Source organism: Pseudomonas sp. DSP3-2-3 (assembly GCF_049898225.1).
Classification (GTDB): domain Bacteria; phylum Pseudomonadota; class Gammaproteobacteria; order Pseudomonadales; family Pseudomonadaceae; genus Aquipseudomonas.
In genome coordinates this window covers 1-55490 of sequence record NZ_JAFCXH010000018.1, presented here as the reverse complement: position 1 = coordinate 55490, position 55490 = coordinate 1, and the positions used below count along the sequence as shown (strand labels likewise).

At 57.2% G+C, this 55490-nt stretch carries 56 protein-coding genes and 2 pseudogenes (1 of these 58 running past the window's edge); 17 read left to right on the top strand and 41 right to left on the bottom strand.

Annotated elements, in window-relative coordinates; all coding sequences use genetic code 11:
* The 6 genes in view from ACP7E4_RS20140 to ACP7E4_RS20115 are tightly spaced (each overlapping or abutting the next) and all read left to right on the top strand, a layout consistent with a single transcriptional unit that may run on beyond the window.
* On the top strand, positions 1-294 hold the 3' portion of the coding sequence (locus ACP7E4_RS20140) for a monovalent cation/H+ antiporter subunit A (RefSeq protein WP_426117350.1). 2637 nt of this gene lie to the left of the window's left edge; the window shows 294 of its 2931 coding nt (coding positions 2638-2931); its start codon lies beyond the left edge, outside the window; it ends in the stop codon at positions 292-294.
* Positions 294-638: a Na+/H+ antiporter subunit C gene (locus ACP7E4_RS20135; RefSeq protein ID WP_020291552.1), complete on the top strand. Its 345-nt coding sequence runs from the start codon at positions 294-296 to the stop codon at positions 636-638. The genes ACP7E4_RS20140 and ACP7E4_RS20135 overlap by 1 nt, the downstream gene beginning before the upstream one ends.
* Positions 635-2320 (top strand): monovalent cation/H+ antiporter subunit D, encoded by a 1686-nt coding sequence (locus ACP7E4_RS20130; protein ID WP_426117348.1) that lies wholly within the window; start codon positions 635-637, stop codon positions 2318-2320. The genes ACP7E4_RS20135 and ACP7E4_RS20130 overlap by 4 nt, the downstream gene beginning before the upstream one ends.
* Positions 2317-2805 carry a Na+/H+ antiporter subunit E gene (locus tag ACP7E4_RS20125; RefSeq protein WP_426117346.1) on the top strand — a complete coding sequence of 163 codons (489 nt, stop codon included), beginning with the start codon at positions 2317-2319 and terminating at the stop codon, positions 2803-2805. The genes ACP7E4_RS20130 and ACP7E4_RS20125 overlap by 4 nt, the downstream gene beginning before the upstream one ends.
* On the top strand, positions 2802-3080 hold the full coding sequence (locus tag ACP7E4_RS20120) for a K+/H+ antiporter subunit F (RefSeq protein WP_020291549.1): 279 nt from the start codon (positions 2802-2804) through the stop codon (positions 3078-3080). The genes ACP7E4_RS20125 and ACP7E4_RS20120 overlap by 4 nt, the downstream gene beginning before the upstream one ends.
* A complete protein-coding gene (locus ACP7E4_RS20115) occupies positions 3077-3451 on the top strand; it encodes a Na+/H+ antiporter subunit G (protein WP_426117344.1) in 375 nt (124 codons plus the stop codon). The genes ACP7E4_RS20120 and ACP7E4_RS20115 overlap by 4 nt, the downstream gene beginning before the upstream one ends.
* Before the next feature lie 43 nt (positions 3452-3494).
* Here the strand turns inward: ACP7E4_RS20115 and ACP7E4_RS20110 are convergent, their stop codons facing one another.
* A complete protein-coding gene (locus ACP7E4_RS20110; protein ID WP_065836371.1) occupies positions 3495-3962 on the bottom strand; it encodes a hypothetical protein in 468 nt (155 codons plus the stop codon).
* Between the two features lie 489 nt (positions 3963-4451).
* Here ACP7E4_RS20110 and ACP7E4_RS20105 point away from each other — a divergent pair, with 489 nt between their 5' ends.
* Both ACP7E4_RS20105 and ACP7E4_RS20100 read left to right on the top strand, forming a co-directional pair.
* Entirely contained in the window at positions 4452-4682 is a 231-nt protein-coding gene (locus ACP7E4_RS20105; RefSeq protein WP_426117342.1) for a hypothetical protein, read from the top strand.
* Between the two features lie 131 nt (positions 4683-4813).
* Entirely contained in the window at positions 4814-5059 is a 246-nt protein-coding gene (locus tag ACP7E4_RS20100; RefSeq protein ID WP_426117340.1) for a DUF2789 domain-containing protein, read from the top strand.
* 38 nt (positions 5060-5097) lie between these two features.
* On the opposite strand, the gene ACP7E4_RS20095 is transcribed toward ACP7E4_RS20100, so the two are convergent.
* The 3 genes from ACP7E4_RS20095 to ACP7E4_RS20085 all read right to left on the bottom strand — a co-directional run bounded on the left by ACP7E4_RS20095 (position 5098) and on the right by ACP7E4_RS20085 (position 8775).
* Positions 5098-6579: a T6SS phospholipase effector Tle1-like catalytic domain-containing protein gene (locus ACP7E4_RS20095; RefSeq protein ID WP_426117338.1), complete on the bottom strand. Its 1482-nt coding sequence runs from the start codon at positions 6577-6579 to the stop codon at positions 5098-5100.
* A 298-nt stretch (positions 6580-6877) separates the two neighbouring features.
* Positions 6878-7996, bottom strand: a complete 1119-nt coding sequence (locus ACP7E4_RS20090) for a methyl-accepting chemotaxis protein (protein ID WP_426117479.1) — start codon at positions 7994-7996, stop codon at positions 6878-6880.
* A gap of 539 nt (positions 7997-8535) precedes the next feature.
* The gene (locus ACP7E4_RS20085; RefSeq protein ID WP_426117336.1) at positions 8536-8775 is read right to left on the bottom strand and encodes a hypothetical protein; all 240 of its coding nucleotides are present in this window, start codon (positions 8773-8775) and stop codon (positions 8536-8538) included.
* Here ACP7E4_RS20085 and ACP7E4_RS20080 point away from each other — a divergent pair.
* Positions 8774-11053: an ATP-binding protein gene (locus tag ACP7E4_RS20080; RefSeq protein ID WP_426117334.1), complete on the top strand. Its 2280-nt coding sequence runs from the start codon at positions 8774-8776 to the stop codon at positions 11051-11053. The genes ACP7E4_RS20085 and ACP7E4_RS20080 overlap by 2 nt on opposite strands.
* Before the next feature lie 36 nt (positions 11054-11089).
* On the opposite strand, the gene ACP7E4_RS20075 is transcribed toward ACP7E4_RS20080, so the two are convergent.
* Both ACP7E4_RS20075 and ACP7E4_RS20070 read right to left on the bottom strand, forming a co-directional pair.
* Positions 11090-11494 (bottom strand): TraR/DksA family transcriptional regulator, encoded by a 405-nt coding sequence (locus ACP7E4_RS20075; protein WP_426117332.1) that lies wholly within the window; start codon positions 11492-11494, stop codon positions 11090-11092.
* A 514-nt stretch (positions 11495-12008) separates the two neighbouring features.
* Positions 12009-13028: a Gfo/Idh/MocA family protein gene (locus ACP7E4_RS20070; RefSeq protein WP_426117329.1), complete on the bottom strand. Its 1020-nt coding sequence runs from the start codon at positions 13026-13028 to the stop codon at positions 12009-12011.
* 188 nt (positions 13029-13216) lie between these two features.
* Between ACP7E4_RS20070 and ACP7E4_RS20065 the strand changes: the two are divergent.
* Positions 13217-14065 (top strand): annotated as a pseudogene (locus ACP7E4_RS20065) (PAS domain-containing protein); the annotation flags it as partial.
* Between the two features lie 93 nt (positions 14066-14158).
* Positions 14159-14614, top strand: coding sequence for a methyl-accepting chemotaxis protein (locus ACP7E4_RS20060; RefSeq protein WP_426117477.1), 456 nt, complete (start codon positions 14159-14161; stop codon positions 14612-14614).
* Between the two features lie 28 nt (positions 14615-14642).
* Here ACP7E4_RS20060 and ACP7E4_RS20055 read toward each other — a convergent pair whose 3' ends face one another.
* The 5 genes from ACP7E4_RS20055 to ACP7E4_RS20035 all read right to left on the bottom strand — a co-directional run bounded on the left by ACP7E4_RS20055 (position 14643) and on the right by ACP7E4_RS20035 (position 18951).
* On the bottom strand, positions 14643-15644 hold the full coding sequence (locus tag ACP7E4_RS20055) for a lysylphosphatidylglycerol synthase domain-containing protein (RefSeq protein ID WP_426117327.1): 1002 nt from the start codon (positions 15642-15644) through the stop codon (positions 14643-14645).
* The gene (gene clsB, locus ACP7E4_RS20050) at positions 15641-16927 is read right to left on the bottom strand and encodes a cardiolipin synthase ClsB (protein WP_426117325.1); all 1287 of its coding nucleotides are present in this window, start codon (positions 16925-16927) and stop codon (positions 15641-15643) included. Before clsB ends, ACP7E4_RS20055 begins: the two co-directional genes overlap by 4 nt.
* Positions 16924-17709, bottom strand: coding sequence for an endonuclease/exonuclease/phosphatase family protein (locus tag ACP7E4_RS20045; protein ID WP_426117323.1), 786 nt, complete (start codon positions 17707-17709; stop codon positions 16924-16926). The genes clsB and ACP7E4_RS20045 overlap by 4 nt, the downstream gene beginning before the upstream one ends.
* Positions 17706-18623 carry a DUF72 domain-containing protein gene (locus ACP7E4_RS20040; protein WP_426117321.1) on the bottom strand — a complete coding sequence of 306 codons (918 nt, stop codon included), beginning with the start codon at positions 18621-18623 and terminating at the stop codon, positions 17706-17708. The genes ACP7E4_RS20045 and ACP7E4_RS20040 overlap by 4 nt, the downstream gene beginning before the upstream one ends.
* A gap of 103 nt (positions 18624-18726) precedes the next feature.
* On the bottom strand, positions 18727-18951 hold the full coding sequence (locus tag ACP7E4_RS20035; protein ID WP_426117319.1) for a hypothetical protein: 225 nt from the start codon (positions 18949-18951) through the stop codon (positions 18727-18729).
* A gap of 305 nt (positions 18952-19256) precedes the next feature.
* Between ACP7E4_RS20035 and ACP7E4_RS20030 the strand changes: the two genes are divergently transcribed.
* The gene (locus ACP7E4_RS20030; RefSeq protein WP_426117317.1) at positions 19257-19412 is read left to right on the top strand and encodes a KGG domain-containing protein; all 156 of its coding nucleotides are present in this window, start codon (positions 19257-19259) and stop codon (positions 19410-19412) included.
* A gap of 70 nt (positions 19413-19482) precedes the next feature.
* A complete protein-coding gene (locus ACP7E4_RS20025; RefSeq protein WP_426117315.1) occupies positions 19483-19986 on the top strand; it encodes a DUF4142 domain-containing protein in 504 nt (167 codons plus the stop codon).
* 61 nt (positions 19987-20047) lie between these two features.
* Here the strand turns inward: ACP7E4_RS20025 and ACP7E4_RS20020 are convergent, their stop codons facing one another.
* On the bottom strand, positions 20048-20686 hold the full coding sequence (locus ACP7E4_RS20020) for a CGNR zinc finger domain-containing protein (protein WP_426117313.1): 639 nt from the start codon (positions 20684-20686) through the stop codon (positions 20048-20050).
* Between the two features lie 171 nt (positions 20687-20857).
* Between ACP7E4_RS20020 and ACP7E4_RS20015 the strand changes: the two genes are divergently transcribed.
* Positions 20858-21892 (top strand): hypothetical protein, encoded by a 1035-nt coding sequence (locus tag ACP7E4_RS20015; RefSeq protein ID WP_426117311.1) that lies wholly within the window; start codon positions 20858-20860, stop codon positions 21890-21892.
* 2 nt (positions 21893-21894) lie between these two features.
* Here ACP7E4_RS20015 and bglX read toward each other — a convergent pair whose 3' ends face one another.
* The 8 genes from bglX to ACP7E4_RS19975 all read right to left on the bottom strand — a co-directional run bounded on the left by bglX (position 21895) and on the right by ACP7E4_RS19975 (position 31064).
* The gene (bglX, locus tag ACP7E4_RS20010) at positions 21895-24210 is read right to left on the bottom strand and encodes a beta-glucosidase BglX (RefSeq protein WP_426117309.1); all 2316 of its coding nucleotides are present in this window, start codon (positions 24208-24210) and stop codon (positions 21895-21897) included.
* A gap of 5 nt (positions 24211-24215) precedes the next feature.
* Entirely contained in the window at positions 24216-25802 is a 1587-nt protein-coding gene (locus tag ACP7E4_RS20005) for a glucan biosynthesis protein (protein WP_426117475.1), read from the bottom strand.
* A 125-nt stretch (positions 25803-25927) separates the two neighbouring features.
* Positions 25928-26569 carry an adenylyl-sulfate kinase gene (gene cysC / locus ACP7E4_RS20000; RefSeq protein WP_426117307.1) on the bottom strand — a complete coding sequence of 214 codons (642 nt, stop codon included), beginning with the start codon at positions 26567-26569 and terminating at the stop codon, positions 25928-25930.
* A gap of 27 nt (positions 26570-26596) precedes the next feature.
* Positions 26597-27838 carry an MFS transporter gene (locus ACP7E4_RS19995; RefSeq protein ID WP_426117305.1) on the bottom strand — a complete coding sequence of 414 codons (1242 nt, stop codon included), beginning with the start codon at positions 27836-27838 and terminating at the stop codon, positions 26597-26599.
* Positions 27835-28632 (bottom strand): class I SAM-dependent methyltransferase, encoded by a 798-nt coding sequence (locus ACP7E4_RS19990; protein ID WP_426117303.1) that lies wholly within the window; start codon positions 28630-28632, stop codon positions 27835-27837. Before ACP7E4_RS19990 ends, ACP7E4_RS19995 begins: the two co-directional genes overlap by 4 nt.
* Positions 28613-29779 (bottom strand): hypothetical protein, encoded by a 1167-nt coding sequence (locus tag ACP7E4_RS19985; protein WP_426117301.1) that lies wholly within the window; start codon positions 29777-29779, stop codon positions 28613-28615. Before ACP7E4_RS19985 ends, ACP7E4_RS19990 begins: the two co-directional genes overlap by 20 nt.
* Positions 29780-29832: 53 nt before the next feature.
* Positions 29833-30561: an SDR family NAD(P)-dependent oxidoreductase gene (locus ACP7E4_RS19980; protein ID WP_426117300.1), complete on the bottom strand. Its 729-nt coding sequence runs from the start codon at positions 30559-30561 to the stop codon at positions 29833-29835.
* Positions 30558-31064 carry a hypothetical protein gene (locus tag ACP7E4_RS19975; RefSeq protein WP_426117298.1) on the bottom strand — a complete coding sequence of 169 codons (507 nt, stop codon included), beginning with the start codon at positions 31062-31064 and terminating at the stop codon, positions 30558-30560. Before ACP7E4_RS19975 ends, ACP7E4_RS19980 begins: the two co-directional genes overlap by 4 nt.
* 335 nt (positions 31065-31399) lie before the next feature.
* On the opposite strand from ACP7E4_RS19975, the gene ACP7E4_RS19970 reads away from it, so the two are divergent.
* Both ACP7E4_RS19970 and ACP7E4_RS19965 read left to right on the top strand, forming a co-directional pair.
* The gene (locus ACP7E4_RS19970) at positions 31400-32155 is read left to right on the top strand and encodes a hypothetical protein (RefSeq protein WP_426117296.1); all 756 of its coding nucleotides are present in this window, start codon (positions 31400-31402) and stop codon (positions 32153-32155) included.
* A 10-nt stretch (positions 32156-32165) separates the two neighbouring features.
* On the top strand, positions 32166-32852 hold the full coding sequence (locus ACP7E4_RS19965; RefSeq protein WP_426117473.1) for an SOS response-associated peptidase family protein: 687 nt from the start codon (positions 32166-32168) through the stop codon (positions 32850-32852).
* Here ACP7E4_RS19965 and ACP7E4_RS19960 read toward each other — a convergent pair whose 3' ends face one another.
* The 19 genes and pseudogenes from ACP7E4_RS19960 to ACP7E4_RS19870 form a co-directional block, all read right to left on the bottom strand.
* Positions 32853-33317 carry a DUF1353 domain-containing protein gene (locus ACP7E4_RS19960; protein WP_426117294.1) on the bottom strand — a complete coding sequence of 155 codons (465 nt, stop codon included), beginning with the start codon at positions 33315-33317 and terminating at the stop codon, positions 32853-32855. It lies immediately after the preceding gene.
* Positions 33314-33739, bottom strand: a complete 426-nt coding sequence (locus ACP7E4_RS19955) for a cell wall hydrolase (RefSeq protein ID WP_426117292.1) — start codon at positions 33737-33739, stop codon at positions 33314-33316. The genes ACP7E4_RS19960 and ACP7E4_RS19955 overlap by 4 nt, the downstream gene beginning before the upstream one ends.
* 66 nt (positions 33740-33805) lie before the next feature.
* Positions 33806-34342: a DUF4376 domain-containing protein gene (locus ACP7E4_RS19950; protein ID WP_426117290.1), complete on the bottom strand. Its 537-nt coding sequence runs from the start codon at positions 34340-34342 to the stop codon at positions 33806-33808.
* The gene (locus tag ACP7E4_RS19945) at positions 34339-35907 is read right to left on the bottom strand and encodes a WD40/YVTN/BNR-like repeat-containing protein (RefSeq protein ID WP_426117288.1); all 1569 of its coding nucleotides are present in this window, start codon (positions 35905-35907) and stop codon (positions 34339-34341) included. Before ACP7E4_RS19945 ends, ACP7E4_RS19950 begins: the two co-directional genes overlap by 4 nt.
* Positions 35907-36848, bottom strand: coding sequence for a hypothetical protein (locus tag ACP7E4_RS19940; RefSeq protein WP_426117286.1), 942 nt, complete (start codon positions 36846-36848; stop codon positions 35907-35909). Before ACP7E4_RS19940 ends, ACP7E4_RS19945 begins: the two co-directional genes overlap by 1 nt.
* A 3-nt stretch (positions 36849-36851) precedes the next feature.
* Positions 36852-43373 (bottom strand): tape measure protein, encoded by a 6522-nt coding sequence (locus ACP7E4_RS19935; protein WP_426117285.1) that lies wholly within the window; start codon positions 43371-43373, stop codon positions 36852-36854.
* Between the two features lie 65 nt (positions 43374-43438).
* Positions 43439-43660, bottom strand: a complete 222-nt coding sequence (locus ACP7E4_RS19930) for a hypothetical protein (protein WP_426117284.1) — start codon at positions 43658-43660, stop codon at positions 43439-43441.
* A gap of 41 nt (positions 43661-43701) precedes the next feature.
* Positions 43702-44064, bottom strand: a complete 363-nt coding sequence (locus tag ACP7E4_RS19925) for a hypothetical protein (protein WP_426117283.1) — start codon at positions 44062-44064, stop codon at positions 43702-43704.
* A gap of 76 nt (positions 44065-44140) precedes the next feature.
* Positions 44141-44614, bottom strand: coding sequence for a phage tail tube protein (locus ACP7E4_RS19920; protein ID WP_426117281.1), 474 nt, complete (start codon positions 44612-44614; stop codon positions 44141-44143).
* Positions 44615-44670: 56 nt separating this feature from the next.
* Entirely contained in the window at positions 44671-45057 is a 387-nt protein-coding gene (locus ACP7E4_RS19915; RefSeq protein ID WP_426117279.1) for a DUF3168 domain-containing protein, read from the bottom strand.
* Positions 45054-45479 (bottom strand): HK97 gp10 family phage protein, encoded by a 426-nt coding sequence (locus ACP7E4_RS19910; protein ID WP_426117277.1) that lies wholly within the window; start codon positions 45477-45479, stop codon positions 45054-45056. The genes ACP7E4_RS19915 and ACP7E4_RS19910 overlap by 4 nt, the downstream gene beginning before the upstream one ends.
* Positions 45480-45481: 2 nt before the next feature.
* Positions 45482-45670, bottom strand: coding sequence for a hypothetical protein (locus ACP7E4_RS19905; protein WP_426117275.1), 189 nt, complete (start codon positions 45668-45670; stop codon positions 45482-45484).
* Between the two features lie 10 nt (positions 45671-45680).
* The gene (locus tag ACP7E4_RS19900) at positions 45681-46001 is read right to left on the bottom strand and encodes a phage head closure protein (protein ID WP_426117273.1); all 321 of its coding nucleotides are present in this window, start codon (positions 45999-46001) and stop codon (positions 45681-45683) included.
* Positions 46001-46342: a head-tail connector protein gene (locus ACP7E4_RS19895; protein ID WP_426117271.1), complete on the bottom strand. Its 342-nt coding sequence runs from the start codon at positions 46340-46342 to the stop codon at positions 46001-46003. Before ACP7E4_RS19895 ends, ACP7E4_RS19900 begins: the two co-directional genes overlap by 1 nt.
* A 1-nt stretch (position 46343) precedes the next feature.
* The gene (locus tag ACP7E4_RS19890; protein WP_426117269.1) at positions 46344-46727 is read right to left on the bottom strand and encodes a hypothetical protein; all 384 of its coding nucleotides are present in this window, start codon (positions 46725-46727) and stop codon (positions 46344-46346) included.
* Positions 46728-46784: 57 nt separating this feature from the next.
* Positions 46785-47981, bottom strand: coding sequence for a phage major capsid protein (locus ACP7E4_RS19885; protein WP_426117267.1), 1197 nt, complete (start codon positions 47979-47981; stop codon positions 46785-46787).
* A gap of 69 nt (positions 47982-48050) precedes the next feature.
* Positions 48051-48914, bottom strand: coding sequence for a head maturation protease, ClpP-related (locus ACP7E4_RS19880; protein WP_426117265.1), 864 nt, complete (start codon positions 48912-48914; stop codon positions 48051-48053).
* Positions 48915-48916: 2 nt separating this feature from the next.
* Entirely contained in the window at positions 48917-50218 is a 1302-nt protein-coding gene (locus tag ACP7E4_RS19875) for a phage portal protein (RefSeq protein ID WP_426117263.1), read from the bottom strand.
* 150 nt (positions 50219-50368) lie between these two features.
* Positions 50369-51790: pseudogene (locus ACP7E4_RS19870) on the bottom strand (terminase large subunit); the annotation flags it as partial.
* A 226-nt stretch (positions 51791-52016) separates the two neighbouring features.
* Here ACP7E4_RS19870 and ACP7E4_RS19865 point away from each other — a divergent pair.
* Positions 52017-52970, top strand: coding sequence for an STM4504/CBY_0614 family protein (locus ACP7E4_RS19865; RefSeq protein ID WP_426117261.1), 954 nt, complete (start codon positions 52017-52019; stop codon positions 52968-52970).
* 174 nt (positions 52971-53144) lie between these two features.
* Here ACP7E4_RS19865 and ACP7E4_RS19860 read toward each other — a convergent pair whose 3' ends face one another.
* Together ACP7E4_RS19860 and ACP7E4_RS19855 are read right to left on the bottom strand one after the other, a co-directional pair.
* On the bottom strand, positions 53145-53594 hold the full coding sequence (locus ACP7E4_RS19860) for a hypothetical protein (RefSeq protein ID WP_426117259.1): 450 nt from the start codon (positions 53592-53594) through the stop codon (positions 53145-53147).
* 188 nt (positions 53595-53782) lie between these two features.
* On the bottom strand, positions 53783-55246 hold the full coding sequence (locus ACP7E4_RS19855; RefSeq protein WP_426117257.1) for an LA2681 family HEPN domain-containing protein: 1464 nt from the start codon (positions 55244-55246) through the stop codon (positions 53783-53785).
* Between the last annotated feature and the right edge of the window lie 244 nt (positions 55247-55490).

Genomic DNA, 55490 nt, shown 5'->3' with positions numbered 1-55490 from the left:
CGGCCGCTGCGCTGGATGGGCACGGGCTTCCTGTTCGCAATCATGACTGGCCTGGGCTCGATGCTGCTGGGCTATCCGTTCATGACCACCCACACCGCGCACTTGGATCTGCCGTGGCTGGGCGATATTCACGTGGCCAGCGCGCTGTTTTTCGACATCGGGGTGTACGCCGTCGTGGTGGGCTCGACGCTGCTGATTCTGACCGCCCTGGCGCACCAATCGGTGCGTAGCCATCGCCCGACGTCGCTGCCCAAGCCCGTCCCGACCCCCGTCGCAGAACAAGGAACCGTCTGATGGAAGAAGTCATCGCAATTGCCATCGGCGTTCTGGTTGCCTCCGGCGTCTGGCTGATCCTGCGCCCCCGAACCTTTCAGGTGGTGATGGGCCTGTGCCTGCTGTCTTACGGCGTCAATCTGTTCATCTTCAGCATGGGCAGCCTGTTCATCGGCCGCGAGCCGATCATCAAGGACGGCGTGCCGCAAGACTTGCTGCATTACACCGATCCATTGCCGCAGGCGCTGGTGTTGACGGCCATCGTCATCAGCTTCGCCATGACCGCGTTGTTTCTGGTGTTGCTGCTGGCTTCGCGCGGCTTGACCGGCACCGACCATGTGGACGGCCGGGAGCCTAAAGAATGACCTGGATGAATCAACTGATCGTCGCGCCGATCCTGCTGCCGTTGCTCACGGCGGCGATCATGCTCTGGCTCGGCGAAAAGCACCGCCCGCTCAAAGGGCGGATCAATCTGTTTTCCAGCGTGCTGGGCCTGGGCATCTCCATCGCGCTGTTCATCTGGGTCCAGAAAAGCGGCACCACCGGCTCGATAGGCGTGTACCTGCCGGGCAACTGGGAAGTACCGTTCGGCATCGTGCTGGTAGTGGATCATCTGTCAGCGCTGATGCTGGTATTGACCGGCATCATTGGTGTCTGCGCCCTGCTGTTCGCCCTCGCCCGCTGGGATCGGGCCGGCGCCAGCTTCCACGCGTTGTTCCAGATCCAGTTGATGGGGCTGTACGGTGCGTTTCTGACCGCCGACCTGTTCAACCTGTTCGTATTTTTCGAGGTCTTGCTCGCTGCGTCCTACGGCTTGATGTTGCATGGTTCGGGGCGTGCGCGGGTTTCGGCGGGCCTGCATTACATCGCGATCAACCTGCTGGCCTCGTCGTTGTTCCTGATTGGTGCCGCGTTGATCTATGGCGTGACCGGGACGCTGAACATGGCTGACCTGGCCATGAAAATCCCGCAGGTTCCGGAAGCGGACCTTGGACTACTGCACGCTGGCGCGGCGATTCTTGCGGTGGCGTTTCTGGCCAAGGCGGGCATGTGGCCGCTTAATTTCTGGCTGGTTCCGGCCTACTCGGCGGCCAGCGCGCCGGTCGCGGCGATGTTCGCGATCATGACCAAGGTCGGCATCTACACCTTGCTGCGCCTGTGGACCCTGCTGTTTTCCGGACAAGCCGGAGCGTCGGCCCTGTTCGGCGGCGACTGGCTGATCTACGGCGGCATGGCGACCATTTTCACCGCCGCCGTATCGATCATCGCTGCCCAGCGCCTGGAGCGTATGGCCGGCCTGAGCATCCTGGTGTCGGCGGGCATTCTGCTGGCGGCCATCGGCTTCGCCCAGCCAAGCCTCACCGCTGGCGCGCTGTTCTATCTGGTCAGTTCGACCCTGGCCCTGAGTGCGATGTTCCTGCTGGCTGAATTGATCGAGCGCTCGCGCTCGGCCAATGAAATCCCGCTGGACGACGACGCCGACCAGTTGCCGCGAACCATGGAATCGCTGCACCCGCCGCCGGGCATCAACCTGGATGACCAACAGAAGGCTGTGGTCGGTCAGGTCATTCCCATGACCGTGGCATTTCTGGGTTTGAGTTTCATCGTGTCGGCGTTGCTGATTATCGGCATGCCGCCGCTGTCAGGCTTCATCGGCAAACTGGCACTGCTCAGCGCCCTGCTCAATCCGTTCGGGCTCGATGTTGCTCAGAGTGAAGCGATTGCCACGCGGACCTGGGTGTTTACCGGGCTGCTGATTTTTTCTGGACTGGCGTCGTTGCTGGCGTTTTCCCGGATTGGTATCCAGCGCTTCTGGACCCCGCAAGAGCAACCGGCACCGCTGCTGCGACGCTTCGAATGCTTGCCTATCGTGATCCTGCTGGGCCTCTGCGTTGCCCTGACGTTCCAGGCCGAACCGCTGCTGCGTTACACCCAGGACACCGCTGCGGCGCTGCATGAACCCAAGCAATACATCCAGTCGGTCATGGCCACTCGCCCGCTGCCCGGTCCGGTCAGTGACTCGGCAATATCGGCGGTGCAACCATGAAACGTGTGTTTCCGGCTCCGTTGTTCTCCGTGGCACTGGCCGTGTTGTGGCTGGTCCTGAACCTGTCGATCAGCCCCGGCAATCTGCTGTTGGCGATTCTGTTTGGCGTGCTAGCCCCGCTATTGATGGCTCCGCTACGACCGCTGTCCGTGCGGATTCGCAAGCCGGGCACAATCCTCAAGCTGTTTTTCCTGGTGGGTCGTGATGTGCTGGTTTCCAACGTCCAGGTGGGCTGGACCGTCTGGAATGCCAAGCGCAGGCCGCCGCGTTCCGCCTTCGTCAAGGTGCCGCTGGACCTGCACGATGCCAATGGCCTTGCCGCGTTGTCGATGATCACCACAGTGGTTCCCGGCACCGTTTGGTCCGAGTTGGCGCTGGACCGCAGCGTCCTGCTGATGCACGTTTTCGACCTGGACGATGAAGCGCGCTTCATCGAGCATTTCAAGACCGCTTATGAGCGCCCGTTGATGGAGATTTTCCAATGAGTGCCGTGCTCGGCAATGCCATTCTCGCCAGTCTGCTGATCTTTGCGCTGGCGATGGTCCTGACGCTGGTTCGCCTGTTCAAGGGCCCGTCGGCACAGGATCGGGTGCTGGCCCTGGATTACCTGTACATCATCGCCATGCTGATGATGCTGGTGCTGGGCATCCGCTACGCCAGCGACACCTATTTCGAAGCAGCGCTGCTGATTGCCCTGTTCGGCTTTGTCGGTTCGTTCGCCCTGGCCAAGTTCCTGCTGCGCGGAGAAGTGATCGAATGAATCCCTCTGTGGTTTTACCGTTTTGGGTCGAAGCGCTGACCGCCGTATTGCTGATCGTCAGCAGTCTGTTTGCGCTGACCGGCGCACTTGGGTTGCTGCGCATGAAGGACTTTTTCCAGCGCATGCACCCGCCGGCGCTGGCATCGACGCTGGGCACCTGGTGCGTGGCGCTGGCCTCGATCATCTATTTCTCGGCGCTCAAGGCCGAGCCGGTGATCCATGCCTGGCTGATCCCGGTACTGCTGGCAATCACGGTGCCGGTGACGACCCTGCTGTTGGCGCGCACGGCACTGTTCCGCAAGCGCATGGCCATGGAAGATGTACCACCGGAAGTCAGCAGCGGTCAGTCAGGGGATTCAGGCGGTAGCTGAGCGGCCATCGAAGCGGCCGCCGGCTTTGCAGCCCTGCAGCGGTTTACTCGCTGGCCTTGAAAACCAGCTCGCCCTTGCGCCACTTGGCGGCCTTGGCGACTGCGGCTTTCAGGGTTTTGGTGAGCGCGCCTTGCAACTGATCGTTGGCGGCGAAAACCATCATCACACCATGGCCTTCCTTGAACACAATGCCATGGCCTTCGGGAATATCCACGTAGGCGTATTCGCCCAGACCATAGACCGTCAACTTGATGTCGCGGAACTTCAGTTCAAACTTGCCGCCTTCGCGACTGGGCAATACTGCGGCGCGGAAATGATCGCCGACCTTGAGTTCCAGGCGGGGTTTGTCATCCACCACCAGAGCGCTCTCGGTATCGATCTCGGCAATGTAAATCCCTTCGGCGGATTGCTCGGTGACATACACAAATCGAGATTGGAACTGCTTGACCAACTTCGCGCGTAGGTCACCCAGTACGAATAGAGCGTGCGTATCCAGACTAGTTACTGCCAATGTGTAAACCCCCAACATGAAAATGATCCCGCCCGAGCAGAATCGGGCGATCAAAAAAGTACTTCTGTTCCTTTCTACCGCATCGAGCGGGCAACTCCTTTGCCTGGCGTTGAGGCATTCGCGGCCACGGTGTGACACAAGGAAGCCATCGCTGGCGCTACGGGGCAGAAGGAAATCGACAATGCCGACGCGCTTTCAGCGCTGGCACGAAGGGGATTCTACCGGCTCCGGATGCCTGCGGGATATATCCCTTTCACCTGCAGCAGCATCATGGGCTGTTTCCGACGCGATCAAGACCGAAATAACCTATCCAGCGAAGACAAATCCTACTTTTCAGTCTCAATGAGGAACCGGTCATTCGTCATTGCCACTACTTTAAGACGCCCGCACACGCCAACAACTGCCATACTCGCGCAAATCAAAAAAAATCAGACCTTGCGTCCATTCACCTTGGTCGCAAGCGGCTCGTCATCCATGGGAAGGTAATAAGTGACTGAATTTGATATTGGCGAGTTCTTTATCTGGGGTGAGTGCAGAGAAATAGAAGGTGAGTTTCAGGCCGTCATTGTCATGCGCGCGAAAGAAGGCAAGCAGGCAATTACCTCGCACCAGGTTGAAAAAGACCGTTGGTTCAAGACTGCCGAGGTTGCCGCCACCGCCGCCCGGGAAGCAGCGCAAGAGTTGAAAACTGCTATTGATCAAGGCGCCTTGAGCGTTTAGCCGCTACCTGCAGCAGCCTGGACTCACCGGTTCATCGGTTCGAACTCTTGCGCTGCGTCAGCACTCTGATGCATGACGAAGGCTCAAGAGAGCACTGACCAACAGGGTTTCGTACCCGCCGAGGAGATGACATGGAACTGACCACACCGACACTGGCGACACTTTTTGAGCAACTGGGTCTGGACTCTGACCAGGCGAGTATCGATGCGTTCGTGGCAGCTCACCCGCTGCCCGACGATGTGAAGCTGTCCGAAGCTGACTTCTGGACACCGCAGCAAGCGCGCTTCCTCAAGGAAGAATTGCGCGAAGACGCTGAATGGGCGCCGGTCGTCGACGAGCTGAACGTGTTGCTGCACGCAGCTTCGCAACCAAACTGATCGACGCTCAAAGAATTCGTTGGAGCGAGTCGGCGGTATTACAACGGATAACCCGGCATTTCGACATTGGGATGCAGCACCCGGCCTCCCTGTGCCGGGGCATGCACGAATAACGCCTCGTTCAGTTGTCCGGTACCGCGAATTGCGGCGTCCCAATGTGCCGATCGATGTATGTAGCGTCGACGCAATAACTGCTCTTCTCGTTCATCCAACGTGTAAATTCCGTTTTCTGCATAGTCCGTGAGTTTCTGCGCGATGCGTTGCAACTCCGGCGGCAGATTGAATGCATCGCTGACCGGAATCGACTCAAACGGAACCCCGTCGGCGCAGGCCAGCCCGTGCATGACGCGCAGATGCACCCGGGAAAGATGCCCGAATACCTTGCGCCGCAAGCACACTGCGGCCATGACCGACTTGACGTTGAGTTTGTTGCAGGACCTCATCAGCGTCGTTTGCTCACACACCACTGACAATGAAGCGTCACTGTCCAGCGGATCCACCAGTTCGCTGGCGTCCAGTGCCTGCAGGTCCCCGTACGCCTTGCGCCATGCGCCGGTCAACTCGGACGGTGTGTCACAGCCCACCACACTCCAGCGCGGGCGAGTCAGTAGCACTCGCTCCTGCATTTGCGGGTGATAACCACCACCGATATCTGAATGCGCCCCCGGCAGCAGAATTTCTCGCGGCCAGTGCGGGGCGACGCTGTTGAGGGCGAAATTGCGCCGCAACTCATCACGCGCCACCAGATGCACCACATGCTCGACAGAGCCCGGCGCCAGGTACAAATTGACGTTTCGATTGGTGGCGTCGCTGACATTGCCCAGATCCTTGAAGCCGCCGATGGCCGCCACCGTGTCGAACAAGCCGACGAACCTGATTGTTACGCGATCGTTATTCCAGGAGAACTCCGGGCTCAACGGAACGTTGCGCTGATTGAGCGCAGGCTCAAGACTGCCTTTTTCCCGTTTAAGCACCTCGTTGATAAAATGCCGGGCAGCTGCCGCGCCGCGACTGAAGCCAAATACATCGAACTCCAGCGCGCCGACAACGCAGTCGGGGTTATCCCGTGAAAAGCCCTTGAGCCGCTCGCCTATCTTTTGCATCGCGCGTGCAACCTTGGCCACGACTCCCGTAGGCCCACGACCGAAGGTCTGTCCCGGCCAGAACGAATCTCGCCCACCGGAAATCGTCCCTGCACCGCTTATATAGACTGGCCAGTAGACATTCAGACCCGCGCCGTTATTACTGGCTTTGGGCTGCAAGCGATAAAGTCCTGCCAGCCTGGAAATATTACTGAAATCATTGGCGTAACTACTGCCCGACTCATCGTGACGTCCTTTACACTCGCGAATATGGGCATTGTTGTTTATCTCAGCCATCGCCCTACAATCCGCGCCGATCTGGCTGTTTACCCGGTTATTACCTGTTCCATCAAAAAAAACTCCAATACGCACGGTCACACTGAGCATTGCTGTGCCGGGCGTATCGGAGGATTTGTTTACATTCCATGTATTGATCATCGGGGGCATCCGTTTTATAACTCGACTGAATCAAGCCGCATGAATCAATGACAAACATTGATACATTCAGCTTGCTCAGCGATACCCGACCGTCAAGGCCTACAAACAAACTCAGACTTATCCCACACACTTGATTGGCAAAGATAAGCAACTTGAAGATATAAATCCGACTTAAAAAAAGGCCGCCTATTCAGGCGACCTGTTTTTTAATCACATCAAACGAAGTAGCGCAAGTTGAATTGAGAAACAGGCAAACCCGGTCAACGTGCGACCGGACACCGCCTCGTGACTCAAGCGCTCAGGAATGACGCAGCGGCAAGCCCTCCGGTTTATAACCCAGGCGCAAACCACCCCAATGCCGTCCCTTGACCATGATCGGAACGGACAAATCGTGCATCAGCTCCCCCGTGTCACGGGTGTAGGTCTGTAGCAGTACCGCCTGTTGATGGCTGCCACAGCGGATGCCCGTGCGGTCGTCGAATTTGCGTTTGCTGCGATTGCGCGCCGTATCGACGGCAATATCTCCGGTCAGTGGCTGGTTGAACGCGTTGTTATGAGTCGGGACGTAGCCCTGGGGCGTGCAGGCAATGGCGAACACCAGGCCATCGTGTCGCGTCAGCAGCGGCTCCTGAATCGCGGGTAGCACCTGATCGGTGTAACGATCGAAACGGGTCTGAAATCTCGCCGGTGCGGTTTTGGCAATAGGTTGGTAATTGCGATCGAACAAATCATCGATGCTGACGCGGGCCTCATCAATATCCTGCTCGAACTTCAGCGCGATCTGACTGGCGCCCTCCTTCGCCAGGTCATAGATACGCTGGTGATAATCATCCAGGCCCACTTCTGCCAGGCGCTCACTGATGGTTTCAGCCTGACCCTCCATCTGCACGGCGGCATCCGCCAGTTTGCGCGTCTGGTCATCGCTGATGGCCAGATCGCTGCGCATCTGTTGCACGGCGACGAACAGGCCATCCAGTTGCTCTTGATTGGTTTGCGCGCCCAAGGCGATTTCGCTGACTTGCAGCTCGACCCCGGCGGTCAGTCGCGCGATGTTTTCCAGATGCCGACCCGTGAGTTCGACTTGCTCCACACCGCTGTCCAGATCAGTCGATAACTGGCGGATCTGCTCAACGACCTGGGCCGTTCGCTGCTGGATGTCGGCCACCATCTGGCCGACTTCCTCGGTCGCGGTCGCGGTACGCCCGGCAAGGCCGCGGACTTCATCGGCCACCACGGCAAAGCCGCGGCCATGTTCGCCAGCGCGGGCAGCCTCGATAGCGGCATTGAGGGCCAACAGATTGGTCTGACTGGCAATGGACTGGATGACCAGGGTCACGCGCTGAATCTCTTCACTGCGCTGACTCAAGGCCTCGATCAGCTCCCGGCTGCTGATGGCGCGTTTGCTGAGAACGTGCATGCGGGTTATGGATTCGCCCAGCACACTGCGGCCGGCGTCGCTGCTTTGCCGCGCCTCGCTCGAAGCGCTCAAGGCCTGCTGGCTGAGCTGCGCGGTCTGGTGTTCCGTGGCGATCATCACGTCAGCGCTGGTGACGATTTTTTCCGCCGCAGACAACTGCGACTGGACCTTGCCCGCCAGCTGCCTGACGGAAAACGCCACGCCAGCTGCCGACAATGCGTTGTGGGTGGTAGTCCGGGACAAGTCACGGGTCAGACGGCTGATATCCGCGTTCGCGTCATAGGGTGTCTCGGCAGATGGCTTGCCAATAAAGAAAAGCGGTAGCCAGATAATTGCCAGGGCCAGAGGCAAGGCCGCGTAGACCGACAGCCCGACAAACGCCAGTGTCAGCAATAACAAGATGAAGGCGATGCTTTGCAAAACGGGCACCAGCCAGCGAGCTGCCGGAGCCGAACGCGTTTCGGTTGCCTGGCTATCCAGCGGCGTGGCGGTCAACGATCCATTTGCGGCCATAGCCTTTACCCCGTTTGTGCTTATCGTTATTTTGTCTGCATTAAACGCCAGATAGCGGCCCCACGCCATGAGTCGTTAGTTGTAAACCATCCACGACAGAACTCTTCCTGCTCTTGCCCGGTCGTATCTGCATACATCGGGGCAACGGCAAGCGACACGCTCGGTACATCGATTTTTCTGATCAAGTTGAGGCCTGTCTTGAGTTCTGCAACCACCTCGATTTCGACTGACATATTTATCGGCGACAGCACGATGGCGCAGCGCATGAGAGCTCATGACTGGGCTGCCACCGCGCTGGGTCCTGCGGAGAATTGGCCGCAGTCGTTGAAGATGGCACTGCACATTCTGCTCACGTCGAAGTTCGAGATGTGGCTGGGCTGGGGCGATCAAGTCCATTTTTTCTATAACGATGCCTACCGCCCGACCCTCGGCCAGAAAGATGCCCATGCGCTCGGGATGCCGTTACGAGAGCTGTGGCCGGAGATCTGGCTGGAAGTCAAACCGCGCATCGAAACGGTGTATCAGCAAGGTACCGCGACCTGGGATCAATCCCTGCTGTTGATTTTGCAGCGCAATGATTATCCGGAAGAGACCTACCACAGCTTCTCCTACAGCCCGCTGATCGGCGATCACGGAAAAATCCAGGGTCTGTTCTGTGCGGTAACCGAAGACACTGATCGCGTGCTGAATGAGCGACGCCTGGCACTGCTGCGCTCAGTTGCCAGCGGGATGGCCGGCACCCGGGATCGACACGGCATCTTCGCCAGCCTGCAAAGCGCCCTCTCGCAACAGCCCCGTGACTTGCCGTTTTCCCTGACATTCATTGCCGATGAGCATGGCGCGCCAATTCTGAGTTGCTGCAGCGGTTTCGACGAACGCCATGGCCATGTCGTCCAGCAGTTGACCGAGCTCGAACAGTCGCACTGGAGCGACTCTGGCGGCCAGCGGCCGGACCGCCTGATGCTGCTGGACTTGACGGCTGTCGCGGCAAGTCTGCCCTGTGGCGCCTGGGATCAGCCGCCAGCAGTCATGGCCATGGTTCCACTCAAAGGGACCGACCCGCTGCAGCTCAATGGTTTCATGCTGATTGGCCTGAACCCTTATCGACCTCATGACCCGGACTACTTGAGCTTCATCGAGCTGATCGCCGGGCAAGTGGGCTCCAGCCTGACCCGTGTCGATACCTACGAAGCCGAGCGCCGTCGCGCCGAGGCGCTGGCCGATGCCTTGCAGATGCGTCAGGCGGCCGCCGACCTGCTGCATCAAGCCAATCAACAACTGAGTGCAGAAGTCGAACAACGCAATCAGGCGTTGGGCGAAGCCTTGGCGCAACTCAAGAAAGAAGCCAGCGAGCGCGAAGCGATCCAGGAAGCACTGCACCAGTCGCAGAAAATGGAAGCCCTGGGGCAACTCACCGGCGGCATCGCTCACGACTTCAATAATTTGCTGACGGGCATCATCGGTTCGCTGGAGATGATCAGCCGCCGCAGCAGCAGCGGCAAAGCTGCCGACACCCAACGCTATATCGACGCCGCGACCCAGTCAGCCAATCGTGCAGCAACCCTCACCCATCGGCTGCTGGCATTCTCCCGACGCCAGCCACTGATCCCGCGCCCTACGGATATCAATCAGCTGATGCTGTCGATGGAGGACATTCTTCGGCGTTCCCTGAAAGAAAACATTCGCATGCATTTGTTTGCCCATGACGAGCTATGGCAAACCCTGTGCGATCCCCATCAACTGGAGAGCGCCCTGCTCAATCTGGTGATCAATGCCCGGGATGCCATGCCTGATGGCGGACAGCTGACTATCGACATCTGCAACGTCAACCTGGCCCGCACCGCCATTGCCAGGCAGGTCGATGCGGTGCCGGGTGATTATGTCTGCATCCGTATCCGCGACACCGGTTTCGGCATGCCGCCGGAGGTCCTGGCACATGCCTTCGAACCGTTCTACACCACCAAGCCTCAGGGCCAGGGCACCGGCCTGGGACTGTCCATGGTCTATGGCTTCGTTCGCCAATCCGGCGGCTACGTGCGCATCGATTCCGCGCAGACACAAGGCACCGAAGTGCGGCTATACCTGCCGCGCCATGATCCTGTCGAGTTGCCGCACGCCATGCCAATTCAGGATGACAACCCGGCCACGGTCAGCGGATTTACGGTGCTGGTGGTGGAGGACGAACAGACGGTACGGGAACTGGTGCTGGAGGTGTTGCAGGACTTTGCCTGTGTGACGCTGCAAGCCGCGGACGGGCTGTCCGGCCTGGCGATTCTGGAAAGTGATCAGACCGTGGATCTGCTGATCAGTGACATCGGGCTGCCCGGTCTGAACGGGCGACAGCTGGCTGACGCAGCGCGGGTCAAGCGTCCGGCCTTACCGATTCTGCTGATGACCGGCTACGCAGAAAATGCCGCGCTCGCCAGTGGATTTCTGGATCAAGGCATGCAAATGCTGACCAAGCCATTCCCCCTTGCCGAACTGACTGGACGAATCCGCGCGATGCTCGACCAGAATCCGGCGCAAACGACCGAGAAGCCTTGAGGGCTCCCCGGCACCGTGCTGTCAGGCTTGGTGTTATCAGGCTTGACGCTGGTGTTTGTCGATCTGCTCGTGACGCTCTTGCGCTTCGATGCAGTATTTCGTGGTCGGACTGATCAGCAGGCGTTTCAGGCCAATAGCCTCGCCGCTGTCGTCACACCAGCCAAAGCTGTCATCGGCAATGCGTGCCAAAGCCATTTCCAGCTGTGGAAGCATGCGCTGATCACGATCGATCACGTTCACCAGCCAGTGACGCTCTTCTTCGACTGAAGCCGCGTCCGCAGGATCGGCAGGCGTGTCCAGGCTTTCGATGGCGATACGGCTCTGCTCGATACGCTCGTGGATTTCGATCTTCATGCCCTGCAACAGCTTGACGAAGAAAGCGTGCTGCTCGGCATTCATGTAGTCATCGGCCGGCATGGCCAGCAACTTTTCCTTTGTCATTGATTTCTCTATAAAAAAAACGTGCATTAAGGCGAATTAAGGAGCGGCTCAGCGTTGCCGTAAAAGCGCCATAGTCTCCAAGCGCCACCTGGCACTCAATTTACGAGGGGCGGCAGTCTAAGGCCGGCTTGGGCAGTCGGCAACATAATTGACGCGAATTGGTGTAACAAGTCCCGCAACACCTTGTTAATTGGGGGCTGTAACGCCTGTCCGCTGGTCGCCGGAATCAACTGGACCAGCCCATGACAGAACGCATTCGCGGACAAGGCCACTTTAATAGCCAGGTATAAGGACCTGGAAAGTGGTCGTGTCCGCGACTGGGTGATTCAAATTCCGCGACTTGCGCCAGCGACCCCATTCTGACTGCCTTCAGGCACATCGGTTCCGAATCGTTTTATAACAGCAGCTGCCCTGATCCCGCAGCGCTTGTACAACAATCAAAGTGGCATCTGGCCTTCAGTCCTGAATATACGCAGCAACAGCAGCAAAGGTAAAGCCACCGACCGTCCCGGCATTACAAAATCACCACGCGCCCCTCCTGGGCGCTCAAACGCGCAGCATCCAGCACCCGCGCCGAAGCGACTGCGTCATGTGGGTCCACGGGGTTGGGACCGATGCCTGCAATGGCGCCCTGCAATTGTCGATAGAACTCCAGCCAGCAACCACGTGCGGACTCCACCTGTTCGCGGGTTTCGCCCTGTTCGAACCGGCCCCAGCGCTGAGGCTCTTCCACTCCCCAGTGTTCGCCTTCAGAAACTGGCGTCAGCCCGGCCAACGAAGCAGCCTCCTGACCGTCAAGACCTTCGACGCTGTAACAGCCTGCTGTACCGCTGACCCGGAAGCGTGGGCCAGGATGACTCTGCAGACAGCTGCCCCACAAATGTGAAACCACCCCGTTGCAATGGGTCAGGGAAACGAAAAACTGATAGTCGACAGGCTCGTTCGGCGCGGCGAATTGCAGTTCCCCGTAAACCCTGGCGACCGGGCCGAACAGCAGCAAGGCCTGATCCACCAGATGGCTACCCAGATCGCGCAACATGCCGCCACCGCCGGCTTTGCCGACAGATTTAGGAGAATAACGCTCAACGCGAGATTCAAAACGGCTGACTTCACCCAGAACGCCGTCGTCAATCAATTTACGCAGGGTCAGGAAGTCAGAATCCCAGCGGCGATTCTGGTAAACGCTGAGCAGCACGCCCTTGCGCTCGGCCGCATCCACCAGCGCCTGCGCCTGCTCGGCATCGGCGGCGAACGGTTTGTCGCTGACCACCGCGACACCAAGCTGGATGGCCTCCAGAATCAAGGCCTGGCGGGTCGCCAGCGGCGTGGAAATCGCAACGGCATCAACCCCGGCGGCAACCAGATCAGCCAGACTGTCAAAAGCCCTGGTTTGCGGATAATCCTGCGCCAGTTCTTGCCGACGTTCCGTCGAACGGGTCACGACACCGACGAATGTGGCGCCCGGCAAGCTGGCAATCAACGGCGCATGAAAGTACCGACCGCCTTTGCCATAACCCACCAATCCGATTCGCATGGTCATTTCCTTCTATTCATATCTTATTGGCCGCAAGCTTACCTTCTTCAGGCGCTCGACTGCTGAGCTGCGTTTGACCTGTCGCAAGTCAGTAAGACACTCAAACGAATCCTTTTATTGTACAAGAATAATATTTTGTACAATAAATTGCGCATTCTTGTACAAGAATACTATGATGGCCTTATGCGATGGAATGCATCAGGGGCACTTCAAGCCCCGCCTGCCAGGGACCTGGGCGTCACGTTGTGCACCCAGTCGAGCTCGTCATCATGCTATTCAACACTTCGAAGAAAGAAATCCACGACCTTCAGGAAATCATCGCCCGGCAGGCAAGCCTGTTAAAGGCGATCGACCGCTCGATGGCCACGGTCGAGTTCGATTTGAATGGCGTGCTCATCAGCGCTAACGACAACTTCCTCAAGACCATGCGCTACCGGCGCGAGGACGTGATCGGTAAACCGCACAAACTGTTTTGCAGCTTCGATTATGCCCGTAGCGCCGAATACCAGCAGTTGTGGACGCGTTTGCGCGCGGGCGAGTTCGTGTCGGCCACCTTTCGCAGACTGGCTGGCGATGGGCAGAATGTCTGGCTTGAAGCCAGCTACAACCCGATCAAGGACAGGTCCGGCAACGTGGTCAAGATCGTCAAGTACGCTCTGGATGTAACTGACCGGATCCAGGCCGAAAGCGAGGCCAACAGCAAGCTCGCCGGGCTGGACCGTGCCATGGCGGTGATCGAGTTCGATATGGAAGGACGCATACTGCGCGCCAACGACAACCTGACGCGGCTGCTGGGCTATAAAGAAGCTGAGTTGGTCGGCAAGAACCACCGCATGCTGTGCCCGCCGGAGCTCATTAACAGCAATGAATACCGGGACTTCTGGCAGCGCTTGAACAAGGGTGAGTTCTTCAGCGGCCAGTTCAAACGCTTGAGCCGCCAGGGCGACACGCTGTGGCTGGAAGCCAGCTATAACCCGGTGTATGACGCCAACGGCGATCTGGTGAAAGTGGTCAAGTTCGCCACCGACATTACCGCACGCGTCGAACAGCATCTGCGTGATACCGAGAGCGCTGCCCAGGCTTATCACATATCCGTCGAAACGCAGAAAGTTGCCGGGCAAGGCACGCAGGTGATTCACCAGGCCGCCAGCGAAATGCGCCAGATATCGTTGAACATCGAGTCTTCGTCGCGGGTGATTGCTCAACTCGGTCAGCGTTCGGATCAGATCAGCACCATCGTTGACACCATTCGCAGCATTGCCGACCAGACCAACCTGCTGGCGCTCAATGCCGCCATCGAAGCGGCTCGCGCCGGCGATCAAGGTCGGGGCTTTGCCGTGGTTGCTGACGAAGTTCGGCAACTGGCCGGACGCACCAGCCGCTCCACAGCGGAGATTTCGGAAATGATCGGGGTGATTCAATCAGAAACCCAGCAAGCGATTTCCAGCATGGACAACACCCGCGCCAATGCCAGCAAAGGCGTGGAACTGGCCGACCAGGCTGGAGCGGTAATCGTGCAGATCAGCGAAAGCACAAACAGTGCGGTGGATGCGGTGCGAATGTTTGCGCAGGCTTCGAAGCGGTAAGGCCGAGCGGAGTTTGTTGGGCAACGGGCTAAAGCGTGGCCTGATTCTTCTCCCCCATCTTCTTGCTGCGCTTTTCCAGGATCAGATACACGACCACGGCAATCAGCAGCGGTGTGAGGAAGTAAAGGGCCCGGTAGCCGATCAACGCCGCGAGCAAAGTGCCTTTGGAAAACTCGTGCTGCATCAAAGTGATGAATACGGTTTCCAGTACGCCCAGCCCGGCCGGGATATGGGTAATCACGCCAGCGATGCTGCTGATCAACAGCACACCAAGAATGGCTGGGTAAAACGCTTTTTCCGGCAGCAGGATGTAGATCACCAGGGCCATCAGCGACCAGTTCAACGCGCCGAGGCTGGCCTGGGTCAGCGCCTGTTTCAGGGACGGCAAAGTGACTTCCTGCTCGCGGATCGTCCACGAACGACGCGTGGAGAAACGGCACGCCAGCAGATATCCAAAAGCGATTGCCAACAAGGCAACGCCGATCAGGCGCAATGATGTCGTGCCTACGGCCCACTCTTTGGGCAGTTCAAGAAAGCCCATGGAGAACACCACGCCCGCCACCACCATGTAGCCCAGCCAGTTGGTGATCAGGCTGAGGCTCAGGATGCGCGTGATGGTCGGTACGTCCAGCCCGAGTCGCGAATAGAGCCGATAGCGCAAGGCGATACCGCCAACCCACGAACTGAGGTTCAGGTTGAAGGCGTAACAGACGAAGGCCACCGGGACGACCTGCTGGATCGACAACTTGTGCCCGGTGTAAAACCGCGCCAGCACATCGAAACAGCAATACGTCAAGTAACTGCACAGGGCAACTCCGAAGGCGAGCCCCAAGGTGCTGATCTTGTAGGATTGCAAAGCCTGTTTGACTTCCTGCCAGTCGAGATTCTTCACCAACAGAAACAGCAACACCGGCACCGCGATGAAGAAAAACACGTTGAACGCGCGCTTGGCCCACTTCCATTTGCTGCCCTGCTTGCCGGCCTGTTTTCCGGAGCTGCGCTCCGAAGGCGCATCGGATGCCTGAATCATACGGATTTCTCCTGATCTGACTGCAGATTGACCCGCAAATCATGAGGGATGCCCTCTTTTTGCTCTTGCTCGATAACACTTGCCTCAGGAATCACATCTGCAGCGCGCAGCGGTTTAAGGCGCAGGCCATGGGCGGGAAACAGTCCGGCAATAGCTGGAAAATGCCGCAGGAAGTGAAAACTGAGGACAATCATCGGCGCGCGCCACCATTGCCCGCGCGCAGCGCCTTTCAGGCTGATCTGCTGACTGTGCGCAGCGGCCAGGTCACGCAGATGCTCGTGCAATTGCTGATTGAGGCTAGGGTCGCGAATAAACAGATTCACTTCCAGATTCAGCGCCAGGCTCAACGGGTCGAGGTTGCTGGAACCCACGGTGGACCACTCGCGGTCGATCAGCGCCACTTTGCCGTGCAGCGCCCGCTGTTTATATTCGTGAATCACCACGCCTTCACGCAGCAGGAAGGTGTAGGTCAGGCGCGAGCAGACCCGTACGAATGGCATATCAGGCTGGCCCTGAAGAATCAGGGTCACTTTGACGCCACGCCGTGCCGCATTGCGCAACTCGCGCAGGAATCGATAACTGGGGAAGAAATACGCATTGGCAATGGTGATGCGATGGCTCGCGTTGCGCATCGCCAGCAAATACTGCTCTTCGATGTCGGTGGTGTGTTCCTTGTTGTCACGCTCGCACAGCAACATTCGCGCACTGCCCGCATGATGCGGCTCGATCCGCAGCGGCTTGAATTTGGACCGCACGGCTTCGCCCAGCATGCTCATGGCCGAGGCGTGAATATCCGCCACGATGGGGCCACGCACCATCACTGCGTAATCCTGCTTGGCGGTCACGCCAGTGTCGCTCATGTGATCGACGCTGTAATTGATGCCGCCGATGAAACCGATCTCGCCGTCCACCACCACGACCTTGCGATGCAGGCGCCGGAACAGATTGGTGCGCATACCCATCACCCGCGGGCGAGGATCGAACAGCTGGATATGAACCCCGGCGGCGATCATGCGGCCGACAAACGAGTTACTCAGGTCCGAGGTGCCGTAGTCATCCACGGTGACCACCACCCGCGCGCCATTGGCCGCAGCCTGAAGCAAGGCCTGTTGCAGCGCCTCGCCGACGCGGTCTTCGAAAATGATGAAGGTTTCCAGCAACACTTCCTTGCGTGCCGCCCGGATGCAGTCAAAAACCCGGGTGAAATAATCTTCGCCATTGATCAGCAGCTCTACCGAGTTGCCATCGCGCCACTGTCCGTGGTGTTTCATATGATCGTTCATAAGGTCACCTCCACTGCGAGTGGCGCATGATCGGAGAGATGCGACCATGGCCGGTTGGACAAGACTTTGGGCCTGTGGGTGGTCGCGTTGCGTACATAAATACGGTCCAGCGCCAGCAGCGGCCAGCGCGCCGGAAAGCTCTTGGCCGGAGCGCCGAATTTATCGACGAACGCTTCATGCAAACCCGTCCCGACCAGCTGCGCATCGGCCCGTTGTCGCCAGTCGTTGAAATCTCCGGCGACGATGACCGGCGCCGATTCCGGCAGACGCGCCAACAAATCGGCAAGCAGCTTCAATTGCTGGCGACGGTGCCCTTCACGCAGACCGAGATGCACACAAATGGCATGCACCTGACCAAAATGCGGGACTTCCAACACACAATGGAGCAGCCCGCGTTCCTCCGTACCATGAATGGACACGTCCAGATTCTCATGATGGCTGATGGGATATTTGGACAGCAGCGCATTACCATGATCGCCATCGGGATACACCGCATTACGACCATAGGCGAAGTCGCTCCACATGCTGTCCGCCAGGAACTCGTACTGCGAGGTTGTCGGCCAACCCTTTACCCGCTGGGCATGGCTTTGATGCTCACCATGCACTTCCTGAAGAAACACCACATCGGCGGAAACACTGCGCACGGCATCACGCAGCTCCGGCAAAATGAAGCGCCGATTGAAGATCCCGAAGCCCATGTGCATGTTCATCGTCAGTACATTCAGTGATACACCGGTTGCGGTGGGGGTACGTACGCCAGTTGGCGCAATGGCACTGCTCAAAACTTCACTCCTTGCATGTCACCCGGCGCCACTTCCAGTCCTTGAGTCAAGTCGAAGCGTTCCAGCAGTTGGCGGGCGTCATAAGGCGCCCGGACTTTGATGTCGTTGTCGAAATAGCAAAATATGTCCCGGGATTTACGCTTCGGGCCGCCCTTGGCCACGATCAGGTGCGCGTCAGCGGGTTGCGATCCCTCGCGCCAGTGCTGAATCCGGTCGCCCCAGCGCTTGAGCGCCTTGTTGGTGTAGCCACTGGCGTAGAGCTTTTCGTCGCCGTGCAAGCGCAGGTAAACGAAGTCGCTGGTCAGGTCTTCCATATACGGCCACTTGCCCGCTGTGTCAGCCACCACCAGCGCAACCTTGTACTTGCGCAGCAGGGCGACAAATTCAGGAACGAGAAAGCTGTCGTGACGTATTTCCACGGCATGTCGCACGCGGCCGGTTTTTGGCATGTCCAGGTAGCCAGGCTTTTCCATGCGCTCGTCGCAACCTTTGGCGCAGGCCCTGGCTTGCTTCATATCCTTGGGCAGCAAGCCCAGAAAGTGCTCGAATTTTTGCGCATCAAATTTGAAGGTCGGGGGAAACTGCCAGAGAATCGGCCCCAGCTTGTGCTTGAGCTGAAAAAGGCCTGAGGCAAAGAAATTCGCTACGGGCTTTTCGATGTCGTTCAGACGTTTTACATGGGTTATAAAACGCGGAGCCTTGACGCTGAACACGAAGTCGTCTGGCACATCGGCAAACCAGCCGGCATACAGGGCAGGCGTTTTCAGGGAGTAAAAAGAGCCATTGATCTCGATGCTGTTCACGGCACGTGAGGCAAATTTCAGCTCGTTTTTCTGAGCCAGTTCGTCAGGATAGAAATCCCCCCGCCATGGAACATAGCGCCACCCGGAAATGCCAATGCGGATATCACTCATGGAAGTGGTCTCGGTTTCGTGTGCGATGTGAGGCGACAGTCACGTCATATGAAGCCTGTCGCTCGCACAGGTTCCCTAACCCGCATACTCCACTACCACAATGTCACGCCTGGAGCGGGCGATCCGGCACGACATCATCCTCTTCATCAACAACACCAAGGCTGCCCGGCAGGGTTTGCGGATCCGGCGGTTCTACATCATTGCCAATGCCCGGCTCTGCTTCCGAAAAACCTGGATCAACTACATCGCCGTCATCCAGATCGGCATCATCGTCGTCAAGTAAATCAGGATCGGGCGGAATCGATTGTTGGGTTGTTAAAGTATCCATAACCACCTCTTTGGCATGACCTCCGACGGAGGCCTTAACAATTCGAATACGTCCCAGTTGCTCCGTTCAGTGCATTTAGTGACCTTACATCGGCAATAACCGACTGACTCACTCTGCCGCTTACTTGCCAAACCGTTTATCTGCAACACGGAACCTTAAGCAACTCAACTGCGACAAGCCGCCATGACCGCTCGTCGACTCCGGCACTACTTCAATAAACTTTCCGCACCCAAGTTGCTTCTCAAGAACACGAGGCAACTGTCTCGCCAGTGGCAATTCAAACAATACTCACAGGTGAAATAATCATGCCCAATACATCGAAACCCAAAGATGATGACAAGTCGAAAAGTACCGGGAAAGGTTCGGGCAACTTTGCCGACAATCCTGAAAAGGCTTCTGAAGCGGGCAAAAAAGGCGGCAAGGCCAGTTCCGGAAGCTCAAGTAAAAGTGCAAGCAAATAAAACACTACGTCCTGGCAGGATGGGAACTCATGTTCCCGTCCTGCGGCGTTAACGTTCTGGAGACCTGCCGATGAAGCAACTGACCGCATTACTGCGCCCTGCCGCGATTACCCTTGCCCTTGGGCTGACAACGATGAGCGCCTTCGCCGCGACTCCGGCCGGATTCGTCGATGACGCGTCGGCAAAAGGCCTGGCCGAAATTCAGACAAGTGAGTTGGCTTTGCAAAAAAGCCAATCGGCCGATGTGAAGAAATTCGCCCAGATGATGGTCGACGACCACACCGCTGCCAATAAAGAGCTGGCTCAAGTGGCGACCGGTCTGAAACTTGAAGTCGCGGACGAAGCGGAACTGATGGCCCGAGCCAAGAAAATGGTGCTTGAGTACCGTGACGAGTCGTTCGACAAGGCTTACGCCAACAATCAGGTCGTGGCCCACGAGCAAACCATCGAATTGTTTGAAGAGGAGATCAAATCGTCCAAGACGCCTGAGTTGACGGCCTTCGCCAAGAAAACGTTGCCAAAACTCCAGCATCACCTGGAAGAAGCCAAATCGCTTCAGGCCAAATACAAGTAACGCCTGCTGCACAGCCGTTTGCGTCTTCGGTGTGGATCGCGGGGACGCAAACTCGGCATGCCTAGATCATCCATCCCGCACTGCTGCGTTTTCGCGCTTTTTCACGACTGCCGCAGATATTCATCTGGCACCAGCGTCGCCCGCCATTTTTTGAAGTGTCGATAAACAACCAGTCGCAATCAGGCGTGGCGCAGACTTTCAGGCGCAGTTGATCCGGTCCGGTCAACAGACTCACCGCCTGCGTCGCAAGGCGAGCAATGAAATTATCCGTCATGTCATCCAGGCTTTTCCCGATCTGCCACTGCCAGATCACGTGCCGCCCGTGCATGGCGAGCCGACGTTGCGCTGCCGTACTCGCCAGTACCTGATTCAGGTTATTCAGGGCGTGATCATCCAGCAGTTGCCCCTCAGCCACTGGCAGCAGCAGTTGGTAAAGCTGTTCGCGGAACACAATCAGGCGCTGGAAGGAGAGGACTGCGGACGGATGTTCGACCAGCCCCAGATAATGTTCAAACTCCAGGTCATTGATCAGACGAACATGATGGAACCAGCGCACCACATCCTCCAGCGTCGCCAGCTTGTCTACCACTTCCCTCAGTGCACTGCCCGGTCGGCGTCCATTGCAGGTATTCAGGTAATCGAGTACTGCCAAGCCACCTACCAGCCGCAGTGAGCTGATTTTGAGTTGACTGATAAACATGATCAGCCCCTTGTCTTGATCCGACACTTGAAGCATGGCAGATATCAGCAAAGAACCAAGTGCAATCGGACGGCCTACAACCAGTTCGTTGACATTTGTGAGATTTGGTCTTGAGTCAATGCAGCAGTATGGAAAACCCGAAACGTGGCACACGCATAGTCGGCATCCGCGATGGAACGCATATTTTTTCAGTTCAGGCTTTTACGCTACTTAACTGTGGTCGGTGTTTTTTGCGCGGGGTTTACCGCAGTAATTGCAGCCACTGCGGGAGGGATTGCGGTTGAGGTCGAGAACAGATCCGAGCCCGTTTTGTGTGCCGAGAAAGACAACGTCACGCTCAATATCAAATCCCCCGAAGTACTGAGCTTTCGTATCGAAGCGACCCATCCGGCGTATATCGGCTCATTGCAGGCGGACCGCACCGCCGCTGACTTCACGGCCTGCGACATGCGCGAAGACCCGGCGTTCCATGCCTCAAGACCAGCACAGCGCATAACCCTTTTCGAAACCAATGACGTTCGCCTCATAGGCTATACATTTCCAACTTTCTGGCGGCCCGGTGACGTTCCCTTCAAGGTCGGTGAACGGATCGAGAGAGGGCTGCACATGGTGCAACTCTGGGTCCATGCCAATGGTCGCCTTGAGGAGATTCTCGTCCTGTATCCGCCAGACGGCTATTGGCGAGCACGACCGCTACCGCCGGACCATATGCGTTCGACGTCCTATGGCAGCTCATTCCTGATCGGGCCGATTGAAATCAAGGACCGACCGGTGGTCGAGATAAAGGAAATCTCATTTGATCCGGGGACTACGACGTTTCTGCTGGGCTTCGTCGACGGCGGAACAGCGAGAATGACCGTCAGCGCAATAGACACTGACAAACAGGTGATCGATGTCTCCTTCGACAAACCAGTCAGTAACGCCCCTTTTGCAGCCTTGCGCTCGATGTATGTCACTGAGTTCAACGCCGACGCTGCACGCATCGCAACCAGAGGGCCGCAGCAACCGGGGTGGATTGAACAGCCGATCATGGCATTCACGAAAGCCGATGCGACCGATATCTGGACTGGAAGACTCGTTCCATCGCGCCACAACACCAGCGCACCGGACATCATCTTCAACGGTTTCTCCAGGACGATCACACCCACCGGCAGGCCGGTATCCAGTGCTCAGGGAAATTCAACCGGAAGTGTCGATCAGCGTTAGCGTCAATTTCCGGCATTGATCAGGATTCTCACCGCGTTCTCCCTGAGCATGCGTGGGATCGCGGAACCCGGTCCCGCGAGCTGAGCGCCATTAGTGACTTCGAAACTCGCCTGATTGTCGGTGGCCGAGCTACCGCCCACAAAAACCGTGAACTCGCCAGGCTCGATTCGGCGCAAAAAGAAGTGATCCAGCAGCGCCAGATCATCCTGATCCAGTTGGAAAGTCAGCGTCCGGGTTTCGCCTGGCGCGAGTTTCACCCGCTCGAAACCGCGCAATACGCGAACGGGTCGAGTCACGCTGGCGATACTTTGGCGCAGGTACAATTGCACGATTTCGTCGCCCTCTCGATGCCCGGTGTTACTGACATCAACCTTTATCGTCAGTGTCTCGTCAGGGGCAATCCACCGGGCGCTTAACCTCGGCGCCTGATAGGCGAACGTGGTGTAGCTCAGACCATGACCAAAGGGATAAAGCGGCGTCCAGGATCCGTCGATATATTTGGAGGTGTACTCGGATTCGAGACTCGGTGGACGGCCAGTATTTTTCCGGGCGTAGTAAATGGGCAATTGCCCGACTGCCCGAGGAAAAGTGATCGGCAGCTTGCCGCTGGGGTTCACATCACCAAACAGTACATCGGCGACCGCATGGCCCATTTCCGAGCCGAGAAACCAGGACTCGAGGATCACCGGCACTTGATCACTCATCAAGGAAAGCGCCAATGGTCGGCCGTTCATGAGTACGACTACCAAAGGTTTGCCTGTCTCGACGAGACGAGCCAGCAGTGCTTCCTGACCGCCCGGCAAACCCAGCGACATCCTGCTTCGCGCCTCGCCGCTCATCCTTACGGTTTCACCCAGAACTGCCACGATGACATCGGCATCTTCACTGGCCCGCAGTGCGTCATCAATGCCCGAGAGGTCCAGACTTTCAGGCGAGGCACCCGGCACGTGAATGACCGTCGTCGTGGATGACACAGCTTGTTTTATACCCTCCAACACCGTGTTCGACTCTTCGATACGCACTGGCCCGGACCAGGGTCCCAGGGTGGATTCGGCATCTGTAGCCAGTGCACCCGCCACCACCAGCTTTTTGATGTCCTTGCGCAACGGCAGCAATGCCCGGTCATTCTTGAGTAACACGATGGATTTCTGCGCAGCCTCCCTCGCCAGGCTCAGGGTCTCGGGTATGCGGGCAAGAGCCTGCTCACGGGACGCATCACTGTAACGGTACGGGTCTTCAAAAAGCCCCAACCGTTGCTTGGCTTGCAGCACGCGCCGTACCGCATCATCCAGCGCGTCAATACGGAGTTGGCCGCTTCGAACCAGGTCGGGCAACTGCTGTTGATAGAGGCCGCCGGCCATGTCGATGTCGATGCTCGCGTTGAAGGCCAACTGCGCGGCGCTGGATTCTGTCGCAGCCACGCCATGCTCGATCAAATTGTCCACACCGTTGAAATCGCTGATAACGAGACCGTTGAAGCCCCACTGCTTGCGCAAATAATCGTGCAGTAACCTATGGTTGGCATGCATCGGCGTGCCTGCGACTTCGTTGAATCCGGGCATGATCGAATCGGCACCCGCCTCCACCGCAGCCCGAAATGGCGGGAGATAGACCTCACGCAGCGTGCGTTCCGAGAGGTCGGCAATGTTGTAGTCGCGTCCCGCTTCCGCCGCGCCATAACCTGCGAAATGCTTGGCGGTTGTCATCATCGTGGAGAGATCAGGCGGCCCTGCCCCGCGAAAGCCTCGGACACGGGCAACCGCCAGAGCGGCCCCCAGAAACGGGTCTTCACCGGCACCTTCCACCACCCGCCCCCAACGCGGATCACGTGCGATATCGACCATCGGCGCGAAGGTCCAGTGTATGCCGTAAGCAGAGGCCTCCATGGCCGCAGCCCTTGCCGTGCGTCGTGACAGCTCCGGATCCCAGGCCGAGGCTTCGGCAAGGGGAACAGGGAAAATGGTTCTGAACCCATGGATCACATCGAAGGCAAACAATAAGGGAATTCGCAACCGGGATTCTTCGACAGCCACGCGTTGCAGCTTGCGTGTGGCCTCGACGCCATAAGCATTCAGCAGAGAGCCCACAAGCCCGTTACGAATGCTGTCATCGCCGCCGTTTTCCACGATGGGGCCAGCGGGTGTTATCTGGACAGCCAACTGGCTGAGCTGGCCGGCCTTCTCTTCAAGGGTCATTCGGGAGAGCAGGCTGTCGATCAGATCATCGTTGTCCAAATCCGCGCCAGCACTCAAATCAAGTGAAGTGCCGGTGGTGAGCGCCGCGAACAAAAGCACGGACAGGAGTCGAGAATGCGCCATGACAATCACACTGCCTTCACGCTGCTTTTCAGTGCAGCAGACGCCAGTGGCTCGGAAGTGAACGGGTGATACTGATAGAGCCATGTCTCTGACAGCGCATCATCGCCCAGTTGCAGAAACAACCGCAGCTCCACGGGCTCGCTGCCCTCCACGCTCAAATCAAACTGAGCCCGCCAATGCCCTTGCTTGCCGTCAGGGACGGCCTCCGTGAATACATTGGATAGCTTGCCTCTTGATGTGGAAAGCACCGCCAGCGGTCGGACCCCGAAGGGGATTTTTGCCAGGCCGTCGCCCTGAAACTCGACGACGAACTTGCGATCACCCTCGGGTCGGTCCTGACCGGGCAGGCCACCGCGACCGAGACGAGTCGCCACGCAACGAGCCAGTGGTGAAGGAAAAGGTTCGTCCGCTTGCCAGTGCAGGCGGTAACGCAGACGGAAGTTTTTACCTGTCTCGGCCGCAGGCTTGGGGACCCACATGGCGACAATGTTGTCGTGAGTCTCGGCGTCGGTAGGAATTTCCACCAACTGTACGCTGCCTTCGCCCCAGTCGCCCAGAGGTTCAACCCAGAGACTGGGACGCCGTTCGTAATGCACGCCATCCTGGTAGTGGTCGAAATTGCGATCGCGCTGCAACAGGCCAAAGCCTTTGGGATTGTTATCGATGAAGGCCGAGGCCATGGTGCGCGGGGCGTTATTGAGCGGACGCCAGATATGCTCACCATTACCGGTCCAGATGGCCAGACCGTCCGAATCATGCACTTGCGGCCGCCAATCGACGGCAGTGGGCTTGGCGGTGTCGGAGTACCAGAACATGGAGGTGAGCGGCGCGATCCCCAGACGCTCGATGTCCCTGCGCAAAAACAGCGAAGCATCGATATCCATGATGACCCCTTTGTCCCTGTGCAGGACAAAACGATAGGCTCCGCAAATACTCGGTCCTTCAAGTAACGCATAAACAGTCACCGCACTGCTGCGTGTGTCTGCGGCTGCTTCAAACCAGAAATGGCTGAAGTCTGGAAACTCCTCAGGCTGGCTCGCCTGCGCCACATTGACCGCAATTCCGCGAGCGGAAATGCCGTACTGATATTGATCACCGATTGCGCGAAAGTAGGAGGCGCCGAGAAAGGCGACCCAGTCATTGGTGCGCCAATCCAGTTGGCGCTGGTCGCCGGAGCGGCTCTCCTGGAAACGGAAGCCGGCGAAGTGATTGCCGGGGGGCAGCCGGCGAGCGGGACTGTCTGCAGGCATGTCGAAATAGGAGTCGTCGAAGACAATCTCACGCGCCATGTCGTCGTGAACAACGTGCATCGCCACGGGAAAACGAAAATAGGTACCCAGGTGAGAGAAAACAACCGGGTACTGCCCTGGCCCCAGGGCAAACAGGGCTAGGGCGGTGTCGAATTGTATCTTCCCGTGCGCATCGTAATTGATCTGCGACAGCACCTCGGCAGGGCCGGTGGTGGGAGCAAACCAGGGCATCCGCGACTTTGATTCGGCCAGTTCAATCAAGCTCTCGAATGAAAAAGGTGAAGCTTCCCCCAACCGGAGTTTCTGCTCTTCGCTGCCCATCGCCGATGAAAGTTTGCCCATACCGGCGAGCGCCGCAGACAGGGTTGAAAGTGCGAGAAGCGATCGACGAGTGAGCATGATTTTCGTCCATGATTTTATTCCGATAAAAGGTGTGCAGCCCCTTTAGCCATGTGGTATTGGCGACATCATCGGTTGTAGAGATGTTGATAAAGTGCGTTGAAACTACAATCCGCAATATCCAGCCAGGCACAGATATCCTCCACCGACTCACCAATGCTCAACACATCGCTGCGCAGATGCACTTCCGGAAAAACCGGCGTTTCATATGGCGCATCGATGCCGGTGAAGTTTTGCAGCTCGCCGCTTCTGGCCTTGCGATACAAGCCCTTGGGGTCTCGTTGTTCCGCGACAGCCAGCGGCACGTCGACGAAGACTTCGACGAAGCGCTCGCTACCAACAATCGAACGCGCGTGATGCCGCGCCGTGCGGGTGGGCGAAATAAGCGCGACCAGCACCGTCAGCCCGGCATCCGCCAGCAATGCTGCGACCTCGGCCACGCGTCGAACATTTTCTTCGCGGTCGGCCGCGCTGAAACCGAGGTCCCGACACAGTCCGTTGCGCAGCACATCCCCATCAAGAATGCAGGTCTTCAGGCCTCGGGAGCGCAAGGCAAAATCCAAAGCATTGGCGATGGTCGATTTACCGGACGCGGACAGCCCGGTAAACCACAACACCCTGGCCTGGTCACACACAGCCACGGGCAATCGATTGAACGCCTCAGCACTGTGATCATTGGGTTTTAGATAACTTTCAACGACGCCTTCCATAGCGGGCTCTCTCCTGTTGGTAAAAAATCAGTCGTCGGGGGGCTTGTCAGGCAGCAGTGCGACGACCATCAGCTGCACCAGCAATAACCCGGCGATGCACAGATAAAGCGGCGCAAAGGAACCCAGCAGTTCCTTGCAGATGCCGCCAAGAAAATTGCCCAGCACGCCGCCCACGCCAATCAAGACATTGGCGATACCGAATGCGCGCGTCAGGCAATCTAGAGGCACGATTTGCCCCAGGTAAGTCGGGACCAGCCCAAATACCGGGTAAAACGCCAGCGCAAATAAAAAGCCGGCCAGATAAAATCCGCCGTCACTGTCCAGGTAATAGACGCAAAGACTTGCCAGACATGCGCTGACGAAACACAGCATCAATGCCCGGCGCGAGCCAACCCGATCGGCCACCCAACCCACGAGAAAGCCTGCGGCCATTCCGACCGCGCCAATGGTTGACCACACCATCCCCGTGGTCGCCACGGACATGGAAAGCTCTTCTCGCATGAATGGCGCCAGATAGGTCTGAAAGGGCAGCAGCGTCAGACCGTTGAGAAAAGCCACCAGCCAGGTCAGATACAACGGCACAGACAACCAGCTTTGCGTCGCGCCAGGTTGGGAAGTGGCCGGTTGAGATTGCAACGCATCTGGCGAATGACGCAGCAGATACCAGGCTGCGACACACACCATAACCGACAGCAATCCGGCAATCATCCAGATAGCGCGCCAGCCGCCATGCAGGGTCAATACGCTGACCAGCACGCCATTGATGAACACGCCGTAACTGGTGCCACTGGAGATCAGGCCCATCACTCGCGCCCGAGTCGTGACCGGGAAGTGCGTCGCGACGATTTCGGCCAGCGGGACGTAGGCCGATGCCGAACAGCCGCCGAGCAAAATCAGCAGCCCTGCGGATAGCCCGATCGAATCGCTGACACTCAGCCCAAGCAGCGCCAGCGAGGTCGCCACAGTCGAATACAGACTGATTTTCCAGCCCGCGACAAAACGGCTGAGGTAGCCGGCGAGGAACGAAAAGCCCAGAAAGCCGATCTGGGCACCGCCGGTAATCAGCCCGACGGCGGTGTAGTCAAAACCGATGTCGCGCCGCATGTCCACCAACAGGTTGGCGAACAGGTAAACACCGAAACCATAGGTACAGGCAACAAAACCGGTCAGGACAATCGCCAGTACCACGCCGTTTCCGACACGAGCGCAATCAACAGCGGCAGCCGTCAGCGCGGGCTCGACTGGATTGCTGGCGGGCGATCGGTTCATTTGGCAATCGCCGTATGAATGATGAAGTCACAATCCAGCGGATCATAGATGTGCCGGAAATCACCAAACGACTGGGGCCAAAAGAAACCGGCTTCACTCATCTCGCCTTTGAGTTCCTCCGGCAAGATCGGATAGACCTGTAACCGATAGCAAGCGCCGTCGCTGAAGGTATAGATGAACTCGCACAATTGATCGCTGACCTGCCCCAGGCTGACTTCGGCATTGCGCCCGCAATAGTAGTAACGGCCGGAGGACTTGAAGCGGCCGGCGCGTATGGCGCGGAAGTTGCGCTGATCCACCACCAGCAGCCCGCCCGGTTTGAGCAGCTGCCGGAATCGCCGCAATACCCAATGACGATCATGCTTGTCGAACACATGGCACAGGGAACTGCCCAGGCACAACACGGCATCAAAGGTGCCCAGCCGGCGAGGGTCGAGTTCCAGCCAGTCGCGCTGCAGAATCGGGATATCCAGCCCTCTCGATTTAGCGTTGATGCGCGCTCGCTCCACCATGGTCGGGCTGCCGTCGCACGCCAGGACGTTGAAACCGGCCTTGTGCAACTGCACCGCATGAAAGCCACTGCCGGTGGAAACATCGATAACCGTTTTAGCACCCAGCTTGCTCAGCAAGTCGGCAAAAAAGCTGCCTTCACCGGCTGCACGCTTGTCCCAGTCAATCAATTCGTCCCAGCGGCTGACAAAGTCATGGGTGTATTGGGTTGCGTAATCACCAAAGCCGCAGCGGTTACCGACCGGAGCATGCCCCTTGCGCCCCTCACGCCGGATGAAGGTCATGTCTGGCACTCCCTGTCTGTTCGACGCTGCGGGCGTAGGCCTGGTATTTGCGCCCCAGCTCTGCGGCCTGTAGATGGACGTCTTGCAGGGGCATACGCGACACGGAATAACCCAGCAGGGTTTCCATGATTGCCATCTGCTCCGGCTCGAATGAAACGCTGCCATCAGCGTTTATCGCGCGAATCCCGTCCTGTTGCTGGCCGCGCTGGTTGATCGCAATTGCCTCGGTGCGGGCCACCCCATAGGGCAAGCTAAGCATTACCCGGCCCAGACCGACGCTGACCGGATAACCGCCAGGCAAGCCACCTGGCGCAGGTGCGTGGGTCTGCACCTCATAGTCGGCAAACAGATTTTCGATGATTTTGATTGCCGACGTAGCGGTCAGGAACTGCCCATCGACGCCGCCCAGACGGCGAAACTGCGTGCGCACGCAAGCGAAGATCAGCGCATCGTCAAATGCCCCGCTGCAATCCTTGCCGTTGACGCGATAGTGCAGCGAGTAATTGGCATCCATCGGCAGACCGGAGCGAGGCACGTAGTGGCTGAAGAAATGCGAGGCGATCAGCCTGACCTGTACCGATTCAGGAGAACACGTGGCCAACCGCGCGATGGACATGCGTATGGCAGGAACGAGATTGGCGACATTGCCGATGCCGGTATCCGGCGCCATGCCCGCCTTGTCCAGCACCACATTCACGGTGTCAGGAAAGGCGCAATTGACCGCGATGGCCCTGCTTCCCGAATGTTTGACAGCGCGCATCAGCTCATAGGCTGGCGCCAGGTGCATCGGCAACCATGGGCCGAGCTGCGCCTGATCCAGCGCCTGAAAAGCCGCAGGCGGCAATTGGGTAATCACCCGCCAGGATTGCAAGGAGGCACAGTTGAGGATGATGTCCGGGTGAATGCGGGTAATGGTCGCGGAGTTTTCTTCGACGTTGCCCTCACCAAGATTCATCTCCAGGGGATGAATCGTACACAGCGAACTCATCTGCAGGCAGCTCAGGCGTACGAGATTACAAATGCGGGTGGCTTTCTCTAGATCGCGACTGGCAACGTAGAAATTAAAAGCATTGCGTGGCGCCAGGATCTGGAGAATCTGCAGGCATAGATTGCCGCCACCTACGATCAGTATTTTTTTCTTGTCCATGACGTTTCTCCTTATTGACAGACTGAAGCCGACGCAGGCTGAAAGCATTCTGGCTAGCGTGGGTAAGCGCCGTTATCCACGGCAATAACCTGGCCGGTCAGGTGCCGGCTTTTTTCTCCCAGCAAGAAGACGATCACATCGGCAACCCCTGCTGGCTGGATCGGTTCCCTGAGAATTTCCTGACGTTCGTACTCCCTGCGACGATGCTCAGGAATGCGGTCGAAGATCGAGGTGTTGCGCACCAGAGCGGGCGACACCGCGTTGACGCGGATCGACGGTGCGAAATTCCAGGCGTTGGCCTTGGTCAGGCCGATGACGCCAGCCTTGGTTGCCCCGTACAGTGCGTCAAAACTGCCCACTTCTCCGGCTACTGAAGTGACATTGACAATGCTCCGAGTGCCACCGATCGACATTTCTCGCCGCGCAAAATCCCGAGACAGGTAAACCAGCGACTTCAGATTCACCGTGTACATTTCGTCAATTTGCTCATCGCTGTAATCAAAGACACTTTGGCCGTGATAAAGACCGGCGTTATTAACCAGACCCGAGAGCGACGCATGACGAGAATATAGTTGCGGGATAAATGTCTTTAACGTTGAAAAGTCCGCGAAATCGGCACAGACAACTTCCACCCGATCACTGCCGGCTTCGGCCAGCAAAGATTGCAACCCGGCCATATCCTTGTCCGCGGCAATCACATAGAAATCTTCTGCCAGGCAGGCCATTGCCACAGCCCGACCAATGCCATTAGCCGCTCCGGTTATAACGACTTTCTTTTTCATGTTGCCCCTGAAGTGCTCGTGAACTGATTCATGCGCTCGTAATAAGGTCGGTGAAACCGGTAGTACTCAATCAGGCGGGAATTTTTGGCAAGTTGACTGTCGTCGAAATCCGAAGAAATCATCGAATTAATCTGCGTACTGTTCTCGGCGGCTTTATGCCAGCTGCGCCAAGGCAGCCATTGCTGCGGGCATTCCTTGTTCCAGTTGAGTGCATTCGGCAAAAACGGCAGTTGCAGATAATCACACAATTGATGAAGGGTCTTTTGCGGATCCCGGGCAAGTTCATCGGCATTGATGACATAAGGAATACGCCCTGTCAGCCGTGTCACCTCGCAGAAAATCTCGTACTGTGCCTTGTGCCCAATGGCCATGAGCGGCATCTGCGGATAAATCGCAAAATGGGAAAGAATGGAGCTGCCGGGCTCACGGATAATAAATATGTTCTCCTGCTCCAGGAGAAACTCTGAATCTGCTTTCAATTCGGGCAGGCAGTGATAACACATGTCCTTATGGAGGACGCCCCACAAATTTCGTATTTTTCCATATTAATCAATAAATTATCATCAAAAAAGACGGACAATTGGCGTTCTTTTTCGTATCTTTATGCCCTATTAAAATCAATTACTTACGGTAGCGTTTTGGGGAAGCTTTTTTCCGGCCATGCCCTGGAACGATCAACATCGAGCTTGCCACGCGACATCCCTTCCCCGGCGTCCTTCCGACCGTCACCCCCCCATTGCCGCAACCGCATTCCCCTCGTCGCGCCAACCTTGTAGCCGTGCTCAACCCTCGATTACTGTATATGCAAACAGTATTAGGCGACACAGAAGTCATGGACATGAAAATCAAGTCAGAGGTTCTGGCCGATTGGGATCGGTGCCTCTACAGCCAAGAGGGCTGGCGCAACCCTTTCGCCCACTACAGGTATTTGATGCGCTTAGCCGATGACCTCCTGCGGCTCGGGCAGATCGATCCGGAAGACCGCTTCGAAAGGGTCGAGGTTTTGATTGGCGCATTCACCCACCACGTTGAGGAGACGCCGGTGTCCTGGCGAAACCCAGCGGCGGATTACGAGGTGTATAACGGCGGCGGCGTTCAGACTGGCAGCGTGAACGGAAACCGTTACTACCTCCACGGCGCCGGTATCGAGCCGGGACCGATGGAGTTCTTCGCGCAGATTCACGACGCCGACGACAACGGGGAGCATCCAATCATTACGCGTACCTACCAGCCTTATGGGCGCCTGGCTGGCCGGTACATATTGACGGACACCGGGGCAAAGCTCGCGCTGGTGGAAAAATCAGTGATGGTTAACGGTGCCTCAGTGACGCGGCTTGACGATCCAGACATCTATCGGGCAATCACCGATGCTGCGTTGCTCGCGCTGGAGGACGGCGACATGGTCCGGTACATCGCACTATGGCAGAAAGAAAACTTTTCCATATTCCGCCAATGCTCGGCGTGCTGTGATCGCTTTGAGCTGCGTGAGGACTGTGTTGCCTGCACCGGATTGGGTTTCGTCGAGGATACGGAGTGCCCGAGCAAACTTCCTCCACGGTTCGTGAGTCATCCGGAGGTCAGGGTCAGCGAGTGAGGCATGGGCTATATGCGGAAGGATTGTTCAATACAAGGGAATGGATGACTACTTCAGCGAACTGGCACCCCGGTTCCGGGTTTTCAGCGGCTTCGACAATGTGCCGATTGCTCGGTACAACGTGGCGCCGTCAACGAAGGTCAACATTCTGCGAGCGGACGATGCAGGGATTCACATCGATCCGGTTCGCTGGGGATGGTCGCCGTTTTGGGCGAAGGGGAAGCGCGCCGACCCGATCAATGCGCGAGTCGAGACGGTGACGACGGGGAAGTTCTTCAAGCAGCTCTGGCCGAATGGCCGGGCCCTGGTGCCGAGTGAAGGATGGTACGAATGGGTGAAGGATCCGGACGACCCGAAGAAGAAGCAGCCGTATTTCATCCGACTGAAAGGTGACGCGCCCATGTTCTATGGCGCGCTGGCCAAGGTGACGCCTGGTCTGGAGCCACACGACGAAGACGGCTTCGTGATCATCACTGCTGCCAGCGACCAGGGCATGGTCGACATTCACGACCGGCGGCCGCTTGTGTTGACGCCAGATCTCGCCAACGAATGGCTTGACCCGGAGCTTTCGCCAGAGCGCACCGAGGAAATCGCCAAAGAGTGCTGCAGGCCGGTCGATGACTTCGAATGGTATCCAGTCGGCAAGGCTGTGGGAAACGTCCGCAATCAGGGACCGGAGTTGATCCGGCCCGTTTGATTACGCCGCAACTGGATCATGAATTAGCAGCAGGCGCTGCTTCTCCTCCGCACGCACCGCGTCTGGCATCAGCTCAAATGCCAGGTCTTCAACCTTCACGCCGCCAGCGCATTGGCTGTATCGATGCCATCCGCCGATGCGCAGCCCAGAGAACATCAGCTGCGCACGGCGCAGATCGGCGCCGGTGGCCAACAGCATTTCGTAAAACAGGGCGTCACACTGGGCGCGGGTCAGCTTGTTCTGGCAATAGAGCCAGTCGTGGATAACTCCGCATGCCCGGTCCTCGATGCCGTTGAGCAGCGGCTTTACCAGCCAGGGCGTTGAGGCCAAGTCAGTGATGAAGTACTTCGGTGCGGTGTGAACCGTTCCATCGGCGGCCTGATAGCGGAAGTTACCCATCAGCACCCACGCCCCATTGGCATAAGCCTGCACCAGCAGCGGATCGAGAAACAGCCCTTTGTTCATGGCACGTCCTTGAAGAACACGTGATTGCCAAGTTTCAGCGTTCGCATGGCCTTCGCCGCCCAGCCTGGGGCCTTGGGCATGGTGGTGGCGTAATAATGAGTCGCGCCGCCAGTTGGATCAGGCTGCGCGCCGTCGATCACGGCCGTTGCCGCCATCACAGCCTTTGCCATCTCGCCAACCGGGATCGGCTTCGCTCCACTCAGGAACGGATAGTTCGGGTCGTTTTTGTTCCAGCAGCTGAACTGGTACTTCGCCTGGCACACGCCCGCGTAACCCTCCCCCCACCATGATTTGGTCTTGCCGTCGTTCACGCGGTTGCGGATCGTCCAGGCCACGGCAATCATACCGGCCATGGATTCGCCGCGCGCTTCGCCCCACAGCGTGCGGGCGAGGATGTCGCGGTCTTTGTCAGTTGCGGTCATGCTTTTCTCCAGGCACAAAAAAACCGCTCAAGGCGGCCGGGATAGCTGAAATTTGTAGTCGATGGGTTATGCGGGCCAGCCCTCGTCGAGCATGGCGCTGGTGATAGAGCCGCTGGCCACCGCATCAAGCAGTTCGGCCTCACAGTCAAAGCAGCTCTGGACGTATGCGCGCACCGCTGAAGCCACGCCGATGACCTGGGCACCAGTCAACTCGACGAAGCCAGCCGCAGTCTTCCAGCGGATCGAGTAATCAGCATCCAGCATTGCGGCCACCGTCGCACCTGTGATCAGCGCCTGGCTGTCGCGGCCGGTGTCGATTGGCATCCCCTGGATGATGGTGCCAGCGGTTTCGGCGGTGTAACGGCGGGCCGCAATTAGTGCCGGCCAGTCAGGGACCGGCTCAGGCAACGGCACAGGATCAGGATCAACCGGCCGGGAGGCGAACTTGACCCATTGCCCTTGCCACTGCGCAACCTGCTCACCGGTCAGCTTCATCGGTTTGGTCGGTGTAGTCCGCTCCGGCATCGGCGCATCGTCGGCAACTTCAATGCTGGCCGGGTCAGCGATGTAATAACCCTGCTCATCCCACTGATAAAGAATCATGCGAGCTTACCTTTAATATAGGCCTTGTAGCCTTTGGGGGCTTTGTGGGCGGGGGTTTTGAATTGTGCGGCTACGTCGTAGTTGTAGAGGCGTGTCGCCCTAACAAACGTACTTGGTGTACCGGCTTGTGGGCCAACCCAGTTACCGTTGGAATCAGAGACAGTCAAAGCTAAGTTTGGCTGAATAATAGCGAGGTTAGATACAAAGTTTTCACCGAAATCTGACGAGCGATAGATCCTGCCTGCCGCATAGCCGACAATCAAACCGTTTCGGTCAATCGCCAAGCTACTAAATGAGCCTGTATTTACAATCTTAGTTGCATACCCGCCATCGGTGCTAATCTCCATACCTGCCGCACTAATATAGCCAATAACACCACCTCCGACCGCCAAGGTATTTGGCTGAAATCCAGCTATCTGTCGTGGGCTGCCGAGCACCGTTGCAAAATTGTCCTTGCTAAACAACAGACCATTACTTCCCGAAATCCATGTTGAGGATACAGAATCCCAAATAATACGAGAAGGGTTATACGGGGAAATTGGATTGCAATAATAGCGATAAGCCCATGTCACCCCTAGGTCAGTGGTGAAGGAATATACCGAATTCCCGCTTGTGGTCGCGCGCCAAAGAAACCCATTATTGCCATAAATTACGGTCGCGGTGCCAGTTTGGGTAATATCTTGTCCGGGCGCATTCACCAACTTTACAAATGTCACCCCGTTGTCGGTACTTTTATAGATCGTATTGGAGGAATAGTAAGATGTTGCCAACCAGCAACCTGCGCCATCAGTAGCAATGCTATTTAATGACTCTTGACCGTGCAGTGTCGGTATCGTAATCCATGTAGCGCCGCCATCCGTGCTTCGAACAGCCACCCCGCCTGTAGTAGTTTGCCCATTCGCGCCAACACCAATAAGTACGTTACCCATTCCGACAGCGAAACCTCCAACCATCAAAGAGAGCGGCGCACTTAATCCGTTCGCGACGTTGGCGAAGTTTGAAGCGTCATTCTTCTCGCCTTGCGTGCCGACGATTGCAAACAGCTCAGGATAAGCAGCGCGGGTATAGACAGTATCCGGCAACAGATATGTGGCGTCCGGCGTTCGAGTGGTTTCCAGTACGTCGCCGATGGCCTGGCCGACCTTGCCCCACTGGACACCGGTTTTATCCGGTTTGACCTGCAGGACATCAAGGCCATCAACGAATGCAGGGAAGCCAGCGGCATCGCCGGCAGCTTGCGCGGAGGTTTGGGCCGCCAACGCCGCAGCTTCGGCACCCTGTCTTGCTGTGTTGGCCAGCGCGACCTGCTCAGCTGCGGCCGTGACTTTCAGACCCGCTTGTATGGCGGAGCTGGAAGCCGCTTGCGCACTGGCTGCCGCTGCGTCACGGGCCGTAAAGGTAGCGTCAACGATGCCGCCCATCCAAGTGGTTAGCGCGTTGACCTGCGTCGTCCACGGCCCGATCTTGGCCGCCCAGGCATCTGCAATGATCGGGTATTGGGCCGACGACATACCCCGGTTCGGTGCCGTTGGTAGTTGGTCAACAACTGGGCCGACAGTAGCCATTAGATAAGACTCCCAACATCAAGGGCGCATTCCGACACCGCCGGATTGCTGATAATGATTTGAAGGTCGCGGTAACGACCGAAGATGATTGTTTCTTGTCGCGCTGGATCGCCAATAAACACGGCCCCTTTCGCACGCAGCCGGCTCAGGAATGATTTCTGGTACGAGACGTCATCGGTGACGATGCGAACATCGAACTGCACCCGATCCCGGAAACCGCGCTCGATCATGCTTTCGTTGCCGAAGTCGTCGATTTCGCGGGTCGAGTAATCGGTGATGCCAGTTGTCGTGCCAAAGATCGTTTCTCCCACGTTGGTGAGCGGTCCCATGGACGCCATCGAGCAACTGGCCACGCCGCCCACATCGGCATCGATCACGACGCGAATGCTGGCCGTCCCGTAAGCCGGTAGATCCAGAATTGCGAACGTTGTTTTCCGGCGGATAGGCTTGAACAGCCATTCCCACATGCCGTTGGCAGAGGCATCCACCAGGCTGATGGTTGTCGTGCGAACCACGCCATCGATAGGATCGGTGACGGTAACAGTCGCCTGATAACCAACCAGGCCGAACAATGCGATGGCACTGACGACCTGTCCGGGCGTGATCGTGAAATCAATCTTTGTGGGGTTAGTGGTCGTGGTCCCGATCTTGTAAACGCGCTGCTGGGCGCCAGCCTCCCCTTTCAGGACCGCCGCGCCCTTGTCGAACATCCGCATCGCATTGATCGCGCCCAGGTCCAGCCATTTCAGCGGCGTCGTCGTTTCGGCCCCGGGTGTGGCCGTGTTGGCAGCCGCAAGCGACTCCCACAGGTGCCGATTCCTGATGGTTTTCACGCCCAGCGCGTAACTACCCGCAACCCAATCAGTTGCCCCCGGCTCAGTCAGCGGAACGTTTGTCACCAGCATCGCCGGGGTGATATCCACCTGATCAATAACGTCCATTCACTACTCCATAGCTTTGATGCCAACGGTCCGGATGGCGTCGAGGTGGGTTTCGGCGCGGCCAGTGTTTAGGGTGGTTTGGCGCAGGTACGGCTTCATTTCCTTGACCTCGGCAGTCAGGGCGTTCAGGGCGGCCAAGATCTCCTCACGGCTGCCGCCCTCCTCATCCGAGGACGAAGAGCTCGAGGTGCTGTAGGGAGTCGGGCTTTCATAGCGCAGCTCAGGCGCGCCGCCATCGGCAAAGCTCGGCAACTGCAGGGCGTTCATCTGCGCCAGCAGGCCTGGGCCATAGGCGCGAACAGCAGCGGCATTCATCACGAACTCACCCGCCGAGAGGCGAGCCAGAATGCTGTCGCTGGTTCCGGTGCCAGGCCCGGAGATCATTCCGCCCGTGGCATACGCCGGGATCTCGCCATTTTTCGCAGCATCAGCTTTGATCGCAGCAGGCAGACCGGCGGGAGTAACCGCGCCGCTACCCAGTTGCGCCGCCCAGTACGCAGCCCCGGTAGGGTCGACGTCTCGGCCAAGCACGCTGTTGTAGACAGAGTTCAGATCGGAAACACTTGGCGCGCCTCCGCTGCCGGTGTACCCCGAGGCAGCGCCGGCGGTCGGAGCAGTGGCCGCCATGGCGGCAGCGATTGCCGCGCCCAGACCCGCAATGGCGTCCTTGACTGAAAGCACGGATGTGTCGATGCCGTTGAGCTTGTCCACCTGGGCCTGAGCGAGATCGAGTTGCGCATCGATTCGAGCCATTTCGGCGTCATATTCAAGCTTGGCGTCAGATATCTGGGCCTGAACCGTTTTAAGCAGTTGCTGTTCAGTGGTGAGCTGCACGCCATTTACAGCGCTCAGCTCTGCCACAACGTTCGCCGTACGGCCCTGATCCCGCGCGAAGTCATCCATGGACGAGTAAAGGTCGGTGGTGTTGGCATTGACCACGTCGAGCGCATCATCCAACCCGATCATGCCCGCCAGCGAACCACCCGCACGAACAGTTGCCAGCGCGCTTTGAAGCGTGGCCAGTGCCTGCGCCCGCAGCATTTTCACCGCATCCGCAGAAGTGCCATTCAAGGACTTCAGCGCGGATTCGAGCGAATCGCTGACGGAGGTCAGATCAGAAACACGGGTCTGAGCGGTTTGCAGCATGTCGTTCAGCGACGTTGCCCGAGCGTTATAACTCGCGGTCAGCGCTTTTTGCTCAGCAGATACCGCACGTTCAACGGCGCTCATGGCGGCAGAAACGTTGCTCGACAGAGTGTCGGCCAGAGCCTTCGTTGCCTCGGCGGCGCTTTTCGCCTTTGTTTCAAGGATGTCGTAGGCACTGGCCGCTTCGCCATTGAGGCTCATCAGCGTTTCGTACAAAGCCTGACCGGCCGCCGATGAATCTTTTTTCGCCGCTTCAACCATTTCGCGATAAGCCGCCCGGGTCTCTGGCAGAGCTATGCTGACGTCCTTAAATTCCTGGGTGACAGCCACCAGTGAGCGAGCAGCGTTTTCCGACTCGCTGTAAAAGCCGGTGAAGTACGTGGCTTGGCGCGCTTCTATGATCTTGTAAGCCGCATCGGCAGCGCTGCTCATGTTGAGCACGGTCAGCAACAGTTGACGGCCGGACTCGGTCGTCTTGTCGATGCCGGACACCATTTCCCGGAACCCTTTGGCGCTATCGGGCAGAGCAATGTCCAGCGCGCCGAATGCGTTACGCACATCCGAAAGCGTGTCGTTGCTTTTTTCTATATCGGTGAAGAAAGCGTCGTAGTAAGCAGCGCCAGCCGTCGACAGGGCTTCGATGCCGCCAGCCCACAGCGACAACTGCTCAGCCATGAAGCCGCCGGATACGCTCATGTCGTACAGACCGACATCCAGATGAGCCAGAATGCCGTTCACGTCCTGCAGGTTCTTCACGAACGCCTGCAAGCCGACGTAGCTGAAACCGCTCAAGCCCGCGTCAGTGGCCTTGGAGATCGAGACAACCGCCGCGTCACCCAGTTGGGCGAAGAAGAAATCGAGCTGCTCCTGGATCCATTCAGGCGTGGCGTCCTTGGTGCTGATGTTGCGTGACGCCATGTTCAGGCCGTCGAGCACCGAATCATTCAGCTTGACACCCAGCGCCGTGAACAGGCCGCCAGCACTTAAGACAACATCGTTGTACTTTGACCCAAGCGTTCCAAGGGTTTCATCATCAAGTTCGTCGATGAGAAAACGGGTTTTACTGCTGCCCGAGATCAACCCGCCCTTTTTCTTCTGCTTGGTATATTTCTTGGCGTCGAATTCTCCATTCTCAACGCCGAGTTGAATCCCGGTGTCTTTGGTTTCGTAACCACTGCCGAACAGCTTGCTACCGACAGCAGTCCACACCATCTGATGGAAGGTTGAGCCGCTGAGGATTGCCGCCCATTTGCCACCAACCACCTTGCCAAGAACTTTGTCGACGCCCTCCAGAAAGCCTGCCTGAAGCACACCAGGCGTCATGGCGATGTTGCCCAGAGCAGTGCTTCCTGCGCTGTCGCGAACTTCGCCAGCATCCGGACGGACGCCAGCGTCGTACAGCTTGCCACTCTGGTACATGCCCATGATCACGGCGAGTGGCCACATGGCGGCTGCACTGCTCAGGGCCGCCGCAGCCTGTCCGCTTAGGCTTGCAGCCGTAGCAGCCGCGCCCGCCTCGGCAGCCGCGTAGGTGGCTGCCGTAGTGGTAGCCACGCCCGTAGTGAATTGAGCCCCGATAGCTGTAGCGCCCTCGGCAACGGCACCAGAAAGTACAGATGTCGTAACACCTTCGGCGCCAATCGTTGCCAGGGTCTGCGCGGCCGCAGTTCCGGTAATTGTGTTTACGAGTGAGGTAAAGCCACTCGACAGCGTGCTGCTCAAGCCGTTGATCATGTTGCCGTAGTAGCCGACGCCGCCAGATACGGCACCGCTTACGCCGCCAGTTGCATAACCCGAGGCAATCGAGGAGCCCACGCCAGTGATGGCGTTCCAGGCGGAGTACAGGTTTTTGCCGAGGTCAATCATGGTGCCCATGCCGCCCGAGCTGCCAGACCCGGACGATGATCCGCCAACTGTGCCGAGCAATTTCCCCCAAACCGAGGACAAGCCCTGCCCGTTATCTGTGCCGGTCAGCCAGTTGCTGATCGACGCCAGCAGCGGCTTGGTGGTGAGCATGTGAGCAATTTCGCCAAGGGTCTGCTTGAAACCCTTTTCCAGCTTGTCGAGCAAATCCCCTGCACCATCGCCGATATTTGCCCAGGCATCAGCAAACACACTGTCGATGCGATCCACTGCGCCTTCGGTCATCTGGCCCCAGATCGTCGCCTTGCTCTGGTTGACCTGGTACTCGTTGCCGAGCTTGGCTAACGCGTCTTGATACAGCGCAGCGTTCGCCGGGTAGCGAGCAATGGCGGCGTTGAGCGCATCCTGTTCGGCGGTGAAATCTTTCAGGAGTTTGGTCTGTGGACTCAGGCGGTCAACAATCCCCTCTACCTGACCAGCCTGTTCGAGCGCCTTATTGGCGTCGAGCTGAGCTTTGGTAGTGGCCACCAACAGCTTGTACTCTTCGCTGCCCACCGCGATGTTCTTGCCCGCCAGCGCTACGGTCACCGACTTCTCGATGTTGTAGGTCTCAAGTGCATCCTTGCCCTGAAGCGTGGCGGTCGCCTGTTTCAGTATCCCGTCGACTTCAGTCTTCAGTTCCTTGATGTTTTTTGAAACGTCGCGGCGGTCCTCGGCATCGTGCAGCGCATTGATTGCAGCGGTGACTTTGTTGCGAGCGCCCGCGCCAGTTTTGAGCAATTCCTCTTCGATCTGCTGCTGGATGGTGATCGCGCGAACGTTATCAGCGCCGGATAGATATGCAGCTGCCATTTCATTGGCGGACTGGGTCGAGATACCGGACTTGGCCAACAAGTCGTCGAGTGCTTTAGCCTGATTCTTAAGCGCGGTCGCCGCAGCATTTGCGGCTTTGTCCACGCGCTTATTCGCTTCAGTGGTCGCGTCGAGCTGAGCGATGGCGGCGGTTGCACGATCCACCGGCGATGCCTTGGTCACTACTGGCGCAGATGGCGGAGTAGGAGCGGTCCCGCCATTGGTGAGCAAGCCGTAGCCCGAAAGATTTTGACGCGGCATATCAGTGCCGGTCGCCACCCGAACGGTTTGGTCGATAATCCGTTGCAGCGCCGCAACCTGCCGTGTAGCGCTGTTTTCGGTGGCCTTTGCCGCCTCGTCGAGTGACGTTTTCTGTGCAGCTGCGGTCTGGGCTGTTGCGTCTTCCGCTGCGTACAAGGCAACCAACTTGAGCTTGAGCGATGCCTGCTCGACCTTATTACCTTCCTTGATCGCTTCCTGATATTTCTTCAGCGTGTCCGTCTGGTCGGCAATCAGTTTTGCCTGAGCGGCCTGGGCAGGCGTGGCCCCCATCTTAGCAACGGTGTAAGCGGCTTCAGCGGCAGCGTTCGCGCCGAGCAAATCGCGAGTCTTGGTCAGCTGCTCAATGTATTTATCCCAGGCGGCTTTGCTGGCATCGCTTTGGCCTGAGGCTTGCTGCGCGACTGTAAGCCGTTCGGTGCTGGAAGTAGCGGCGACGTTGGCCGTGTTAACGGTGGCCAAAATCTTCCCGAGGTCGCCCGCCTTTTTGGACGTTTCTTCGTAGGCGCTCGACGATTCAGCAAGTTTTTTGATCTTGTCGTCGGTCAAGCCGGCATCTTTCCTTGCCCACTCGGTGACGCTGTCCAGGGTGCGCTGACCCTTGCGGACTTCTTCGATCATCTCGCCGAATTTGGCGCGGTAATGGTTGGCGTCATAGCCAATCTGCAAGAAAGCTTCAGCGCCATCTGCGGAATATTTGTTGAGCGAAGCCGACGCCGATTCAGTGGCGGTGATCTGCTCTTCTGCCCATTTTATGGATTGGAACCGGCGCTGCGAGGCGCCCAGTTCGTTGAATTTCTGGATCGACTGGTCAACGGTAGCGTTCTGGTCAATCAACGCATTGGTGGCTGTATCGGTGTGGCTGCTCAGCGCCAGGTAGCTGGCACCTAGCGCGGCTACAGTAAAGAGCAGCCCAACCGGACCGCCCAGCATTCCAAGCAAAGCGCCACCGGCGCGGCCAGCAGTGGAAGAAATCGCGGCGAACTCCGCTTTCGCGGCCGTGGCTGCCTGAGTTGCCGCAGTGTCCTTGGCCATCGCAGCCGATTCGACGTTGAGCGCCGTGCCCAGCTGGACCGACGAAACCTGAGCGGCACGTTTTGCCGCTGCAAGCTCCAGATCGGTCGCCGCCAGCGCTTTCGTGTACATCGCCTGTTCGGCGGTTCCGACAGAAAGCGCGGCGGTGTATGCCAACTGATCGCGCTGGCCTTGAAGCAGGCGCAGCTTCGCTATCGTGCCTTCTTCCGTGGCGCGTGCGACAGCAACATTACCTGCGGCCTCGGCCACGTGAGCGGCAGAAAGCGAGGCTGAGGCGGCCGTTTCTTCGATCTTGGCTGCGGCAGCGGCGCGAGTGACGGCGGTCAGCTGTACCCATGTGACGATGTTCCCGGCAGCTTTGACTCCAGCCTCGGCAAAACCAGCCGCAACACGACCCAGCGCGGCAATCAGGACAACCCCCAAGATCTCGGCCAAAGTTCTACCGTGCTCCTCAAGGGCGGCCATTGCTGCAGGAACATTTATGGCGTTCAGCGCCTTCGACACGTTGTTGATCGAGTCGGCCATCGAGGAGGTGGTGCCGCTGAACGCATCAGCCTCGCCAATGATCTTGGTGAAAGATGTTTGAATACGGGTAAGTGCAGTCCCGACCGTGCTTTGCATTTTGCCGAACAGTGCATCGACGGCTCCCTGCTGAGCCTGCAAAGCCTTCACGACAGAGTCAGCAGTCAGCTTGCCTTCAGCGCCCAATGCGCGAAGAGCGCCCACAGATACGCCCATGCCTTTGGCAATCGCCTGGCTGAGCGCCGGCGCCTGCTCCATCACAGAATTCAGTTCTTCGCCGCGCAAAGTGCCGGAAGCGAAAGCCTGGCCCAACTGAATCAGTGCCGCGTTTGCCGACTCGGCAGAAGCGCCGCTGATCACCATCGTTTTGCTGATGGTTTCAACGATTCCGGCAACACCCTTCCCGCTCAGCTTCAGCGCGTCCTGGTTCTGGGCGATCCGCTGATACAGTTCAGCAGTGGCGCCAAGTGGCTGTCCGGACCTCTGCGCGATAGCGAATACGGCATTCTGAGCAGCTGTGAACTCAGCGCTGCTCGACGTAACCAGCTTCAGCCGGTTGGCAACGGTTGTGTAGGCTTCAGCCTGCGCCAGCAGAGCGCCAGCGCCGGAACCGCCTACCGCCAGTGCGAAAGCGCTTTTCAGCACGTTTGATGCGGTTTGCGCGCTTTTCCCTACGCGGTCGAAAGCCGAGTCGACTTTGCTGAGCTGGCTGTCAATCCGCCCGGTCGCCTTGGTAACCGATGCGTCGGCCTTGTCCATCTCTTGGCGGAGCTGCGCCGTCGTGGCTTCAAGTCGGATCAGCATCCCCTGGACTTCTTGACCTGACATACACGTTTCTCCAGGCGAAAAAAAACCGCCTCAATGGGCGGTTGATCACAAATTTGTTCGCAGCATCATTGAGACGCCGCGTTGTCTTGCGGTCGATTCATTGCAGCCGCCCGGAAACCCATGCGTGCCTCTTTGGCGGCCATTTCCTTGCTCGGCTTCTTCTTCGGTGGTCCGTTGGGGTTGGTCATTTCGAGAAAGACTTTTTTCGCTTCCCATGCCAGGAAGATCGATGGCACCGAGGCCGTCCATGCTTCGCTGTCGGGCCAGCCCAACCAGCCGGTAGCCATGCCGTAAACCTCATCGACATAGCTGCGATTGGGGTCAGACTTTACTTTTTTGGGGCTTTCGTCGACGCCTCAACAGCCGCAGCGGCGAGGTCTTCTGCGCTCTTCGCGGCCGGGTTGAGCAGCGCCACAACATAGTTGATCAGGGAAGGCGTCACCTCACCGATGCCGAAGTCGTAGATTTCTTCTTCCAGAGCTTCGACTTCCTTCGGCTTCAGCGTCAGGTTTGCGCCAGCGATGATGACTCGTGCTGCGGCACCCAGTTGCAGCTTTTGCAGTTCCTGCAAGGCTGGAGAAATGCCGCCGAAGAAACGCTCAATGGCGCGCACCGCCTTCAGGTTGAAGCTCAGGGTGTAAATTTCGGTGCCGACTTCAACGTCAACGGTGCCGTAGTTGGTCTTGGACATGGTGAGGTATTCCTGAAATTAAGAAGGGAGGAAACGCTGCGCAGCCGAACGGCCGCGCAGTGAAGCGATCAGCGGATCAAGGCGCGACAGGCACTTCGTAAATCCCGGAGTTGATACCCACGGTCACGTTGCGCTTGATCACGTCTTCGGCACCGCCCACGCCTTTGCGGGAGCTCATGACCTTGACGGCGAAGTAGTCGACCAGGCCGTCGACGTACTCAACTTTCACCGGGTAATCGAACTGGGAGCGATCTTTCTGAGCAGCGACCAGAGCCAGCTGGCCAGCGTCACCAGCGTCAAAGCCGATGGCGAGCTCAACCGAACCGGCGTCAGCCAGGCCTTTCAAGTGGCGGGTACGGGAGTCAGCCAGGGCCGAAAACGTCACATCGCCAACTTCGTCGCCGTAATCGCCGATGTTTTCCAGTTCGCCCACTTCAACGTAAGTGATGGCGGCCAGCAGCGTGATAGCGGCGGAATCCAGAGCCGGAAGTTTTGCCGAGAGACGCGGACCAATGGAAAGTCGCGTACCGGCAGCGGTATTAACAGGCATGGGTAGTCCTCCTGAGGACAGGTGATATAGCCGCAGCGCGGCCGGATTGGCGGAAATTAGTGCTGGGTGATGATGCGGAGCGTGACGGATCCCATGAAGGTGACGCCGCCCTGATCGCGGGTTGCTTCTGTGCGGATGACACGGACCGATACGGCGTTGCCTGTGCTCAGCGGCAGCTTGATCTCGTCCAGAGCGGCAGAAATTTCGCTGTTGATGCGTTTCACTTCGGCTTGGCCTTTGTAGGTCGACCAGACGCTGAGGTAGAACAACCGGTTTTCACGCTTTTTGCCTGAAATTGGCGATGCGTTGTCGGCAGTTTCGTAATCCAGCGTGACATAGGGGTAAGCGGTACCAGCCAGCACGGAATCGAACACCGGCACGGTGAGGCTCGCTGTCAGTTTGTCGAATAGCGCTTTTTGCAGCGCCAAACTTGGGTCGCTCATTTTGTCTCCGCCGCTTTTTTGAGCGTGCTGGCAACTGCGCGCTGGATCAGCTGGATGATCTGCTCGCGATTCAGGTCATAAGATGGACGAAGCCACGGATGCGACGGGCGCGCCGGAACGGACGTTTCACCGCGGGTGTAGCCCTTCGTCCCGTATTCAAGGAACTTGGTGTAAAAGTAGCGGCGGTTGTCCTTTTTCCCACGTAGGCCGATCTCCGCGTCAAGCCCGCTCTTCGAGACGAACGCTGTCAGCGCATCCCCAGCATCACCGGTGTCACGCCGAATCAGGAATGTCTGAGTTTGGAGCACCAAATTAGCCGCCTGGACCATCGCTGGTCGCAAATCGCTTTCAATTTGGTTGCCGATCCGGCGCAGGAGCCCGCGCAATTTGAAGTCACCCTGCACGCCCGAGCGCCGGGCCATGATCAGACCGTCTTCTTGCGGATTGTTGGAGCCAAAGCATCGGCAGCTAGCTCGACTACAGCAAGAGCAACCTCCTCCACCGCACGGCGTCCGATCAGATCGGCGCCGGTGGCAGCGTCCACAACAAATTCTTCGCCAGGATCTTTTACGTCCATCGGGCCAGAGATTCGCGACAATGCTCGTACTTTCATGGTGATTACCTCAGGGATGTGGAACGTTGGAGCAGAGCAGTCGAAGCATTGAGCGCTCATTGTCGAAAAGCGCTGCATCGACCAAGTAGGTCGTACCGCCGTGCACTATGCGAACACCTGCCACCAACTGGGCGGCAGGCCGGACGCGAATTTCGGCGGTCACCAGGCTGTCCAGTTGCTGAGCAACCGCTGCGGTATGGCCCGTGGGCATGGTGATCTCAGCCCAGACCTTTCTCAGTTCTGCCCAGGCCTCTTTATAGCCACCGAAACCATCTGGTACCTGTGTAGCATGCTGCACTGTGCAGTGATGTCGAAGCGGACCAGCTCTCATCAGACCCCCCAGCCCACGCGGTAAGGCGTTAAAAGGGCGCGCGATCCCATTGGAAGTTCGCTTGAGCTAACGCCGACCACGACGTCTTCACGATTGGCATACAGACTGCCTAGAATCAGCAGGCATGCCGCCCGGACTGAGGGGTTGATCAGGATAGGATCCGCGCCGCCCGACCCATCCAGAACTGCTGTAGCGAGTAGCGCCTCGTCCGCATAAAAGCGACGGTTCAGGAACTGGGAAGCGCTATCTTCGGCAGCCGCCAGCAGCAATTCGACATGACTACGATCGTCGTCGTCAGCGCGAACATGCTGCATCGCTTCATCCGTGCTGATCGCGCTCATGTCAGGCCTTCGGTTTTTTGTCAGTGGCCAGGCCCGCCGCGATGAGCGATACGGCATCATGTTTCGGCGATTTGTAACCAGAACCACCGGCGCGGCGCACTTCCTTGCCGTCCAGATAACTGCGCAGCGGGTAGATCATGAGTTCGCCCTTTTCGTCCACGGCGATATCTGTATCTGCCTGTACACCGGAGGAAGGGTTTTTGCTGGTCGTAATCGTTGCAGCGGCTCCATCAGTACCGGTGGTGGAAGGCGCTGCGCCTGCAGACTGCTGACCAACTAGAGCAGTGCCGGTAACACCGTCAGCTTGAGCGACCGGCGCAGTAGTGCCGGTTGGCGCTGTCGCAGAAGCCGTATTGGCCGGATCGATTGCGGTCGTACGTGCCATGGTTGTATCTCCTGAATCAGTGAGGCCGCCCGGAGGCGGCGCTCTGCTTGCGATGGGTTAGACGGCAGTCAAATCACCGGTGACAAAGGCTTCCGGCCGATACACAGCGAACGCTAAGCGCTCTTCCGCACGAATCGACACCATGTTGTTCTCGAAGTCCTTGTCGTTCTCGGTGGAGACCAACACTTCGATGCCCATGCGGTCGTAGATCTGCGCGGCCAGGCTGAACGCGCCAACCAGGAACTGGTCCTGAACGATGGCCTGCGTCTCCACAACCGGCAGATTCCACAAACGTGGAGCGGTGCCCTCCTGAGGCTTGCCGATGATGTAGCGGCCTTCGCCGTCCTTCAGCAGTTCAATGGCCGCCCAGTCGATCGGGTTGAGGACGATGCCCGTCGACGGGAACTCAGCGAGCATGGCCTGCAGCAGCGCCAGGCGAATGCGGTCGATGCGTTGCTCGGCTTCGACCACGATGCCCGCCGGCGGCGCGTATGCCTGGGCCTGTGGGATGATGCCTTTCAGGTTGTTACCAGTGCCGTTGCCATAAAGCAGCTGAGCTTCCTCAGCCAGCAACAGGCCGTAGCGAGCACGAGCGTCGATGTAGCTTTGCAGTGCTGCTGCATCATCGAGGATCTGGCGGCTGCCCTTGAAAAGATGCGCGATGGTGCGCACGTTCGCGTTTTCAAGCGCGAAGGTGAGTTCGCTGTAGGGCTTGGCCAGGCCTTCACCTACGATCGCTGCATTGTTGGTGAAGCCAGTTTCACGCACGTACTCCACGGCGTTACTGCCCGTGGTGCCCGGCGCGACCAAGTCACGGATGGTCAGGCGACGCTGCGGAGCGAGAATTACGCCGACGCGCTCAGTCTGGACCAGTGCGCCGCCCGAGGTAGGTACCGATGTGATCGCGGCGCGAGGCACCTCAACGCGACGCGAGCCACGGAAAGAGCTGGTCACGCCCTCCTCGGCCATCTTTGTCGCGACCAGGTCGCCAGCGGAGTGCTGCACGCTCGGCTCATGCTGCTTGCCAGCGTTCACCAGCTTCTGCTCAGCATCCTGCATACGGGCCTGGAGTTCACCCTGCTTCATGAGCAGTTCGTCCACCTTGCCACGAGTTTCAGCCTGCATTTCGCCGGAAGCCTTGATTTCCTTCTCCGTGCGCTCGGCGTAAGTTTTGATCTGATCGCCGACGGCTTTCAGGTCGGCCTGGGTTTGCTTCTGGGAAGCTTCGATTTGTGCGTAATCAGGAGCTGGCATGGTGTGGTCCTTTCAGAAATGAAAAAACCGCCTCTCGGGCGGTTGGTAGTCGATTGCTGTTTCAGTCAATCAGCGGTTAGGGAAGAGTCCCCGGAGCGCGGACGCCTGATTTGCGGTTTCTTCAAACGCGGATACATCAAGGGCAGCGCTGGGCATGCCCGGCACGACAGCGCGAAGCGTGTCGCCGCCGGCAGCGCTAGACGTGCCGGTCTTGATTTCAGAAATGAGTTTGCGACGTTCGCTGCGCGGCATACCGGACTTTGCCAAAGCGGCGTCCAACTTGCGGGCCGACTGGGTTTGCGAGTTATCTTCGCTTGGCGCTTGCTCGACCTCAGCCGCTGAGATCAGGCCGGTGGCGAATCCCTTCTCGACGGCGTTGGAGCCGTTCATGTAGGTCTCAGCGTCCAGCATCTTCTCCACGGCTTTTTCGTCTTGCCCGCTAGTATCGGAATACAAGCTGATCATCGCCCGGTCGAACTCTTCCATGGTGTCAGCCAGTTCGCGAATCGCATGCCGGTTCCCGGCGTAGTAGGTCCAGCAGTTGTGAATCATGAGGAACGCAGTTTTGGCTACTTCCCGCTTGGTGCCGGCCATTGCGATGACTGAAGCAGCCGAAGCAGCCAGGCCAAGCACCTTGGTAGTGATTTCTTGCGAGTGCTCGAGCAGGCGGTTGTAGATAGCGATGCCCTCGAACATGTCGCCGCCCGGGGAGTTGATGTAGACCGTGACCGGTTTGTCGCCAATCGCCCGCAAGGCGGCGTCAACGCGCTTGAGCGTAACCCCGTCCCCGTACCAGTCTTCACCGATGATGCCGTACATGGTGATGGTATCAGTGCCGGATTCCAGTGCAGCACGAAGGTCCGGGTTCCACATATCGAGCGCACGAGGGCTCAGCTCACAACGAAAGCTGCCGGCCTTGATATTTAGCTGCATGGTCACTCCTGGTTCTGGCCAAGCCAGTTTTTTAAAGCGGCCTGCGCGGCCTGGCTATCCGTGGACTTGCCCAGCTGATCGATCGGGGCCAAGTTGGTCTGCACGGTGAGTACCGCGGCGTTTCCGCCGTGACGAGGTAGGTTTTCTTTAACCCGGCATTCATCCCGAGTCATGATCCCGTTTTGGGTCATTTGGCTGTACCAAGCCGATCGGCCCGCGCTATCAGCCTTGAGAAATGCTTCCAAGGAAAATTCCGAGTAATAGGTCTGCCGCTCCACCGGCGTTAATAACCGTTTGTTCACGCACTGCTGAATCTGGTTGGTAATGGAGCTGATACTGAATGTCAGAAACGCAATCATCTGCTGTTCTAAACCGGTTCCCCAGTTGCTACCGGCGTCAGTTTTACCCACCATCCAAGGGGGCACGCCGAACCAGCGGCACACCTCTTCAATGCTGTAGCCCCTCGATTCGAGCAACTGCGCATCCACTGGATTAATCCCGATGGACTCGGGCGAAATACCCTGCTCAAGCACCGGAGAGCGGCCTGCGTTTAACGCGCCCGATATCTGCTTCACGTACTCGCGAAATTCATCCCGCTGTTCCGGCTTGAGTATCCGGTCAACCTTGAAAGCCACGGCTGGCAGCAGTCCGTTCTTGAACGTGCCATTGGCGGCATCGTCCGCGGACATTGCAGCGCCGAAGACATCTGCGCCGTAACGGATGGCTGAGAGGCCTACCCGCCCATCAAGGCTAAATGCCGGAATGTGCAACATGTTCTGCCGCTCGATCTGACGCCGAGCACCCTTCCGAGGGCGGTACCAGTAAGTGATTCGTCCGTCGTCGTCAACATCCAGATCCACACGAGAGGGCAGGAGAAAATCCAAGGCAACGATGCGAGAACCGATACGCAGAATTTCCGCAAAGGCGTTTCCGCGCAGCAGCATCGCCGCCACCATAGCCTGCCAAAACTGAAACGCGGTCATGTCTTCGTTGGGGCTGTTGTGGATCACGTCGTACAGACCGAAATCACGAGCATCCCTGCGGCCCCCATCGGCTTCCCGCCGATAGACACCCAGGGGAAGACCAGCGACCGACGTCGAAATGATCCTCACGCAAGACCAAACCGCCGAAAGCTGCATCGCGTTGTCGACGTTGACTGTCTTGCCCGAGCTGGACTGACCTCCGAGAAACTGGCTCCAGAAACCGCCATCACTCAGCTTGATGGACTTCCCGAACCATCCGCCAAGCGAAGCGCTGGGCTTTCTTGCGGCGCGGCCTACCACCGCCGATAAGGATCTAGTCACCGGTTAGCCCCTTGCGCAAAAACCCAGCAATGAGAAGCAACGAGGCAGCCCCCGCCAATAATGCCCAGCCCAAGCCGAACAGGACGTGCACGCCGGCTGTTGCCAGGGCAAACCCCGCCAAGGCCGTCAGGATAAAAATGAGCAGTGGGTTCATACGATGATTGGATTCCGAATGGCGGCCATGAAGTCGTCATTCCCCCGGCCTTCGGGGTTCAAGGAAATCAGGGTCACTGCGTTGAATAGGGCCATCAATGGATCGATCTTGGCCGACCCGCTGGCTTGCTTGGTGATCAGTATGGAGTTGGCCCGAGGCTCGACTTTAGCGTTGCCAACACACCAGGCCATCATCGGGCGCCCGGCGTGTTTCATTCCGCCCTCAGCCAGTTTTCGTTCGGCAGTTTTGATCGCCCCGCCAAGTTTCCAGCCCTGACTGATCGCAACGATTTTTTCTGCAGGGATCTCCCGCTCGATCATGGCGTCGTAAATCGCGCCGATACCCACCGGGTCAACACCGACCTTGTCGAGCAGGCCCGAAGCCTCGATCTGTTCGACAAGGTCGGCAACATCTGCAACGTCGTCGCCAATGCGGATGGACAACGTCAAGTCGCCATCTTTTTCGAAATCGTGGAACCGCGGCGCTTCGGACTTGCGGCGCTCGAGCACTGAGGGGTGCGCCCAGGCATGCGTCCAGACCAGCCAATCACGAGTTCGCTTGTCGCGGCCAACAGCTGCGAACCCCAACAAGTCATCTAGGCCGCCGCCATCGATACCGACGTCTATGACCTCCGACATCGCGATGAGCATGTCGAGTGTCAGTACGGGGACCGCTGCCGCTGCCCAAAAATCCGCGCCAGCCCATCGGTCCGAGCGTAACGCCAGGCCGATCTCGACGTTCAGATGCTTGGACATAAAGCCCAGCACTTCCGCTTCACCGGCCTCCTCGGCTTTTTTCATTTCCCGGATGAGAAACTTCTCACTCACCGAGTACCCCATGTTGGGGTTGGTGATGTAGAAGTTTTCCGGGTTTCGGTGCTCCTTGGCATCCAGGATGCGCTGGGGAAACTCGTAGATCACCGGCAGGAAATTAGGATCGATGATTGTGCCGTCGCGAACGCCCCGGGCGTACTGCAGCTTTTCACGAAACACACCCGCCGGCGGCTGGTCGGATTGGGTGGTCAGGTAAATGACAAACCCTTCCGGCCTTGAGGCCAGCCCGCCGGTCGCTTCTCGCAGCATGTTCGCGGCATGCGGGTTTTTGCCGAACAAATGAAGCTCGTCCACGAGCACAACAGCCGCCTTTTTACCGCCAACGGTGTTCTGATCAGCCGCAACCACCTTCAATGTTGCGCCAGACTCCCGATGCGTGATCGTGCGCAGGTGGTCCTGCACGTGCAACAGAGCCGACAGCTCTTCGTCATGCTTGACCATGTCACGGGCAGGGGCGTAAGCGTTGTTCGCGACCTCAATTGTCGGAGCCAGGATGATGAATTCTGCCGACTGCCTCCAGTTCCTAATCAGGACGGTGAGCATGATTGCTGCGGCGATCGTGCTTTTTGCGTTCTTCTTGCTGATGTCAAGTCTGCTGCTAAGCACCTGAAAACAGTGGACTAACAAGATTACGTAAGGCGTGATACCCCCAGATATACCCCCAGATATACCCCCGTGATATCTTTGATAGACGCTGGCTCAGGTTCGAGACAGGCGGAAGGCTTTAAGCTGGCTAGCGCCTATTTTGAGCCGATTATTCTCAGGATTCGGCGATAGAAAGTATGGGCTTAAAGAGGCCAGCAGCCGAATCATGACCATCAATCTGACATGGAGCCTCGTGATGTCTCTGTTTGAAATCTTCTCGAAACGACAGAAAAGGCTACGAGGTGAGATATCAGATGTTTATCAATATGATATTTTGCCTGACGCCCTGCGTGTGCAGATTGTGCACATAATGCTGGATACGCTGGGCAAACCAAACGATTACGTACCACAGAAACCTTGGGAGTTCATCTGCGAGACCCTTGCCAGGGAGTATGGCGTTTTCTCATTGAATAAATCTCGGTCCAGTCATTCCCATACTTATCATCAAGAGCTGATCGATTTTTTCCTTGAAGTATCTGAGGCTGATAAAGCTCTCGATGTGATAGAGCTATCCTTTCAAATTCTTGACCGACTTGGACGGAAAACCACCTTCAGGAATCAACGCGATGCTGACAGCTTGGTAACCGGGGCTATCCATGAGCTGAACGCACGATTCAAAGAACACTCTGTGGGTTATCAGTTCGAAGCAGGTGAAATCATCCGTGTAGATTCTCAATTTCTTCACGCCGAAGTCGTCAAACCCGCACTTCAGCTACTCAACGCCCAAGGCTTCGCAGGCCCTCAAGATGAGTTTTTGCGCGCACATGAGCATTATCGCCATGGCAACGCCAAGGAAGCGCTTAACGAGTGTCTCAAGTCCTTCGAGAGCATGATGAAAGTAATATGCTTGAGGAGAGGTTGGACCTTGAATGGTAGGGAGACAGCAAGCAACCTGATCAAAATCTGCTTCGATAATCAGCTGATCCCGGTGTTCTGGCAAAGCCATTTTACATCGCTCCGGAGCTTGCTCGAGTCGGCAGTGCCCACAGGTAGGAATAATCTTGCAGGGCATGGCCAAGGAGCTGAGACCACCTCTGTACCCGATCATTTGGTGGCCTATATGCTACATATGACCGGTGCATGCCTGGTCTTTCTAGCTGAGTCGGAGGAAGCGCTTTAAGGAGAGCGCCCCATTCTTGGTTGGCGGACGTTGTAGGAGAGACAGAATCGAACTATACGCTGCAGGTTATGCTCGGGCTGGCTTCTAAGCATCGCTCCTCAGTCTGCGGCCAAGCCTGCCCCAAAGAAGAGAACAACTTCTCTTCAGAAGCAGGTCATCTGATCTATCACTACCTCAATTGTGTAGCGATATTTTTATCTTGGCTTCGTCAATACCGTATCTTTGATGCAGGGCTTTGACCGCATCGTCAATGGAGAGATGAAGCGGTATTACTGAGGGCCGAAGCTTCGCGTGTTCGCCCTCGAAAATCTTCGAAAGCTTTTTCTCTTCGCTTTTATTAATATATGCGATGTCCCCGTTTGCGCCGTCAGTCATGCCTGGTATTTCACCGTCACTATAGACAAAAGCTGACAGCTCTAAACGGAGAGTATCACTGCTTTCATTTGGATAAACTGTCACACTCTGAACTTTACCCAGAAAACGAGCCTTTCCGTTTAGCGTTATCAAAACATATTTTATAGAGGGCACACCGATTCCACTCGGATATCGATCTACCGTTATATACCAATCAAGCCTTATCTGATCTACCTCTTGTATATTGCACCCAACCACAATACCTATCATCACCATTCTCCTCATTTAATTCATTCAGACACCTCAGGCTACCACAGTTTTTTTGAACGGGCCGATTCTTGCGATACATCACAACAATTCTGAGAAAAGCTATATGTAAGCCGTCCGGCTATTAAAGTCGCTAAATCTGCCATGCGCCTCAGCAATCGCGCGTCAACAGACTTTAGGTCAGCATTGAGTTAAAGCGGGGATGAGGGAATCTCCATGACCATACCATCATCACCTTTAAGCGATCGTCTCCTCTGCTCTTCGCGGTGCATTGCAAGTGAGAGATAAATCAAAGACTCTCGCGCCATTGACAGAACTTTCAATGTGCGCCTTGTAAATTCATCAACAGTTATATATGTATGTATTTCTGTACTTTCAACACCGAACGCAAACTCTTGCAAACTTAAAAATCGATGCTCGGCTTTATTCCTTATATCAGACAATTTTTCTGCCTCTGGAAGAGCGGTTGCGACGAACTCAGTATCAAACAAATCACGAGACAGAAAGTAAAGCCCTCTCAACGGCCAGTTTTCTCGATCTATGAAAATCTCGCGCAATGCAAAAGCACCCTTTTTCTCTTCACCCCATAATCTTTTGAAACTTACCTGACTAGGATTTAATCCTACCGAAAAATACTCATTTATAAAAAGCGCGACTTTATCCAAAGTAGAATAACCAAGACGATAAGCGATTTTGATTTGTTCGGTTCTATAACCAAAATAAACCCCGTCGTAGCCGTTCATCAGTAAAGCCTCATTATCTGAAAAGTGTTTGGCTTTGCCGTGAACGGCCTCAAACAGCGAATATCTAGCGCTGATATACTCTTGCTTAAGAAGGTTGAAATAATTGGGGAATCGTGGTTTTTCGTCTAGTGAATATCTGTGACTAGGGAGATGAATTGTGTCCCTAGAAGATATTGAAAGCTGATGCAAATCATTTAAAGGGGATAGAAAAAGCTTGTTATGCAATGCCCATTTTCGATATAACTTCTCATCTCGAGATCGCCCTAAACTGTAACCATCGAGACTGAAGTTTTGGTTGTATTCGATGCCTTTTAATATGCGGTTTGAGGCTTTTTTATAATGGCTAAAGGCAAGCCTAGCGTTCGCGTCCGCCCCGCTCTCCCACAACGCTTTCCGGGAAAGTGCCTTGGTTAGATTTTTCTCAGCTCCAGCTATCAGCACCCCTCCGTGGCCGTAGTCATACAGTGACTGCGCATAATTGAATAGTCCTATCCCTTTGTTGCCTAAGGCCATAGCAAAATTTGGGATCTCGCTGAGTGCTGAGTCCCAATACCTAATTGCTTCAATAAAACGACCAAGGCTATTTAGGACATTTCCAAGGTTGGTGTAGATCTTTGCTTTGAATACTTTGTTGAGACTTGCAAACCCGACACCTGACACAGCTCGGCGCAGACAGAGAACTTCAGAAAGCTTATCTGCCTGATTCCAACTCCATACAGTTTTGTCTTCGCGCAGTGAGGCCAGCACACTGTGACAGTTAGCTTCAAAAAAATATATGAGAGAGTCATTTCCTTCGGGTCCGGCTGTGAGGTTCTCTTTGCATTTATCTATCAGATAATGGAGCGCAATAACGTCCTCCCTATCTGCAGCGGCGTCGATTTCCATCCCCAAACTTGCCAGTATTTCGTCCATGTTTAACTCCTAGTACTCTCAGGCAAGGGGGCATTCTAACAGCGACAGCGAGCCTATCGGATCGGAGCATAAGCGCCAGTTTAGTGTTTGCAAAGCACGAGAGAACAATTCTAGAGCTAGGAGTATGACCTTGCCCCCGAGAAACGTATCCCTTAACCCGGCGTCGGGGTTGAGTATCTAAGGTTGTTGCATTTGCCAGTTCTTCTCGTATTGCATCGGGCTTACGTAAAGCAGAGTCGAGTGC

What these genes read in the sequence shown, in the direction of transcription:
- ACP7E4_RS20035 (WP_426117319.1), bottom strand. Translation starts at nt 18,951, where the DNA reads ATGGATACTTTAACAACCCAACAATCGATTCCGCCCGATCCTGATTTA.
- ACP7E4_RS19960 (WP_426117294.1), bottom strand. Translation starts at nt 33,317, where the DNA reads ATGAACAAAGGGCTGTTTCTCGATCCGCTGCTGGTGCAGGCTTATGCC.
- ACP7E4_RS19970 (WP_426117296.1), top strand. Translation starts at nt 31,400, where the DNA reads ATGAAAATCAAGTCAGAGGTTCTGGCCGATTGGGATCGGTGCCTCTAC.
- ACP7E4_RS19980 (WP_426117300.1), bottom strand. Translation starts at nt 30,561, where the DNA reads ATGAAAAAGAAAGTCGTTATAACCGGAGCGGCTAATGGCATTGGTCGG.
- ACP7E4_RS19950 (WP_426117290.1), bottom strand. Translation starts at nt 34,342, where the DNA reads ATGATTCTTTATCAGTGGGATGAGCAGGGTTATTACATCGCTGACCCG.
- cysC (WP_426117307.1), bottom strand. Translation starts at nt 26,569, where the DNA reads ATGGAAGGCGTCGTTGAAAGTTATCTAAAACCCAATGATCACAGTGCT.
- ACP7E4_RS19975 (WP_426117298.1), bottom strand. Translation starts at nt 31,064, where the DNA reads ATGTGTTATCACTGCCTGCCCGAATTGAAAGCAGATTCAGAGTTTCTC.
- ACP7E4_RS19940 (WP_426117286.1), bottom strand. Translation starts at nt 36,848, where the DNA reads ATGGACGTTATTGATCAGGTGGATATCACCCCGGCGATGCTGGTGACA.
- ACP7E4_RS19955 (WP_426117292.1), bottom strand. Translation starts at nt 33,739, where the DNA reads ATGACCGCAACTGACAAAGACCGCGACATCCTCGCCCGCACGCTGTGG.
- ACP7E4_RS20030 (WP_426117317.1), top strand. Translation starts at nt 19,257, where the DNA reads ATGCCCAATACATCGAAACCCAAAGATGATGACAAGTCGAAAAGTACC.
- ACP7E4_RS20005 (WP_426117475.1), bottom strand. Translation starts at nt 25,802, where the DNA reads ATGGGCAAACTTTCATCGGCGATGGGCAGCGAAGAGCAGAAACTCCGG.
- ACP7E4_RS19920 (WP_426117281.1), bottom strand. Translation starts at nt 44,614, where the DNA reads ATGCCTGTTAATACCGCTGCCGGTACGCGACTTTCCATTGGTCCGCGT.
- ACP7E4_RS20085 (WP_426117336.1), bottom strand. Translation starts at nt 8,775, where the DNA reads ATGCGCTGCGCCATCGTGCTGTCGCCGATAAATATGTCAGTCGAAATC.
- ACP7E4_RS20020 (WP_426117313.1), bottom strand. Translation starts at nt 20,686, where the DNA reads ATGTTTATCAGTCAACTCAAAATCAGCTCACTGCGGCTGGTAGGTGGC.
- clsB (WP_426117325.1), bottom strand. Translation starts at nt 16,927, where the DNA reads ATGAACGATCATATGAAACACCACGGACAGTGGCGCGATGGCAACTCG.
- ACP7E4_RS19895 (WP_426117271.1), bottom strand. Translation starts at nt 46,342, where the DNA reads ATGAGCGCGATCAGCACGGATGAAGCGATGCAGCATGTTCGCGCTGAC.
- ACP7E4_RS20090 (WP_426117479.1), bottom strand. Translation starts at nt 7,996, where the DNA reads ATGCACGTTCTCAGCAAACGCGCCATCAGCAGCCGGGAGCTGATCGAG.
- ACP7E4_RS20135 (WP_020291552.1), top strand. Translation starts at nt 294, where the DNA reads ATGGAAGAAGTCATCGCAATTGCCATCGGCGTTCTGGTTGCCTCCGGC.
- ACP7E4_RS19890 (WP_426117269.1), bottom strand. Translation starts at nt 46,727, where the DNA reads ATGGCACGTACGACCGCAATCGATCCGGCCAATACGGCTTCTGCGACA.
- ACP7E4_RS19990 (WP_426117303.1), bottom strand. Translation starts at nt 28,632, where the DNA reads ATGACCTTCATCCGGCGTGAGGGGCGCAAGGGGCATGCTCCGGTCGGT.
- bglX (WP_426117309.1), bottom strand. Translation starts at nt 24,210, where the DNA reads ATGGCGCATTCTCGACTCCTGTCCGTGCTTTTGTTCGCGGCGCTCACC.
- ACP7E4_RS20040 (WP_426117321.1), bottom strand. Translation starts at nt 18,623, where the DNA reads ATGAGTGATATCCGCATTGGCATTTCCGGGTGGCGCTATGTTCCATGG.
- ACP7E4_RS20115 (WP_426117344.1), top strand. Translation starts at nt 3,077, where the DNA reads ATGAATCCCTCTGTGGTTTTACCGTTTTGGGTCGAAGCGCTGACCGCC.
- ACP7E4_RS20100 (WP_426117340.1), top strand. Translation starts at nt 4,814, where the DNA reads ATGGAACTGACCACACCGACACTGGCGACACTTTTTGAGCAACTGGGT.
- ACP7E4_RS19935 (WP_426117285.1), bottom strand. Translation starts at nt 43,373, where the DNA reads ATGTCAGGTCAAGAAGTCCAGGGGATGCTGATCCGACTTGAAGCCACG.
- ACP7E4_RS19910 (WP_426117277.1), bottom strand. Translation starts at nt 45,479, where the DNA reads ATGGCCCGGCGCTCGGGCGTGCAGGGTGACTTCAAATTGCGCGGGCTC.
- ACP7E4_RS20075 (WP_426117332.1), bottom strand. Translation starts at nt 11,494, where the DNA reads ATGACAAAGGAAAAGTTGCTGGCCATGCCGGCCGATGACTACATGAAT.
- ACP7E4_RS19855 (WP_426117257.1), bottom strand. Translation starts at nt 55,246, where the DNA reads ATGGACGAAATACTGGCAAGTTTGGGGATGGAAATCGACGCCGCTGCA.
- ACP7E4_RS19860 (WP_426117259.1), bottom strand. Translation starts at nt 53,594, where the DNA reads ATGATAGGTATTGTGGTTGGGTGCAATATACAAGAGGTAGATCAGATA.
- ACP7E4_RS19930 (WP_426117284.1), bottom strand. Translation starts at nt 43,660, where the DNA reads ATGGCTACCGGCTGGTTGGGCTGGCCCGACAGCGAAGCATGGACGGCC.
- ACP7E4_RS19985 (WP_426117301.1), bottom strand. Translation starts at nt 29,779, where the DNA reads ATGGACAAGAAAAAAATACTGATCGTAGGTGGCGGCAATCTATGCCTG.
- ACP7E4_RS20015 (WP_426117311.1), top strand. Translation starts at nt 20,858, where the DNA reads ATGGAACGCATATTTTTTCAGTTCAGGCTTTTACGCTACTTAACTGTG.
- ACP7E4_RS19995 (WP_426117305.1), bottom strand. Translation starts at nt 27,838, where the DNA reads ATGAACCGATCGCCCGCCAGCAATCCAGTCGAGCCCGCGCTGACGGCT.
- ACP7E4_RS19945 (WP_426117288.1), bottom strand. Translation starts at nt 35,907, where the DNA reads ATGGCTACTGTCGGCCCAGTTGTTGACCAACTACCAACGGCACCGAAC.
- ACP7E4_RS20080 (WP_426117334.1), top strand. Translation starts at nt 8,774, where the DNA reads ATGAGAGCTCATGACTGGGCTGCCACCGCGCTGGGTCCTGCGGAGAAT.
- ACP7E4_RS19915 (WP_426117279.1), bottom strand. Translation starts at nt 45,057, where the DNA reads ATGAGCGACCCAAGTTTGGCGCTGCAAAAAGCGCTATTCGACAAACTG.
- ACP7E4_RS19900 (WP_426117273.1), bottom strand. Translation starts at nt 46,001, where the DNA reads ATGAGAGCTGGTCCGCTTCGACATCACTGCACAGTGCAGCATGCTACA.
- ACP7E4_RS19885 (WP_426117267.1), bottom strand. Translation starts at nt 47,981, where the DNA reads ATGCCAGCTCCTGATTACGCACAAATCGAAGCTTCCCAGAAGCAAACC.
- ACP7E4_RS19880 (WP_426117265.1), bottom strand. Translation starts at nt 48,914, where the DNA reads ATGCAGCTAAATATCAAGGCCGGCAGCTTTCGTTGTGAGCTGAGCCCT.
- ACP7E4_RS19925 (WP_426117283.1), bottom strand. Translation starts at nt 44,064, where the DNA reads ATGTCCAAGACCAACTACGGCACCGTTGACGTTGAAGTCGGCACCGAA.
- ACP7E4_RS20125 (WP_426117346.1), top strand. Translation starts at nt 2,317, where the DNA reads ATGAAACGTGTGTTTCCGGCTCCGTTGTTCTCCGTGGCACTGGCCGTG.
- ACP7E4_RS20055 (WP_426117327.1), bottom strand. Translation starts at nt 15,644, where the DNA reads ATGATTCAGGCATCCGATGCGCCTTCGGAGCGCAGCTCCGGAAAACAG.
- ACP7E4_RS20120 (WP_020291549.1), top strand. Translation starts at nt 2,802, where the DNA reads ATGAGTGCCGTGCTCGGCAATGCCATTCTCGCCAGTCTGCTGATCTTT.
- ACP7E4_RS20095 (WP_426117338.1), bottom strand. Translation starts at nt 6,579, where the DNA reads ATGATCAATACATGGAATGTAAACAAATCCTCCGATACGCCCGGCACA.
- ACP7E4_RS19865 (WP_426117261.1), top strand. Translation starts at nt 52,017, where the DNA reads ATGACCATCAATCTGACATGGAGCCTCGTGATGTCTCTGTTTGAAATC.
- ACP7E4_RS19905 (WP_426117275.1), bottom strand. Translation starts at nt 45,670, where the DNA reads ATGAAAGTACGAGCATTGTCGCGAATCTCTGGCCCGATGGACGTAAAA.
- ACP7E4_RS20070 (WP_426117329.1), bottom strand. Translation starts at nt 13,028, where the DNA reads ATGCGAATCGGATTGGTGGGTTATGGCAAAGGCGGTCGGTACTTTCAT.
- ACP7E4_RS20130 (WP_426117348.1), top strand. Translation starts at nt 635, where the DNA reads ATGACCTGGATGAATCAACTGATCGTCGCGCCGATCCTGCTGCCGTTG.
- ACP7E4_RS20025 (WP_426117315.1), top strand. Translation starts at nt 19,483, where the DNA reads ATGAAGCAACTGACCGCATTACTGCGCCCTGCCGCGATTACCCTTGCC.